The sequence below is a fragment of the Edaphobacter aggregans DSM 19364 genome, assembly GCF_000745965.1.
GTDB classification, from domain to species: domain Bacteria; phylum Acidobacteriota; class Terriglobia; order Terriglobales; family Acidobacteriaceae; genus Edaphobacter; species Edaphobacter aggregans.
On sequence record NZ_JQKI01000026.1, the window covers coordinates 1 to 57671 of the forward strand.

The 57671-nt window shown below is 60.9% G+C and carries 52 protein-coding genes, 1 tRNA gene and 3 pseudogenes (1 of these 56 running past the window's edge); 32 read left to right on the forward strand and 24 right to left on the reverse strand.

What is annotated here, in order from left to right:
- On the forward strand, positions 1-996 hold a 996-nt coding region (locus Q363_RS12940; protein WP_035350730.1), incomplete at its 5' end, for an IS630 family transposase.
- A gap of 22 nt (positions 997-1018) precedes the next feature.
- On the opposite strand, the gene Q363_RS45860 is transcribed toward Q363_RS12940, so the two are convergent.
- Entirely contained in the window at positions 1019-1102 is an 84-nt protein-coding gene (locus Q363_RS45860) for an alpha/beta fold hydrolase (RefSeq protein ID WP_342667412.1), read from the reverse strand.
- A 34-nt stretch (positions 1103-1136) separates the two neighbouring features.
- Here Q363_RS45860 and Q363_RS12945 point away from each other — a divergent pair.
- Positions 1137-1340, forward strand: a pseudogene (locus tag Q363_RS12945) (transposase); the annotation flags it as partial.
- Positions 1341-1527: 187 nt separating this feature from the next.
- Here the strand turns inward: Q363_RS12945 and Q363_RS12950 are convergent.
- The 3 genes from Q363_RS12950 to Q363_RS38070 all read right to left on the reverse strand — a co-directional run bounded on the left by Q363_RS12950 (position 1528) and on the right by Q363_RS38070 (position 3248).
- Positions 1528-2400, reverse strand: coding sequence for an oxidoreductase (locus Q363_RS12950; protein ID WP_035350733.1), 873 nt, complete (start codon positions 2398-2400; stop codon positions 1528-1530).
- An 89-nt stretch (positions 2401-2489) separates the two neighbouring features.
- Positions 2490-2906, reverse strand: coding sequence for a nuclear transport factor 2 family protein (locus Q363_RS12955; RefSeq protein ID WP_169746975.1), 417 nt, complete (start codon positions 2904-2906; stop codon positions 2490-2492).
- 135 nt (positions 2907-3041) lie between these two features.
- Entirely contained in the window at positions 3042-3248 is a 207-nt protein-coding gene (locus Q363_RS38070) for an oxidoreductase (RefSeq protein WP_084080322.1), read from the reverse strand.
- A gap of 174 nt (positions 3249-3422) precedes the next feature.
- Here Q363_RS38070 and Q363_RS46190 point away from each other — a divergent pair, with 174 nt between their 5' ends.
- Together Q363_RS46190 and Q363_RS46195 are read left to right on the forward strand one after the other, a co-directional pair.
- Positions 3423-3713 (forward strand): L,D-transpeptidase family protein, encoded by a 291-nt coding sequence (locus Q363_RS46190; protein WP_157466832.1) that lies wholly within the window; start codon positions 3423-3425, stop codon positions 3711-3713.
- Positions 3643-3807: pseudogene (locus Q363_RS46195) on the forward strand (L,D-transpeptidase family protein); the annotation flags it as partial. The gene Q363_RS46190 and the pseudogene Q363_RS46195, both read left to right, overlap by 71 nt.
- 240 nt (positions 3808-4047) lie before the next feature.
- Here the strand turns inward: Q363_RS46195 and Q363_RS46200 are convergent.
- A pseudogene (locus Q363_RS46200) lies at positions 4048-4164 on the reverse strand (IS91 family transposase); the annotation flags it as partial.
- 230 nt (positions 4165-4394) lie between these two features.
- On the opposite strand from Q363_RS46200, the gene Q363_RS12965 reads away from it, so the two are divergent.
- Complete coding sequence (locus tag Q363_RS12965) at positions 4395-4817, forward strand: tyrosine-type recombinase/integrase (RefSeq protein ID WP_211256179.1); 423 nt, start codon at positions 4395-4397, stop codon at positions 4815-4817.
- Positions 4814-4939, forward strand: a complete 126-nt coding sequence (locus Q363_RS45455) for a hypothetical protein (protein ID WP_281175991.1) — start codon at positions 4814-4816, stop codon at positions 4937-4939. Before Q363_RS12965 ends, Q363_RS45455 begins: the two co-directional genes overlap by 4 nt.
- A 236-nt stretch (positions 4940-5175) precedes the next feature.
- Here the strand turns inward: Q363_RS45455 and Q363_RS42760 are convergent, their stop codons facing one another.
- Entirely contained in the window at positions 5176-5346 is a 171-nt protein-coding gene (locus Q363_RS42760) for a hypothetical protein (protein WP_157466816.1), read from the reverse strand.
- Positions 5347-5651: 305 nt separating this feature from the next.
- Here Q363_RS42760 and Q363_RS12975 point away from each other — a divergent pair, with 305 nt between their 5' ends.
- From Q363_RS12975 to Q363_RS13000, 5 genes are all read left to right on the forward strand, one after another.
- A complete protein-coding gene (locus tag Q363_RS12975) occupies positions 5652-6317 on the forward strand; it encodes a siphovirus Gp157 family protein (protein WP_035350743.1) in 666 nt (221 codons plus the stop codon).
- Positions 6318-7651: 1334 nt separating this feature from the next.
- A complete protein-coding gene (locus Q363_RS36055; protein ID WP_169746977.1) occupies positions 7652-10573 on the forward strand; it encodes an ATP-binding protein in 2922 nt (973 codons plus the stop codon).
- A 571-nt stretch (positions 10574-11144) separates the two neighbouring features.
- Positions 11145-11672: a TSCPD domain-containing protein gene (locus tag Q363_RS12990; RefSeq protein ID WP_035350749.1), complete on the forward strand. Its 528-nt coding sequence runs from the start codon at positions 11145-11147 to the stop codon at positions 11670-11672.
- Positions 11673-11774: 102 nt separating this feature from the next.
- Complete coding sequence (locus Q363_RS12995; RefSeq protein ID WP_035350752.1) at positions 11775-12401, forward strand: IS110 family transposase; 627 nt, start codon at positions 11775-11777, stop codon at positions 12399-12401.
- A gap of 334 nt (positions 12402-12735) precedes the next feature.
- Positions 12736-14127, forward strand: coding sequence for a cytochrome-c peroxidase (locus Q363_RS13000; protein ID WP_169746978.1), 1392 nt, complete (start codon positions 12736-12738; stop codon positions 14125-14127).
- A 365-nt stretch (positions 14128-14492) separates the two neighbouring features.
- On the opposite strand, the gene Q363_RS13005 is transcribed toward Q363_RS13000, so the two are convergent.
- From Q363_RS13005 to Q363_RS13015, 3 genes are all read right to left on the reverse strand, one after another.
- Positions 14493-14567: transfer RNA gene (locus Q363_RS13005), tRNA-Asn, on the reverse strand.
- A 128-nt stretch (positions 14568-14695) separates the two neighbouring features.
- Positions 14696-16093 carry a glucuronate isomerase gene (gene uxaC / locus Q363_RS13010; RefSeq protein WP_035350755.1) on the reverse strand — a complete coding sequence of 466 codons (1398 nt, stop codon included), beginning with the start codon at positions 16091-16093 and terminating at the stop codon, positions 14696-14698.
- A gap of 252 nt (positions 16094-16345) precedes the next feature.
- Positions 16346-18193, reverse strand: coding sequence for a hypothetical protein (locus Q363_RS13015; protein ID WP_035350758.1), 1848 nt, complete (start codon positions 18191-18193; stop codon positions 16346-16348).
- A gap of 266 nt (positions 18194-18459) precedes the next feature.
- Between Q363_RS13015 and Q363_RS13020 the strand changes: the two genes are divergently transcribed.
- From Q363_RS13020 to cobG, 5 genes are all read left to right on the forward strand, one after another.
- Positions 18460-20592, forward strand: a complete 2133-nt coding sequence (locus tag Q363_RS13020; RefSeq protein WP_035350759.1) for a glycoside hydrolase family 20 zincin-like fold domain-containing protein — start codon at positions 18460-18462, stop codon at positions 20590-20592.
- Positions 20593-20716: 124 nt separating this feature from the next.
- Complete coding sequence (nagA, locus tag Q363_RS13025) at positions 20717-21883, forward strand: N-acetylglucosamine-6-phosphate deacetylase (protein ID WP_035350761.1); 1167 nt, start codon at positions 20717-20719, stop codon at positions 21881-21883.
- Between the two features lie 64 nt (positions 21884-21947).
- Positions 21948-26426 (forward strand): sodium:solute symporter family transporter, encoded by a 4479-nt coding sequence (locus tag Q363_RS13030; protein WP_035350763.1) that lies wholly within the window; start codon positions 21948-21950, stop codon positions 26424-26426.
- A 128-nt stretch (positions 26427-26554) separates the two neighbouring features.
- Entirely contained in the window at positions 26555-27229 is a 675-nt protein-coding gene (phoU, locus tag Q363_RS13035; RefSeq protein ID WP_035350765.1) for a phosphate signaling complex protein PhoU, read from the forward strand.
- A gap of 243 nt (positions 27230-27472) precedes the next feature.
- Entirely contained in the window at positions 27473-29200 is a 1728-nt protein-coding gene (gene cobG, locus Q363_RS13040) for a precorrin-3B synthase (protein WP_035350767.1), read from the forward strand.
- A 316-nt stretch (positions 29201-29516) separates the two neighbouring features.
- Here cobG and Q363_RS13045 read toward each other — a convergent pair whose 3' ends face one another.
- Positions 29517-29990 carry a response regulator gene (locus Q363_RS13045; protein WP_157466818.1) on the reverse strand — a complete coding sequence of 158 codons (474 nt, stop codon included), beginning with the start codon at positions 29988-29990 and terminating at the stop codon, positions 29517-29519.
- A 183-nt stretch (positions 29991-30173) separates the two neighbouring features.
- Between Q363_RS13045 and Q363_RS13050 the strand changes: the two genes are divergently transcribed.
- From Q363_RS13050 to cobA, 3 genes are all read left to right on the forward strand, one after another.
- Complete coding sequence (locus Q363_RS13050) at positions 30174-30482, forward strand: hypothetical protein (RefSeq protein ID WP_035350769.1); 309 nt, start codon at positions 30174-30176, stop codon at positions 30480-30482.
- 391 nt (positions 30483-30873) lie between these two features.
- Positions 30874-31515, forward strand: coding sequence for a precorrin-2 dehydrogenase/sirohydrochlorin ferrochelatase family protein (locus tag Q363_RS13055; protein ID WP_035350771.1), 642 nt, complete (start codon positions 30874-30876; stop codon positions 31513-31515).
- Positions 31512-32267: a uroporphyrinogen-III C-methyltransferase gene (cobA, locus tag Q363_RS13060; RefSeq protein WP_245632199.1), complete on the forward strand. Its 756-nt coding sequence runs from the start codon at positions 31512-31514 to the stop codon at positions 32265-32267. Before Q363_RS13055 ends, cobA begins: the two co-directional genes overlap by 4 nt.
- A gap of 319 nt (positions 32268-32586) precedes the next feature.
- Here the strand turns inward: cobA and Q363_RS13065 are convergent, their stop codons facing one another.
- From Q363_RS13065 to Q363_RS13080, 4 genes are all read right to left on the reverse strand, one after another.
- Entirely contained in the window at positions 32587-33168 is a 582-nt protein-coding gene (locus Q363_RS13065; RefSeq protein ID WP_035350772.1) for an alpha/beta fold hydrolase, read from the reverse strand.
- Positions 33165-33299, reverse strand: a complete 135-nt coding sequence (locus tag Q363_RS45460; protein ID WP_281175992.1) for a hypothetical protein — start codon at positions 33297-33299, stop codon at positions 33165-33167. Before Q363_RS45460 ends, Q363_RS13065 begins: the two co-directional genes overlap by 4 nt.
- Before the next feature lie 574 nt (positions 33300-33873).
- Positions 33874-34644 (reverse strand): phenylalanine 4-monooxygenase, encoded by a 771-nt coding sequence (locus Q363_RS13075; RefSeq protein WP_051978728.1) that lies wholly within the window; start codon positions 34642-34644, stop codon positions 33874-33876.
- A gap of 364 nt (positions 34645-35008) precedes the next feature.
- Positions 35009-36307 carry an MFS transporter gene (locus tag Q363_RS13080; protein WP_035350776.1) on the reverse strand — a complete coding sequence of 433 codons (1299 nt, stop codon included), beginning with the start codon at positions 36305-36307 and terminating at the stop codon, positions 35009-35011.
- A 238-nt stretch (positions 36308-36545) separates the two neighbouring features.
- Here Q363_RS13080 and Q363_RS13085 point away from each other — a divergent pair, with 238 nt between their 5' ends.
- Complete coding sequence (locus Q363_RS13085; RefSeq protein WP_035350778.1) at positions 36546-37130, forward strand: YceI family protein; 585 nt, start codon at positions 36546-36548, stop codon at positions 37128-37130.
- A 109-nt stretch (positions 37131-37239) separates the two neighbouring features.
- Here Q363_RS13085 and Q363_RS13090 read toward each other — a convergent pair whose 3' ends face one another.
- On the reverse strand, positions 37240-38022 hold the full coding sequence (locus Q363_RS13090; protein ID WP_035350780.1) for a response regulator transcription factor: 783 nt from the start codon (positions 38020-38022) through the stop codon (positions 37240-37242).
- A gap of 2 nt (positions 38023-38024) precedes the next feature.
- Positions 38025-38351, reverse strand: a complete 327-nt coding sequence (locus Q363_RS13095) for a PilZ domain-containing protein (protein WP_035350783.1) — start codon at positions 38349-38351, stop codon at positions 38025-38027.
- 303 nt (positions 38352-38654) lie between these two features.
- Here Q363_RS13095 and rpsP point away from each other — a divergent pair, with 303 nt between their 5' ends.
- From rpsP to rimM, 3 genes are all read left to right on the forward strand, one after another.
- Positions 38655-38906, forward strand: a complete 252-nt coding sequence (gene rpsP, locus Q363_RS13100; protein ID WP_035350786.1) for a 30S ribosomal protein S16 — start codon at positions 38655-38657, stop codon at positions 38904-38906.
- A gap of 282 nt (positions 38907-39188) precedes the next feature.
- Positions 39189-39488: a KH domain-containing protein gene (locus Q363_RS13105; RefSeq protein WP_211256180.1), complete on the forward strand. Its 300-nt coding sequence runs from the start codon at positions 39189-39191 to the stop codon at positions 39486-39488.
- A gap of 44 nt (positions 39489-39532) precedes the next feature.
- Entirely contained in the window at positions 39533-40117 is a 585-nt protein-coding gene (gene rimM, locus Q363_RS13110) for a ribosome maturation factor RimM (RefSeq protein WP_035350868.1), read from the forward strand.
- Here rimM and Q363_RS13115 read toward each other — a convergent pair.
- A complete protein-coding gene (locus Q363_RS13115) occupies positions 40114-40860 on the reverse strand; it encodes a hypothetical protein (protein ID WP_035350788.1) in 747 nt (248 codons plus the stop codon). The genes rimM and Q363_RS13115 overlap by 4 nt on opposite strands.
- A 234-nt stretch (positions 40861-41094) precedes the next feature.
- Here Q363_RS13115 and trmD point away from each other — a divergent pair, with 234 nt between their 5' ends.
- The 5 genes from trmD to pdxH all read left to right on the forward strand — a co-directional run bounded on the left by trmD (position 41095) and on the right by pdxH (position 44929).
- Positions 41095-41937 (forward strand): tRNA (guanosine(37)-N1)-methyltransferase TrmD, encoded by an 843-nt coding sequence (trmD, locus tag Q363_RS13120; RefSeq protein WP_035350790.1) that lies wholly within the window; start codon positions 41095-41097, stop codon positions 41935-41937.
- A 76-nt stretch (positions 41938-42013) separates the two neighbouring features.
- Positions 42014-42370 carry a 50S ribosomal protein L19 gene (gene rplS, locus Q363_RS13125; protein ID WP_035350793.1) on the forward strand — a complete coding sequence of 119 codons (357 nt, stop codon included), beginning with the start codon at positions 42014-42016 and terminating at the stop codon, positions 42368-42370.
- 81 nt (positions 42371-42451) lie between these two features.
- Positions 42452-43231: a ribonuclease HII gene (locus tag Q363_RS13130; RefSeq protein ID WP_035350796.1), complete on the forward strand. Its 780-nt coding sequence runs from the start codon at positions 42452-42454 to the stop codon at positions 43229-43231.
- Positions 43216-43941 carry a PIG-L deacetylase family protein gene (locus Q363_RS13135; protein ID WP_084080328.1) on the forward strand — a complete coding sequence of 242 codons (726 nt, stop codon included), beginning with the start codon at positions 43216-43218 and terminating at the stop codon, positions 43939-43941. The genes Q363_RS13130 and Q363_RS13135 overlap by 16 nt, the downstream gene beginning before the upstream one ends.
- Positions 43942-44332: 391 nt before the next feature.
- On the forward strand, positions 44333-44929 hold the full coding sequence (gene pdxH / locus Q363_RS13140; protein WP_035350802.1) for a pyridoxamine 5'-phosphate oxidase: 597 nt from the start codon (positions 44333-44335) through the stop codon (positions 44927-44929).
- A 106-nt stretch (positions 44930-45035) separates the two neighbouring features.
- Here pdxH and Q363_RS13145 read toward each other — a convergent pair whose 3' ends face one another.
- Positions 45036-47555 (reverse strand): TonB-dependent receptor, encoded by a 2520-nt coding sequence (locus Q363_RS13145; RefSeq protein WP_035350807.1) that lies wholly within the window; start codon positions 47553-47555, stop codon positions 45036-45038.
- 172 nt (positions 47556-47727) lie between these two features.
- Between Q363_RS13145 and Q363_RS13150 the strand changes: the two genes are divergently transcribed.
- Positions 47728-48924, forward strand: coding sequence for a Gfo/Idh/MocA family protein (locus Q363_RS13150; RefSeq protein ID WP_035350808.1), 1197 nt, complete (start codon positions 47728-47730; stop codon positions 48922-48924).
- 105 nt (positions 48925-49029) lie between these two features.
- Here the strand turns inward: Q363_RS13150 and mtgA are convergent, their stop codons facing one another.
- From mtgA to msrP, 6 genes are all read right to left on the reverse strand, one after another.
- The gene (gene mtgA, locus Q363_RS13155) at positions 49030-49737 is read right to left on the reverse strand and encodes a monofunctional biosynthetic peptidoglycan transglycosylase (protein WP_064742636.1); all 708 of its coding nucleotides are present in this window, start codon (positions 49735-49737) and stop codon (positions 49030-49032) included.
- Between the two features lie 77 nt (positions 49738-49814).
- Positions 49815-50393: a cupin gene (locus Q363_RS13160; protein ID WP_035350810.1), complete on the reverse strand. Its 579-nt coding sequence runs from the start codon at positions 50391-50393 to the stop codon at positions 49815-49817.
- A gap of 3 nt (positions 50394-50396) precedes the next feature.
- A complete protein-coding gene (locus Q363_RS13165; protein ID WP_051978729.1) occupies positions 50397-50801 on the reverse strand; it encodes an MmcQ/YjbR family DNA-binding protein in 405 nt (134 codons plus the stop codon).
- A 61-nt stretch (positions 50802-50862) separates the two neighbouring features.
- Complete coding sequence (locus tag Q363_RS13170; RefSeq protein WP_035350811.1) at positions 50863-51159, reverse strand: hypothetical protein; 297 nt, start codon at positions 51157-51159, stop codon at positions 50863-50865.
- A gap of 54 nt (positions 51160-51213) precedes the next feature.
- Positions 51214-51957, reverse strand: a complete 744-nt coding sequence (locus tag Q363_RS13175) for a protein-methionine-sulfoxide reductase heme-binding subunit MsrQ (protein WP_084080329.1) — start codon at positions 51955-51957, stop codon at positions 51214-51216.
- Between the two features lie 6 nt (positions 51958-51963).
- A complete protein-coding gene (gene msrP, locus Q363_RS13180) occupies positions 51964-52986 on the reverse strand; it encodes a protein-methionine-sulfoxide reductase catalytic subunit MsrP (RefSeq protein WP_342667410.1) in 1023 nt (340 codons plus the stop codon).
- Positions 52987-53146: 160 nt separating this feature from the next.
- Here msrP and Q363_RS13185 point away from each other — a divergent pair, with 160 nt between their 5' ends.
- The 3 genes from Q363_RS13185 to ligD all read left to right on the forward strand — a co-directional run.
- Positions 53147-53887, forward strand: a complete 741-nt coding sequence (locus tag Q363_RS13185; RefSeq protein WP_245632201.1) for a 2-keto-4-pentenoate hydratase — start codon at positions 53147-53149, stop codon at positions 53885-53887.
- Positions 53888-54124: 237 nt separating this feature from the next.
- Positions 54125-55051, forward strand: coding sequence for a non-homologous end joining protein Ku (gene ku, locus Q363_RS40455; protein ID WP_035350814.1), 927 nt, complete (start codon positions 54125-54127; stop codon positions 55049-55051).
- Between the two features lie 36 nt (positions 55052-55087).
- A protein-coding gene (ligD, locus tag Q363_RS13195; RefSeq protein ID WP_051978730.1) for a DNA ligase D crosses the window boundary here: on the forward strand, positions 55088-57671 show its 5' portion. It continues 152 nt past the right edge of the window; the window shows 2584 of its 2736 coding nt (coding positions 1-2584); it begins with the start codon at positions 55088-55090; its stop codon lies beyond the right edge, outside the window.

Here is a 57671-nt window from a genome sequence, read left to right on the forward strand (position 1 = left end):
CTGCCCGCTGGATATGTCTTCCGCGCCAGGCTGATTCTGATGCTGGCCGAGGGAGCGTCCTTCCGCACGATCAAGCAGAGGTTGGGGACCACGGCGCCGACGATCAGCCGGTGGAAGCAGCGCTTCCTTGCTTCGGGAATGGACGGCCTGGATACGAATCATCCCGGACAGTCGGCTTCCGTGCTGACTCCGAAGCTGCGAGCCCGGATTCTCTCGACTACCCGCAAGAAGCCGAAGGACGGTTCCACTCACTGGAGTTGTCGCAAGCTTGCCGCAGCACTGGGCGTCAGCAAGGACGCTGTGCATCGGGTGTGGAAAGAGGCTGGCCTGAAGCCGCACCGCCTGGAGCGCTACATGACCAGCGACGACCCGGATTTCGAAGCCAAAGCCGCTGCCATTATCGGGCTGTACCTGAGCCCTCCGCAGCATGCCGCCGCGTTTTGTGTCGATGAGAAGACCGCCATTCAGGCGCTGGATCGACTCGATCCGGTGCTGCCGCTTTCGCCGGGCCGCGCCGAGCGCCATGGATTGGAATACTACCGACACGGAACCCTGTCGTCGCTGTATGCGGCGCTGGATACCGCGACCGGCCGGGTTCACGGAAAGACCGCTGCACGCCACACCAGCCGCGACTTTGTCGTCTTCCTGAAGGAAGTCGTGGCCCTGTGCCCGCCCGATCAGCAGATCCACATCATCCTCGACAATCTCTCGGCTCACAAGACCGCGCTGGTACGGGAGTTCCTGGAGCAGCATCCCCGCGTCCGGTTCCACTTCACACCCACCTACTCCTCATGGCTCAACCAGGTCGAACTCTGGTTCGCCAAAATCGAGCGAGAGGTCATCGCCCGCGGCGTCTTTACCTCCGTGCCCGATCTGGCCCGCAAGCTGCGACGCTACATCAACGCTTACTCAGCCAATGCTCAGCCTATCAACTGGAAGTACTCCGACCCTTCTCACCGCATCCGTAGTAACGAACTCTCTGCGACAGGCCACTAGGCTATCGAAGTTGTATTGATAGTTACGCGAAGCCGAGAACTTCAGTGAATCCGAAACCCGGCAGATCCGGCGCAATCACGCGATAGCGGTCGGCCAACAGTGGCATCAGTTCGTGGTATTGAAAGGACGAGCTTCAGATCGTAGATGAAGTGGCATGGGCGAAGAACCGGATGAAGTCCAAGGTGCGAGCGAGGGTGGAACACGTGTTTCAAGTGATGAAGCTGAAGTTCGGATTCGTGAAAGTACGCTATCGCGGACTGAAGCAGAACGCGCACCGGCTGTTCGTTACCTGTGCGCTGGTGAATCTGTTTGTGACCCGCAGAAAACTGCTCGCTGTAGCGTAGGCTCGTCCGGCTCCGGCCCTGTACGCGCGGTTGCAACGGCGGTGCTGACCAGCTCCAGCATCCAAGACCCGAACCGGCAGCGCGGTTTCCTGAGCACGGTTGTTAGTCGACTGAAGATGAGTGCTTATTCAGAGTGTCTTTAAGTTGTATCTGGAGCTGGCATAGACCGCCCGGCGGGGTTGCAGAATTAGTCGACTTGCGCCTTGGGCTGGGGAAAGGCGACCGACGTGCTCGTGGCTTCCCACGCGGCCATGTCCTGTTGCAGGCTGGCGATCTTCTTGCGCATGACGCCGAGCGCATCCCCGCCGAGCGCCAAGTGCAGCGGTGGATTCTCCGCCGCTACTGCATTAAGGATCGCCTGCGCGGCGCGCGCGGGATCGTTGGGCTGCTTGCCGCTCAACCCGCCGATGTAGCCGCGGAACCTGCCCGCCGCTGTCTCGGCATACTCGGTTATGATCGTCGCGGTGTGCTTCAGTGAGGAGGAGGCGAAGTTGGTGCGGAAACTCCCGAGCGTCAGCACCGTCACCTTGATCCCGAACGGCGCGACTTCCTGCGCGAGCGCCTCATTCATCACGTCGACCGCTGCCTTGGCTGCAGAGTACAGGCCGAAACCCGCGAAGCCAGTGAAGCCGGCCGTCGCCGAGGACGACAGGATGTGGCCCGAGCCTTGCGTGCGCATGATCGGCAAGACGGCGCGAGTGACGTTGAACTGGCCGAAGAAATTGACCTCGAATAGGTCGTGCGCCTCCTTCAGGGAGGTCTCCTCGACCGCGCCCACCAGACCCCAGCCGGCGTTGTTGACGAGGACGTCGATCCGGCCTGCGAAAGCCTTCGCGGCCGCCTCCACGCCGGAGGTGACGCTTTCGGGCTTTGTGACGTCGAGCGTGACCGCCCTAGCGCGGCCGGGGGAAAGCCTTTCAAACTCTCCGATGTCCTCGCGCTTGAGCACGGTACCGACCACGACCTGTCCTTCCGCGAGCGCGGCTTCGGCGAGCGAGCGGCCAATGCCCGACGAAACGCCGGTGATCAGCCAGTTCTTGCTGATAATAGTCTGCGACATAACTTGCTCCTTTGGGTTCATCTGAATTGGAATAACTTCTCAAGCGCTACGCTTCGGCCTGGCTTTGTTCTTGGCGGTTCCAGGACTGACTAGGAAAGCTCGACGCGATAATAGGTTTTCGCAACGATGCGCCATTCTTTGCCCAGTTTGAACATCGTGAGATAGTCGCTAAAAACCGACTGATTGACGCGCATCTGGACTTTGATCATGGCCTGCGTAGGCGAGGAAAGGTCGATTGTGACCACGTGTTCTTCTCGCTCTGCACCTAGCGACTCCGGGGAGATCCTTGCCCTGACGACCTCTCTATATTCTTCAACGGTACGGAACAGTGGGGCCTCATTTTCGATGGTGCATAGCTGGGCCCGGTCATGAAAGATCGCTGTAACCAGCTCTGGATTGCAGGTGTACAGCATGTCGAGGTATACCTGAACGGCATCCGCTATTTCCTTAAACAGTTCGATGGAATTCGACACCGGTCCAAAGGTAAGTGCTGCTTTTGAAGTCATTTTCATTTTCTCCTACACAAAAATCGAGGCTGACCGGCGAGGCCGGCTTTTGTGCCAACCCTCGCTGTAGTTCAACATTCGACGGGCTACAGTTCTCCAGTGAGAAACTGTGCCCGCCCTAACCCAAAGCTCCAGTCAGCCCTGGGCCTGTGACGAAATATTCGTACCTTCAGAAATGATCAGGCCAGCAGCCGCGCGCTCGGAGTAGTACTTCGCTGCGAATGGAGAGGGTATTCCTTCGTCATTTGCGCACGAACGTGTCAGGGGTGCCATCACTATGTGGTTCGGCAGTTTGAGGCTACCAAGTAGAAAAGGGGTAAAAAGCAAACGTTGTTTATTCATCTCAAGCCTCCTATATCGCGTTGGACCGTTCGGTCTTTCCTGCTACACAAATAGAGATATCTCAAACGAACGATAAGTCGCGTCGTATTATCCGATCATGTTGATAAGCATCCGCGATCAGGTTGGGCAAGAAACTGGCCCGACGATTCTCGTTAGAGATCGCCGGCACACACCCTGACGCTCTTTCGTCAGGGACAAGTGTTGAAGACCTATCATGTGGCTCTGGGCAGAGGTGGACAAGGTCAGAAGGTACAGGCTGGAGACACCAAGGTTCCTGAGGGTGTGTATCGAATCGTGGGACGCAACGCTCACAGTGCCTTTCACCGCGCCCTGAGAGTGGGCTACCCAACCCCCGAACAGGTTCAACAGGCTCACGAGCGAGGACTCGACCCCTGGTGGCGACATCATGGTTCACGGAATACGCAATGGTTTAGGGTGGCTCGGTTCGCTTCATCAGCAAGTTGATTGGACCAAGGGCTGCATCGCCGTCACTGACGACGAAATAGAGGAAATCTGGAAAGCGGTTCCAGATGGCACACCAATAGAAATTGATCGTTAGAAGCTGAGTTTCTTTTGGTTTACAGCATAGGCTGTTAGTTCCCTCAAAACGTTAGTGTCACTTCAAACGGTTCTATCGTAACTGCCCCATAGAGCCGCGCCCCTCCCACTCCCGTCGCACGGCAGTCACGATAGAACCTCAGGCCCATCCAAACGCCACGGCGTCTGCCCCAAAACGTCCACACCTCGACGCCACAACCGATGCTGGAGGTTCTGCCCCCAGGTATGGAGCACGCCGAGGAACCCTATGATGGCCACAGCGCAGGCCCTGATCGAGATGACCGCCCAATGCTTGAGTACGGCAACGGACGATGGCATCGAGCACCTTGCGATGCGGCCATGCAAGGTGCGATCCGTACATCTTGTCGGTGATGGGCACATCGGCTCGCCAGCCATCGACCAGACCCGGAAACAGAAAGGTCTTCGGCTTCATCCCATCGCCAGTAGCCGCGCAGCACGGTTGGGAGCCTCTCCGGCAAGCGGGGAAACGGCAGGTGCTCCAGCATGTGATGTCGCTTGAGCGTCTTGACGTAGAAGAACCGCAGCGCGGCCACTCGCTGCGCCACCGTCTTCGCAGCCAGCTTTCTTATGACTCAGCTCAGAGACCGGATGCTCGAAGAACTCGAGCGTCGCAACTATTCGCCTGGAACCGCAAAAGGCTACTTGTTTGCGGTCAAGCAGTTTGCCGAACACTTTCATCGTGCTCCCGATCAGCTTGGTGCAGAGCATATCCGCGAGTACCAGCTCTCCCTGTTTCGTGAGCGCAAGCTGGCTGCGAAGACGGTGGCGCAGCGAGTGGCCGCGCTGCGGTTCTTCTACGTCAAGACGCTCAAGCGACATTACATGCTGGAGCACCTGCCGTTTCCCCGCTTGCCGGAGAGGCTCCCAACCGTGCTCAGCCGAGAGGAGGTCGGCGGGTTGCTGGCCGCCTCCGCCAACCGGCTGCACCGCACCATGCTGATGACGTTGTACTCGACCGGAGTTCGCCGGACCGAGCGCTATGCCAGTTGAAGACCTCGGATATCGACAGCAAGCGCATGGTGGTTCATGTGCGTCAGGGCAAGGGCAGGCGCGACCGGGATGTCCCGCTCAGCCCGGCGCTGCTGGAAGAGCGCTTTCGCGGCATGATCTGAGTCATAGGAGGTAGCTAATCTCTGCCCGCCACAAATGCAGCGTCCACCACGCCAGCGGTTTAGTTCAAACGGAGATTTCGGAAAGTTCACGCCGGGCCAAAGCCCGCGAGGCTTACGACCTCGAACCTTACTTCTGAGAGCGACTGCCTGGGTTGAGCAGGCCATAACATCCAATCGGCCGCGAGCACCGACAAATATATGACCGTCCGCAACCGTCGGTATGGCGAAACGAACGATCATATCGGCACGATCCCGTTCGCTCTTCTGTTCACTGTTGTACAGCTCACGCGTAATGTCCCTCGCATCGTAGCATGCAGCACTGCGGGCCGGTCCATGTGCGCCTCGTTCCACTCCTTCGTCGACACCACCCACAGAATCGCATCCTTCGTCCCATCGGCCGAAGGCATTCACTCTCTCGAGAACGACGACGACATGATGAGCGCTATGGCGCGTGAGTTGGTCGAGCGCGGGGGAAGAGGACGATCAATCGTTGCCTCTTTTGCCGCTGGAGCCGGTCACAGCATCGTCACCTGCGCCGAATCTTGTCGAGCCCAATCCGAAGAGGCAACAAAAGCCTTCCACGCTTTGGCATACTGGCCACACGGAGGAAGATCAGATGCTGCTCTTCGCCTAAACCATTGCGCGTGAGCCTTCGGCGACGTGTCCGCAGGCTCACATGTTTGGAGCTTTCAATGACAAAACAGGAGATTCTATGGCCAGCAAAGCTACACCTCTGATTCCGTTTCAAAGGTCAGCTGATGCGCTGTCGTCTCCCACCGTGGTTGCCACGGATCATTCTCTGCTTGAGCTAGACAGTGAGCTCGGTGCGCTGCTCGATCAGATTCAGGATGAGATCGAAGAGCAGGGCGAGGCGAGCGCCGAAGCAATGGAGCGCCTCCAATTATTCTGTCAGGCCATGGATGTAAAGATCGATCGGATAGGCAGGTTTCTCAGGGTCATGGAGACACGTGCCGAGTACTGCAAGAAGGAGTCGGCAAGATACGCCGCTCGTGCCAAAAGGGCGCAGAACAAGATCGAACGAACGGAATCCATGGTCCTTTACTACCTTGCCAGCCACGATCTCAAAAAGATTGAGAGCCACGAATTCACGTTGAAGCGGAATAAGAACTCCCAGGACAGTGTGGTGATCACTCAGCCTGACAGCATCCCTGATGACCTACGCCGCTTCGAGGCAAAGATAGATGGTCCCCTCTGGCTCGACGTGATCGATGCATTGCCCATGACGCTGGCCGAACCGCTCGCAGCTTCCGTCAAATCTAGCGAGCCATCGAATAGTGCCATCAAGCAACACATTGCCAACGGTGGCGTGGTCGAGGGAGCTTCGGTCAAACGCGGGTGCCATCTGCGAATCGAATAGTGGGAAGCTCAATCAGGCTCTTGCAGGCAGCATAGGCCGGCGCTGGCGCTGGCCTAATATTCTGCTTGATGAATCGCCTATGACTCTGCAATCGGGACACACACGTCCGGAACTCGGAGGAAAAGCATTGACAGAAAACCTCGCTGAGCGACTCGCGCTGATATCAACAATTGACATCCATCAGATATTGTACGGAGCCGGTACTTCGTGCTGATCGGAATTCGCGGCTCGATCGAAACATCTCAGACTTGGCTATTGAAGGGGAGCCGTTATTCAGCGGTCAGAACTGGAACTTCGCTGCAAGCAGGATCGAGCGCGGACCGCCGTTCTGATAGAGAGGATTGAGGCCGCCGTTCGCCCCGCCGAAGCGCAGACTGCTGGCGAGAGTTGCGTCGAGTAGCCGAAGCGAGCGTCAGTTACGTTTATGTATTGTCGGGGGACCGAGGTTCGGGTGGTTCAGGATGCTGAAAAACTCGGCTTGAGCCTTGAGCCGCTTTGTTGATAACGTGAAACTGGCGCTGCAATCCAATGTCGGCTTGGAGCGAGTCATGCCTCGCAGGACGTTCCGGCCGAAATTGTCGACGGCTAGGCATACCCAAACTGGAGCTATACTTTTACCACTCTTTTCGGGGATTCAGAACATTCTCAGTGATCATAGGATCGTGTTTGAACCCGCTGACCAGGGTGATTTGGTGAAAATAGGTGAAATTGAGTGTGCGTAATCGATGCAATCGCGCCAATTACCATTCGGATGAACAAGCTCGGACGTTCTGTTGGCCGACTGTACAGACATCTCGCAAACAATGAATCCTGAACTCCCGGTGCGGATATTCCTCATACTCCTTTGCAGCATACTGGCCTGCCCTTGTGCGAACGCTGTGGATCCGGACCGGCGGATTTCTCAGTACGCGCACACTGCCTGGCGCGTGCGTGACGGAGTCTTCGCAGGAGCACCCACTGCGATCACCCAAACTACAGATGGATATGTGTGGGTTGGGACGCTAGGTGGGCTGTTGCGCTTCGACGGCGTTCGCTTCGTCCGCTGGACTCCACGCGCCGGAGAACATCTTCCCGCGACGGCAGTGATCTCACTCCTGGGCGCCGCCGACGGGAGCCTGTGGATTGGAACAGCCTCTGGCCTGGCTCAGTGGAAGAACGGAAATTTGTTCAATTTCCCAGAAACAGCGGGCCGCGTGAACTCGATCTACGAGGATCGTGAGGGCACGATTTGGATGGCGCGTTCGCGAACGCGGGCTGGAGCTGTTTGTAAGGTCACAGTATCTGTGGCCAAATGCTACGGGCCCAAAGACGGAGTTCCACCCTATGCTGGGACATTGATCGGCGACAACTTCGGATATCTTTGGATTGGAACCAGCACCGCGCTTGTCCGATGGAAACCAGGTTCATCTACTTCGTACGAGTTGCCCGGACTCAAGTCCAACGTAGCGCTTGCTGGTATAAACGCTCTCGCTGCCACTCCTGATGGATCTGTCTGGGCGGGGATCTCGAATTCAGGCCGCGGGCTCGGCCTGCAACAGTGGGTAAACGGTACATGGAGAACCCTGATCACAACGACACTCGACAGCAGCACGTTGAATGCCTACGCCTTGTGGTTGGACCGGCATAACGCATTGTGGATTGGAACTGAAGGAAACGGCATCTACCGGGTCCACGATGGCAAGGTGGATCGTTTTCGAAGCGCAGATGGTTTATCAAGCGATACCACCGAGGGTTTTTTTGAGGACCGAGAAGGTAATTTGTGGTTGACCACTGCCGAGGGTGTCGACTGTTTCCGCGACATTCCAGTTGTCAACTTCTCTGTGCGCGAGGGGCTTACTCGTGACTCGGTCGATTCCATACTTGCGGCTCGAGATGGGACCATCTGGATCGGGAATTATGAAGGTTTGGATTATGTGCGTGGGGACGTCGTTTCATCCATCGGTCCAAAGAATGGATTGCCGGGCAGTCACGTGACGTCCCTGTTCGAAGATCATGCTGGACGGCTTTGGGTCGGGTTAGACAATGGATTGTTTGTTTACGAGCGCGGCAGGTTTAGACCCATCCAGCGTCGCGACGGAGGTGCCATAGGGGTCGTTACGGAGATGATCGAGGACGTAGATAGCTGCATTTGGGCCGTAGTCGTTCGCGCTGGCCCCGAAAATCCAGTAGGACTGGTCCAAATTCAAGATGGCAGATTCGCCACCGAAATTGCAGACGAGAGGCTAGATATTCCAATTTCGCTAGCGGGCGATCCCGAAGGTGGCCTCTGGTTGGGACTGCGTAAAGGTGGTCTAGCCCGGTATCGGAATGGCCAACTGCAGATCTTTCCCCTCAAGAACACAAATGCTCAAGTTTTACAGGTACTGGCAAAATCGGATGGTTCTGTGCTGGCAGCAACCACCGATGGCCTTGTCGAACGGCGCGGTGAGACTCAGTATGCCCTCGACCACCATAACGGCCTGCCCTGCGACCGGACCTACGCGATCATTACAGACAAATACTCCAATCTTTGGCTGTATACCGAGTGCGGTCTGATATTGATCAAATCGGACGACCTGCAACAGTGGCGTGGACACCCCGACCTAAAGGTAAGGTTCGATTTGTTCGATGCGTACGACGGCGCCCAGCCCTATCTCGCTGATTTTAAGCCACGTGCAACACGATCAAACGACGGGCGCTTGTGGTTCGCGAATGGAACTGTGGCTCAGATCATTGATCCCGACCGGTTGTTTAGAAACTCCATCCCGCCGCCAGTACATATCGAAGAAGTGATTGCTGATCGAAAGAATTATCCGTCTCAAAACGGCCTTCGTCTCCCGGCCCTGACGCGTGATCTCGAGATCGACTATACGGCTCTGAGCTTTGTCGTTCCTCAGAAAGTGCAGTTCCGGTACAAACTGGAAGGTCATGATCGAGAGTGGCAGGACCCTCAAACCAGGCGCCAGGCTTTTTACAGTAATCTGCGCCCGGGCAACTACCGGTTCCATGTGATGGCCTCCAATAATTCTGGTGTCTGGAATGAAGCAGGGGCTGAACTCGATTTCAACATAGCTCCCGCCTACTATCAGACGACTTGGTTCCGAGGGCTTTGCGTGTTCGCTTTCTTCACGCTGCTCTGGGCCGGTTATCAAATGCGTGTTCACCAGTTGCAGGAGCAAGAGAAGAAATTCCGCGACGCAGTAGAAACCATGCCGGCCCTGGCTTTCGTTGCCGACCCCAATGGCAATAGCACGTTCTTGAACAGGGGATGGCTTGAATACACCGGCTTGAGCTCGGAACAGGCCTCAGGTTCAGGTTGGGAGAAGGCGATTCACCCCGACGATCTCAAGCGCGTCACCGAACGATGGCTCGCATCGCGGACGACTGGCCAACCGCTGGATTATGAAGCGCGGCTCCGGCGCGGATCGGACGGAGTCTATCGCTGGTTCCAGACACGCGCCCGGCCACTGCGCGATAACCGAGGCCAGATCGTGAAGTGGTGTGCAGTGGCGAACGACATTGAAGATCGCAGACATGCTGAACGGCTCCAGGCGGATCTTACCCACGCGAGCCGGGTCAGCACGATGGGAGAACTGGTCGCCTCTATCTCGCACGAACTCGCACAGCCCATCACGGCCACAACCAATAATGCCAGGGCATCTTTGCGATGGCTTCAGCACGACCCGCCCGATCTGACGCAAGTTCGCAAAGGGACGGAAAGAATCATCGAGGCGGGCACCTTTGCGTCGGAAATCATCAACCGTCTGCGATCGTTGTACAAGAAGGCCCTTCCCAAACGAGAGTTGGTCGCGATAAATGAGGTAATAGGCGAAATGGCCGGGATGCTGAGAAGCGAAGCCAGAAGACACGGAGTATCAATCTACACCGATATCAAAGACGATCTTCCGATGACCGTGGCGGATCGAGTGCAACTTCAACAGGTGCTCATGAACTTGATGATGAATGGCATCGAGGCGATAAAGGACTCGGGCGGCATGGTTATGGTGAAGTCGCGATTGGGCGAGGACGGCCAGATCGAGACCTCTGTAAATGACACAGGACCCGGGCTACCCGTGGGCAAGGCCGACCAGATATTTGATGCGTTCTTCACTACGAAACCAAAAGGCAGCGGCATGGGCTTGGCAATCAGCAAGTCGATCGTCGAATCGCATGGCGGACGGATCTGGGCCAACGGCGACGGCGGCCGTGGCGCGACGTTCCACTTTACCTTACCGGCGGCTCCCGCGGAAACAAGCCCCCCCGTGGATGCAGCGTGATTCGGCATCCCGCACGGTGGGTTCGCGGGCCAAGCCGGCATCATTTGATGCATAATCCATAGCGCCGTATCGACAGTGCTCGGCAGGCAGAGTTTGGCTGCAGAAGATTTTGGAGCGAGCATTGTGGATACGGCGATTTGTACTAAACCCGGATAGGTTTTGGCAGGACAATTGCTTTAAGGGGATTCAATCCATCGCAGCTATTTTGTGCGGACTTGAGCGGAAGCGTTGTGACTGCCGTGCGCAACATGCAATTTGTCCTGCCAAAAAATCTACCATGCTTCCACGTACCCGCGGAGCGGGTTTAGTACAAATCGCCAAATCACTCAGCGATCGCTCTAGCTGCATCGGAGGAACTCCCATTTTCGGGTCGTTCCACCTTTTCTTTGGTGTGCCATTTGACCCAGTTTGGATTCAGGGGTACAAACCAAGGTTCCATACGCATATTGCAGACCAGAAAGGAGGTTCCCATGTCTCAGCCTGTAAATGCAGAACCTGCACGTGAATCCCCTAGCAAGAAGATCTGTCAGGATCACCGGCCGCGAACCGGCATCGTCTGCCGGACGAGCGCGTGGGTCTCACCCACCATTTCTCCATCGCTGGCCACGAGGGCTACCTAACTGTCGGTCTTTATCCGAACGGGCGGCCGGGTGAAATCTTCATCCGGATGGCAAAGGAGGGCTCGACGATCGCGGGATTGATGGAGTGTTTCGGCACTGTCGTCTCGGTGAGCCTGCAGCATGGAGTGCCGCTCAAGGTGCTCTGCGACAAGCTCTCGCATACTCGGTTCGAGCCCTCGGGCTGGACCGGCAATGAGGAACTTGGATATGCGAAGTCGATCATGGACTACCTCTTTCGCTGGATGGAATTGCGATTTCTGTCTGGCAAGCAGCTTCCGCTGTTAACACAACAGATGGCAGTCGTTGAACGACCAGCCAGCGCAGAGGCAAACCATGCTCCCGCCAGCCATTCGCAATACCTTCACGACTGCTATGAGGTTGGCGATGCGCCTCTCTGTGTCACCTGTGGGTCACTGATGGTCCGCAACGGCAGCTGCCACAAGTGCGCAAATTGCGGTGGTACGAGTGGCTGCTCTTGACAGCGGAACGGGGCAGCTCTCGGCTACAGCAAATGACCTTGGAATCGCGAGCACATGAAGAGCTCTTTGAACTGGTTGAGGAACTGCAAGGATGGGAGAAAAATGCAGGTTCAGATAGCAATCGGGGAGAACCATCGCTTCGAGCTGCGTGAGGCGTTGTTGGTTTACTACGGGAACAAGACAACCTTCATTACGAAGCACGAGGTTACCACCCAGCAGAACGCAGCACCTACTTTCGGACCGGCGCAACCGCTCACCACAGCATTCGTCGAATCGCTCGTTCGCTCTCTTGGGGGCGGATCCGCGGCTGAGGTGACGGCCAGCACGTTTCCCTCTGCGGCCGAGTTCACTTCCTGGGTGGGAACCTGCCCCGGAAACCAGGAAAGCGCCGAAGAGAACTCCAGCAGTCGTTCGGCGAAAGGCAACAAGTACATGCGCCGGGTGCTCAACCAGGCCGCTCATGCTGTCGCCCGGAGCAAAGGCACACACTTTCAGGAAGTGTTCCGGCGTCTACTGCCGCGCCTGGGTTATAAATCCGCCGTCTGGGCCATCGCACATCGCCGATGCCGCTTGGTCTGGAAGATTCTTCATGGGGGAATCCGCTACGTCGAGCAAGGCACCGGAGTCGAACCGAAGCTCCTCATCTATCGTGCCCAATCTCTAGCCAAACAGCTTCGCAAATTCGGCTACAACGTTCAGATCACTCCCGCCAACAGGGCGCCAGCATAAGACTCGCGAGCGCAACCCTGGAGGACATGATTTTCGACGGTGATTTTCGACGGAGTACTACCGTAAACCGGGAACAATGGTTTAGCGTGGCAATGGCGAAATCAGCGATCTGTTACTACGGAATCAGAGGACATGAATCACAGAAATTTCGAATTTTGAGCTACCGGTCGACTTTTTTTGAGAACATTGAGACATGGGCAATCGCACCAATTCGGTGCTGGTGGCCAGTCTTCTCATATCTGGCGTATTTTTGCTTTCAACGAGCCCTAAGCCTCGCTCTATGAGGGCTGCCATTCCAGACCAAGCAATTTCACCGAACAACCTTGGCGGCCGGATGCCTCCCTCTTTTGATCGGGAGGTGGCGAGAGTCGAGGCCGAAATTGACCGGATTGAGGCGGACACGCTGCGCCAGGTCGAACACAACTCGCTCGATCGCCAGGCTCAGGTTCACATGCTGGGAAAGTTGCTGCTCTTTGATAAACATCTTTCCGTCCATCAAAACGAGGCCTGCAGTTTCTGTCATATGCCGGAGACGGGATTCACCGGGCCGATTCAGTCTTTGAATCAGACTACCGTGTCGTATCCCGGATCGGAGAGAACCCGGTTCAGCAATCGAAAGCCGCAGAGCTATATGTATGCACCCTTCGCGCCTGTGCTCCACTACAACGCTTTGCAAGGTGACTTTATCGGCGGGAATTTCTGGGATATGCGGGCGAGTGGCTATCGGCTGCAGAATCCAAGCGCCGAACAAGCGCAGGGACCGCCGACGAACCCCGTAGAAATGGGCCTGCCGGATTCGGCCTGTGTGGCGTTCCGTCTTTCCCGGGCTCCCTATCGCAAGCTCTTTGAGACGGTGTGGGGGAAAGACTCATTCACCATTCAATGGCCTCCCGACGTGGAAAAGGTCTGTGCCACACCGGCACCGCCCCCCGCCAACGATGAGTACCCGGTCCATCTCAGCGTGGCAGACCGGGCTCGCACCGACCGTGTATATGACAGCTTCGGGCTGGCGATCTCCGCCTATGAGTTTTCGCCAGAAGTGAGTCCGTTCACGTCAAAATATGACACCGTACAAGCAGGAAAGGAGCAATTCACGCCGCAGGAGAAACTGGGATATGAGTTGTTCCGCGGCAAAGCGAAATGCAATGAATGTCACCGGGATGGAGGCCCCGGTGAGGAGCCTCTGTTCACGGACTTCACTGCGAGTAACCTCGGCGTCCCGAAGAATCCGGGATTGCAGTACAACTACGAGAGCGCGCCCGACCAACGCGGCTATCGTGCCAACCCTGACGGACCGGCATACGTCGATGTGGGCGTGGGATCTTTCCTTCGCAGGCTGAAAAGCCTGAGCGGTCAACTGAATCCCGATTCTGGATGGATTCTGCTGGCGCCGAAGTTCGACGGCAAGTTCCAGGTTCCCACATTGCGCAACGTGGACATGCGCCCAAGTCCTGATTTCGTGAAGGCGTACATGCACAATGGCTACTTCAAGAGCCTGAAGGAAGTGGTGCACTTCTACAACACGCGTGATGTGCTACCCCGATGCGCGGCAGGGGATCGGGGGGAAAAGGTCACGTGCTGGCCAGTGCCCGAAGATTCGACCAATCTCAATAAACGGCAACTCGGCGACCTTAAGCTGACGGACCAGGAGGAAGATGCCATCGTGTCTTTCTTGAAAACCCTCACCGACGGTCACACAGTTCCCAAGCAGCGAGCCGCAATGTAGTCTTACACGGCTCACGTCGATGCCGGACGCTCAGTTGTGATTCCCGACGCGTAACACAGCTGGAAGCTGTATGTGTTCCTAAGGGCACCTCGTCTGAAGTAAGCGGTCAATTGTGCGGTTGGTCGCAAACCACACCTTACTCCCCAGCGCCTGACTTCGGCCACGTCCTGATCGAACCGCGGCTGCGTCCCCGCACGCCTCCGGCGTGGATGAGATTTTGCATACCCTTTAGTAATTGCCGAAGGTGGCAGCATTGCTATGCGCGCTACCCTCGTTGTGAAGGAGCTACGACACAAAATCCACAACAATTTGGGTAATTAGGAGATTTTGCAGGCTTTTGAGTTTTGTAAGTGATTGATTTTAAATGGCTCCTGAGGTAGGACTCGAACCTACAACCCTTCGGTTAACAGCCGAATGCTCTGCCATTGAGCTACTCAGGAGTGTCTGTGAGCGCGTTTGGAGAACGCACTGCGCTGAATCAGTTATAACAAATGCCCTCCGAAGGGTCAAAGGCGGCAATCGTTCGGTAGCGGGCCAGTCTGATGCTCCACCAGCCCGCTTCAAATCCTTACAGCTTATAGGCCTTCTTGACGAGGTTGACCGTGAGGTCTTTGACCACCTCGAAGGCCTCATCCTCGTCGAGCCGATGCTCCGCGACCAGCCGGCCGAGGAACGCGCAGTCGATGCGGCGAGCAACGTCGTGGCGCGACGGAATCGAGAGGAAGGCGCGCGTGTCGTCGTTGAAGCCGACCGTGTTATAGAAGCCTGCGGTCTCGGTGGCGGTCTCGCGGAAGCGCATCATGCCCTCGGGCGAGTCGTGGAACCACCACGGCGGCCCAAGCTTGAGCACGGGATAGTGCCCGGCCAGCGGAGCAAGTTCGCGCGAGAAGGTGGACTCGTCGAGCGTGAACAGAATGAAGGTGAAGTTGGTCGAATTGCCGTACTTCGAGAGCAGCGGACGCAGGTTACGGACGTACTCGGTTGGCGACGGAATATCCGCGCCCTTGTCGCGGCCGAACTTCTCGTAGACCTGCTTGTTATGGTTGCGGATGCTGCCCGGATGAAGCTGCATCGTCAGCCCATCCTCGGCGGACATGCCCGCCATCTCGGTGAGCATCTGCGCCTGGAAGATCTGCTGTTCCTCAGGCACCGAGCGTCCGGAGAGGATGCGCTGGTAGAGCGACTCCCCGGTGTGCGCGTCGAGATCGGCCGTCATCGCGGTAAGGTGGCCGTGATCGGTCGCGGTCGCTCCCATCGAGATGAAGAACTCGCGCCGTCTGCGCAAAGCATTCAGATATCCATTGAAGCTGCCGATGTTCTCGCCGGTGATGGCGCCAAGCCTCTCGATGTTTTCGCGGAATCCGGCGTACTCGGCGTCGATCACGGCGTCGGGGCGAAACGTTGGCAGCACCCTTCCCTTCCAGCCGGACTCGCGGATGGCCTTGTGATGCTCGAGGGTGTCGAGAGGCGAGTCCGTCGTCGAGAGGACCTCGATGTTGAACCTCTCAAAGAGCGCGCGGGGGAGGAACTCGGGAGTCTGGAGCTTGCGGTCGATGATGTCGTAGTACTCGTCGGCGTTGCCGGTTGCCAAGCGCTCGGTCAATCCGAAGTTGACGCTGAGGGAGTAGTCGAACCAGAGGCGGGTTGGAGTTCCGCGGAACAGATAGTAGTGCTTCGCGAAGATCCGCCAGACCTCGCGCGGGTCGGCCTGCTGCTTGCCGTCAAGCTGCGGAATGCCGAGCGACTCCAGCGAGACGCCCTGCGAGTAGAGCATGCGGAAGATGTAATGATCGGGCTGAATGAACAAGGCCGCGGGGTTAGGAAAGGCCTCGTTCTTCGCGAACCACGCTGGGTCAGTATGGCCGTGGGGAGAGAGGATCGGAAGATCGCGGACGGTCTCGTAAAGTTTTTGGGAGACAGCGCGGACCGCCGGATCAGAAGGAAACAACCGCATGGCATCAAGCATTCAGAGCACCTCGGTAAGAACAACCGCTAACAGAGACAAACTGCGAAAGATGGACGGCCTCAAAGGGCCTCCACCGAATTAAGCGCGACTCCGAACAAATCGCAACCACAGAAGCCTATCAAAAGTGGATCACAAGTGGTTGACCAATTTGCGTTGATAAGAGAAACCGGGGCGGGGGCCATCTCCACTGCAAAAGAAGAGAGGCGTCCCCGCTCGAGGACGCCTCCCTGGTACGCCGCAGTGCAGCGTGGGTTAGGGGATGTAGTAACGCATTCCGGTGAAGACCATGTTGTTGGTCGCCTTCGGAGCGCCGCCGACACCAGTCCAGGCGTCGCGGGTCAGGTAGCTGTACTGCACTTGGTACTGCAGACGGCCGTACCGCGGGTTGTTGTAGATCCGGTAGGTAAAGCCTCCCGTGTACTCGATGACGACGCGGGTCGCACCGAGGCAGTTTGCCGGGTTGCCAGGGCTGTATGGAGGATTACCCGCGACACCGATGCTGCCGAGACCGGAGCCTGGTGCTGAGGGCAGAGTCTCGGTGTTGCAACCCGTGTTGACCCCGGTGACGGGAGCATAACCAACCAGCTTGCCCGCCTGGGGTCCCGAGGTCGCAAGGTAGGTGGTGCGTTGTGCATATTCGGCGCCGGCGTATCCGAAGACATCGAGCTTCGGTGTCGGATGGCCCTCAAGCGAGATCAGCCCCTGCTGCGACTTGATGGGAGCCAGCGTGCCATCGGGGTGGACCGTGACGTCCGGTAGAGTCGATGTACCGTAACGGCCAACACCAGTGCCTGTCATCATATGAACGCCTACATCGAGGTACTTGGTGGCGGGCATGCGGAGGTTGGCAAAAAAACCACCGCCGGTCTTGGTATCGTTGACCGCACCGGCTGCCGTTCCGGTCAGCGCACCAGTGGAGCTAACTGCGGTAACGCCGGGATAGTAGCGGTCGCGGAACCAGCGACCGATTCCGCCCGCTTCAAAGTGGCCGTACTTGCTGTCGTAGGTGCCCTTTACGATAACGTCGGGCGCGACGTTGCTGGAGTAATTGGCGGTCAGGTTGTAAAGGCCACCGCCGGCGCCGGCGTTGCCGATAAAGAAGTTGGCAGGGGAGTTGGTCGCCGAGAAGATGTACTCAGGCTGCTCGAGCGAGGCGGCAGCGGTAAAGCCACCAATCTTCTGCTGGAAGCGGATTGCAGGCTGGCGAGTCCAGCTGAAACCGACGTGGTACTGCGCGTCGACGGTCATCGGCAGGTTCTCGGTGCGGTTGTCGGTGGACCTCTTCGTCTCGGTCACGAGCGACCACATCTGTCCACCGGTCAGGATAAAGCCGCTCTTGGTAGCTGCCTGGCCCCATATCTGGCGCTGGCGCAGCGTGTAGCTGTTGCTCTGATTCTCGTTGGAAGTTGCGCCCGCGGAGAGGAAGTCGGCTTCGACGTATCCCGAGAGCTTGAACGGTCCGGTGTTGCCCTCGAAGAGAGCGCCGATACGGCTCTGACGTCCAGAGAAGTTCAGTTCGGACACATGTGCCTGACCTGCGCCCTCATACGGAGTCGCGTTGAACGGTGTGTTGACGTCGGAGTTCATCGCCCGTGAACGCCACACGGTTTCAAAGGCGAAAAAGCCGACCGGCACGATGGTCACGCCCTTGTAGTGGATCGTCGTCGGCGACTCCATCGACGCGGTAAGGTCCCGCTTGGTATCGCTGATCGTCTGGGCGAGGCCCGTGTTGGAGACCTTGAGATCGGAGACCGAACTCGAGAGCGTCTGCATCTCCTCGTGGTTGGACTGGATGGCGGTTAAAGCACTCTGCGCCTGGGAGGAGGCAGCGGCAGCCGAAGCATTGGCGGCCTGAGCATCCTGGGTTGCTGTGGTCAGCTTCGCGTCACGGTCGGCCAGTTGACGCTTCAACTCGTCGATCTGGGCCTGCTGTGCCTGCATCTGCTCGCGCAGCTCACGGAGTGTGCGTTCGAGGGGAGTCTCGGTTTTCTTCTTGACGACTTTCTTCGCCGACCTGGGGGGACTAGCCGTCTGTGCCTGCATCGACACTGTACTTAAGACCAGCATCGCCGCAACAGCGGCTCGTAGTTGTTTCGTCATGGTTCCTCGCTAGTGGTTTCCGGTATCAGGGAGTAACAGAGATGGAGGGTCCGGATTCTTTTGCCTGCGTCCGTAACCGCGCCGTTCTTCCCGTTTGCCGCTGAAAGTATGCTTCCAGAACCATGTGAACGGACGAATAATTCCCCCGATTTTCATGGGAAAAACAACGTGATTTCAAGGAGCGAAGAAGACCTGACGTGCCGATGTTCGCACGCTAGGGCAGAAGTCCCTCCCAGTTGAGCGGTAACTGATTTACCGTTATCCGCATGCACTTTTTCCGAGCTGTTGTTCTGTTTGTCACCGCCACGGCGGTGTCTGCCGCGGCCCAGTCACCACTAAAATTGATACCGGTCCCGCGAGAGGTTGCCGCCGCAACAGCACAACAGCTGCCACAGGGTGTCCAAATCACCTGCACCGCTCCGTGTTCGGCAGAGGACACCTTCGCCATAGACGACCTTAAAACGTATCTTGCCTCGCAGGGGATCGCGGTCAACGCCACCTCGCCCTCCACGATCCTCGTAACGCGCTACGGCTCGCCCGTCTCTCATTCCATTCTGGCAGAGGCGATGCAGAAAAAGGCCTCAGACGCACCGGCTCAGTTTCCGGCGGAGATGAAGGCCGAGGGCTACGCGATCATCCCGGATGGCAAGGGGCTGGCCATTACCGCGGCCAGCGATGCTGGAATCTTCTACGCCCTGCAGACGGTAAAACAGATGTTCTTTGGCTTTGGGAACAAGGCGGTGCTGCAGACCGCCACGATCCGCGACTGGCCGGCGATGCGCTACCGCGGACTCGACGACGATCTCTCCCGCGGTCCCTTCCCTACGCTCGAGTTCCAGAAGAAGCAGATTCGCACCATCGCGGCTTACAAGGTCAACATCTACTCGCCCTACTTCGAGCACACCATGCAGTACAGTGGGCATCCCCTTATGGCTCCTCCCGGCGGCTCCCTCTCCCAGGCCGAGGCCCGCGAGCTGGTCGCCTACGCCGCGAAGTACCACATCACCATCATTCCCGAGCAGGAGGCCTTCGGGCACCTTCACTACCTGCTCAACTGGGAGAAGTACTCGTCGATCGCCGAGACGCCGCACGGACAGGTGCTCGCCCCGCACCAGCCCGACGCCCAGAAGCTCACGCACGATATGTTCCAGGAGCTGGCGCAGATCTACCCCGGCCCCTTCCTTCACCTCGGCGCCGACGAGACCCAGGAGCTCGGCAAGGGACAGACCAAAGCTGAGGTGGACTCTCGCGGCCTCGGGCCCGTCTACCTCGACTTCCTCCAGAAGATCGTCGCCGATCTCCAGCCGCTCAATCGCAAGCTCCTCTTCTGGGGAGACATCGCCTATCACGAGCCCGACCTGCTCAAGCAGCTCCCCGACTCGTTCAAGAAGGCCACCATCGCCGTAGCGTGGGAGTACAACCCGCAGCCCAAAGGCTTCGACCACTTCATCAAGCCCTTCACCGACGCGGGCTTCGAGACCTGGGTCGCCCCCGGCGTCAACAACTGGTCCCGCGTCTATCCCAACTGGAATAACGCCCTGGCCAACATTCAGCAGTTTACCGCCGACGGCCAGAAACTCGGCGCGACCGGCCAGCTGAACACCGTCTGGAACGACGACGGCGAGGCTCTCTTCAACGCGAACTGGTACGGAGTCCTCTTCGGCGCCGAGGCCGCGTGGCACCAGGGCGCAGCCTCGATCCCGGCCTTCCAGTCCAGCTACGGCGAAAACTTCCATGGCGACGCAACCGGCAAGATCAACGAAGCCCAGCGCGAGATGGCGGCCGCGCACCAGCTGCTCAAAGATTCCCCCTACAAGGTCGACGGTCAGGACCTGCTCTTCTGGCAGGACCCCTGGAACGCCGACGGCCAGCGCATCGCCGGTCAGATTCGCCCTATCCTCTCCGAACTGCGCATGCACGCCGAACGCGCCCTGATCCTCGTCGCCGAGGCTCGCAACGCCAATCCCAACCTGCGTGAGACCGATGCGCTCGACGTGCTCGAACTCGGCGCCCGTCGCATGGACCTCATCGGCCTCAAGTTCCAGATATCCGACGAGATCGCCACCAGCTACGCGCACGCCTTCGCCCTGCAAACTTCAACGACAAAGGAAGACCACGAGGAGCTCGCCCATGAGCTCGGCTCCATCAACGCCGTCAACGGCAAGCTGCAGGACCTCCGCAACAACTACTCCCTGCTGCGCGACCTCTACGAAAAGGCATGGCTCAAGAGCTACCGCCCCTACTTCCTGCGCAACAACCTCGAACGCTACGACTTCACTATCCAGATGTGGCTCGGCCGCATCGATCGTATGCGAACAGCGCAGCGTCAGTGGGCGAACTCGCAGACCCTCCCTCCAGCCGCCGACCTCGGGATTCCGGCGCCTCCTGTAGCACCCTAGCGTTACTTCGACTCCCCCGGTGCGCTCCCCTATCCGAGACAGGGCGCGCACCAAAATCCCCGGATTGCCAGTCAAATCAGCAGTCTCTTATCCTTTCGCTTCAATCGGGACTAGACTAACCGCGATGCTTCAGACTCTTTCAGCACGCCGCCTCCTCACCTCTTCTGCCACCATCGACTTCCCTGTCCTCACCATCGATGGCGACGGCCTGATCGTCAGCATCGAACCCGGCGCTGCCCCAGCGTCCTCCGACACCACCCTCACCTCCACCTTCTTCGACATCCACACCCACGGCGGCGCAAGCCACGATGTCATGGAGGCGACCCCCGAGGCGCTCGGCATCGTCAGCCGCTTCATCGCCGCCCACGGCGTCGGCCACTATCTGCCCACCACCGTCACCGCCCCCGTCGACAAGACGCTCGCCTCGCTCGAAGGCATCGCGCGAGCCATCGACCTGGCGTCCACCACAGACTGGGATGCCCGCCTTGCCCGTCCGGTCGGGATTCACCTCGAGGGTCCCTTCATCTCCCACGCCAAGCGCGGCGTGCACCCCGAGGCCGACATTCTCCCACCCAACATCTCGCTCTTCGACCGCTTCCAACAGGCCGCAGGCGGCCATATCCGCCTCATCACCATCGCCCCCGAGGTGCCCGGCTCGCTCGATCTGATCCGCCACTGCACCCGCAACGGCGTGCGGGTCAGCATCGGCCACACCAACGCCGCCTCAGACGAGGCCCACGCCGCCATCGAGGCCGGGGCCCAGAGCGCAACCCATACCTACAACGCCATGCGGCCGCTCAACCATCGCGAGCCCGGAGTCCTGGGAACCGTGCTCGACTCCGAGATGCTCTTCGCCGAGCTGATCTGTGACGGCGTCCACGTCGCTCCCGAACTCGTGCGCCTCTGGCTGAAGGCGAAGGGGCCCCAACGCGCCATCCTCGTCACCGATAGCATGGCCGCCGCAGGAATGCCCGACGGCGACTACACGCTCGGCACCTTCGCCGTACGGGTCGCCGAAGGCCGCGCCTTTGCCGCCGACGATCTCACTAAGGGCCAACACACCCTCGCAGGCAGCGTGCTGACTCTTGACCGAGCCGTTGCCAACGTCCAGCGATTCGCCGGAGCCTCGCTCGAAGTCGCCACCGGCCTCGCATCGCACAACCCCGCATTCCTGCTCGGCCTCGAGCGAGCCATCGGCTACATCGCTCCCGGCCAGCCTGCGAACTTCAACGTCTTCACCGCTTCCGGCGAGCTTCAGGGCACCATCCTCGGCGGTGCCGCTGTCGCATAGGAAACGAACAGGAGACAGCCGAACTCCGGCCCCGGCCTCGCATTTTCCCTATAAACTCGCAGTCATGCCCGTTGTTGCTTCCCTGCACCACCTTCACGCATTCGACCTGGTCCTCATCGTTGCCTACCTCGCAGGAATCACCCTCTTCGGCCTGCGCTTTCGCGGCGGCAAGGACGGCGCGGCGAAGTCCCTCAAGAGCTACTTCCTCGCCGACCGCAGCGTTCCCTGGTGGGCCATCGCGCTCTCCATCGTCTCCGCCGAGACCAGCACCCTCACCATCATCAGCGTCCCCGGCGTGGCCTTCACCGGCGACTTCGGCTTCCTCCAGATCGTCCTCGGCTACATGATCGGCCGCATCGTCGTAGCGATGCTCTTTCTGCCGCGCTACTTCCAGGGCGAGATGCTCACCGCCTACCAGCTCATCGACCAGCGCTTCGGCGGAACGCTCCACAAGACCACCGCCGGCCTCTTCCTCATCACCCGCGCCGCCGCCGAAGGAGTCCGCGTCTTCGCCGTCTCCATCGTCGTGGCTATCGCCATCGGCACCGGCGACGTGCTCTCCATCGCCATCATCACCGCGCTCACGCTGCTCTACACCTTCGAAGGCGGCATGACCGCCGTCATCTGGACCGACGTCGTCCAGATGCTGCTCTACATCGCCGGTACGATCGTCGCCATCATCACGCTCGGAACCCACGTCCCCGGCGGCTGGCAGCACATCCACACCGTAGCCTCCGCCGCAGGCAAGTTCCGCATCTTCGACTTCGCCCTCAACCTCTCCCAGACCTACACCTTCTGGGCCGGAGTGCTCGGCGGAACCTTCCTCACCATGGCCTCGCACGGCACCGACCAGCTCATGGTGCAGCGCCTGCTGGCCGGTCGCAACCTCTCCGAGTCGCGCCTCGCCCTGCTCTCCTCCGGAGCCGTCATCCTCCTGCAATTCACGCTCTTCCTCCTGATCGGCGCCGGCCTCTGGATCTTCTACGGCGGCGCGCTCACCAGCGGCCTCACTCCCGACCGCCTCTTCCCTGCCTTCATCGTCAACGAGATGCCCATCGGCATCGCCGGCCTGCTCATCGCCGCCATCCTCGCTGCCGCGATGTCGAACCTCTCCGCCGCGCTCAACTCACTTTCCTCCACCACCGTCGTCGACTTCTACATGCACTGGCGCCCCAACGCCGACGAACGCGAACGCATGATGATCTCGCGCTCCTCCACCGTCCTCTGGGCGCTCGTCCTCTTCGCCATCGCCGTCTACAGCATCCAGGCCGGCGGCAAGGGCCACGTCGTCGAGATCGGCCTCTCCATCGCCTCCGTAGCCTACGGCGCTCTCCTCGGAGTCTTCCTCCTCGGAACACTCACGCGCACTGCCACCGAACGGGGAGCCATCGCGGGCCTGGTCGTCGGCTTCGCCCTCAACATAGCGCTCTGGCTACAACCCGCGCCCATCCATCTCACGAACGTCCCCCTCTTCGGCGACACCACGCTGCCGCGCGTCGCCTGGACCTGGTACGTCCTCATCGGAGCCGCCGTAACCTTCCTCGTCGGCTACCTCGCCAGCAAAGTCTTTCCCAAGCCGCGCACGCCCGCTGGCGAAAAGGCCGTCATCGCCTCAGCACTCCTCGCCTGCCTCACCCTCGCCCCGTTGGCATCAGCACAAAGCCTCGTGGATGGTACTTCGAGGTATCCCGAGGCTTCAGCACAGAGCCTCGCGGAAGGAGCTTCTAGGTACCCCAAGGCTTCAGCCTTGGGCATCTCAGTCGCCGTAAATGAAAAGGGGCTTGAGCCCCTGGGGCATAGCTGGGTGCCCCATCTTCGCGACGGTCTCATCGTCGCTAAGGTGGGTTCGCAGGATTCAAAAGCCGCCCCAGACTTCTCACAAGTCTCCACGCTCATCAACGAAGCCATCGCACAGCACAAACTTCCCGGAGCCGTCGTCGTCATCGGCCACAACGGCAAGGTCGTCTTTCACGAGGCCTACGGCAACCGCAAGGTCGCCGGCGAACTCAGCCCCGACGGCTCCACCGCCGCCGAGCCCATGACCGAGGACACCATCTTCGACATGGCCTCGCTCACTAAGTGCCTCGTCACCGCCACCGCGATGATGCAGCTCTACGAGCAGGGCAAGTTCCAGTTCGACGACCCTGTCGTGAAGTATCTCCCTGAGTTCGCCGCCAACGGCAAGGACAAGGTCACCATCCGCGAACTCCTGACGCACTACTCCGGCCTCCCGCCCGACGTCTCACTCAAAGACCCCTGGGGCCTCGCCGCGCCCGACAAGGCCGAAGGCATCAAGCGCGCGATGGAGTCAAAGCTCGACAATCCTCCGGGAACAAAGTTCGTCTACTCCGACATCAACTTCATCACCCTCGGTGCGCTAGTCGAAAAAATCAGCGGTGAAACTCTCGGTGTCTATGCCAAGAACCATATCTTTGCACCGCTGGGGATGACGGAAACGATTTTTCACCCGATCTATGGATACTGCGGGCCGAACCTCAGCTTCTCGCCTCCCCCGTACGGCCATACCGAAATGGAGGTAAAGCCACTTCCACCTCCTCGCTGCAGCATGAGTGCGAACTCTCAACAGATTGTTTGGATTCTGGCGAAAAACCCGCGTGTCGCCCCCACCGCCCACGACGACGAGTCCAAAGACAACCCCTCCGCTAACCCCGACTACGACCATCTCCTCCGCGGCACCGTCCACGACCCCACGACGCGCCGCATGGGCGGAGTCGCCGGCCACGCCGGAGTCTTCTCCACCGCGCACGACATCTCGCTCTACGCGCAGGCGCTGCTCGACAAGCTCACCCGCAACACCGGCCCATTCCCGCTCAAGCAGTTCACCCTGCAGCTGATGACGAAGCCCGAGCAGCCCGCCACCGCCCAGGACGGCGCAACCATCTTCACCCCCGACCTCCAGCCCACCAAGGGCGTCGCCACACGCGGCTTCGGCTGGGACATCAACTCCGCCTTCTCGCGCCCGCGCGGCAGCATCTTCCCCATCGGTAGCTTCGGCCACACCGGCTTCACCGGCACCAGCCTCTGGATCGACCCACAATCCGACACCTACGTCGTCCTCCTCTCGAACGCCGTCCACCCTCGCGGCAACACGCCTATCTCCGCGCTGCGAGGACAGGTCGCAACGGCCGCCGCCCAGTCCCTCGGACTTCATCAGGCCCTGGCCAAAGAACCAGACACACCTGGCGGATGCATCGTGTCCAACGGCGCGTCCGGACCCTGTTTCCCTGAATCGGTGGGCACATACCGCAGTCCCGCGTCCACAGGCCTCATTTCACAGGCGGGCGCGACCCTCACCGGCATCGACGTCCTCGAATCCACCCGCTACGCCGCCCTCGCCGAAGCCGCAAAACGTCACAACAATCACCTCCGCCTCGGCATTCTCACCAACCAGTCCGGCCTCGACTCCCACGGCCACCGCACCATCGACCTCCTCGCCACCGAAGCCACAAAGGCCGTCCCCGGCCTGGAGCTAAAAGCCATCTTCTCCCCCGAGCACGGCCTCTTCGGCACCAAGGACGAGGCCGGCATCTCCGGCGAAGTCGACCCCGCCACCCACATCTCCGTCACCTCGCTCTACGGCACCACTCCCGAGTCGCGTCACCCCACGCACGGCCAGCTCAAAGACCTCGACGCCGTCATCGTCGACCTCCAGGACGCCGGCGTCCGCTTCTACACCTACGAGGCCCAGACCGGATACTTCGTCGAGGCCGCCGCCGCCGAAAAGCGCCTCGGCCATCAGCTCGAGATCATCGTCCTCGACCGCCCCAACATCATCGGCGGCCTCGCCGTCCAGGGCCCCGTCTCGGACGAGGGCCACGACTCCTACACCAACTACATGCCCCTGCCCATCCGCCACGGCATGACGCTCGGCGAGCTCGCCCGCTACATCAACGGCGAGCGCCGCCTGCCCTCCTCCACCTCACCCAACATACGCGAGCCCCTCGGCGCGCCCGTCACCGTCATCACCATGCAGAACTGGCAGCGCAGCATGTACTTCGACCAGACCGGCCTGCCCTGGACCAACCCTAGCCCCAATCTGCGCTCCGTCACCGCCGCCACGCTCTACCCCGGCGTCGCTCTGCTCGAGTCCACCAATGTCTCCGTCGGTCGCGGCACCGCCGCGCCTTTCGAGAACATCGCCGCGCCCTACTTCGACACCCCCGCGCTCGCCTCCGCGCTCAACGCCCGCAAGATCCCCGGCGTCACCTTCTCCTCCTCCACCCTTACCATCGCCGAGGACGCCAACCACTACCCCTACCACGGCCAGACCATCCCCGCCGTCCACATCTCCCTCACCGACCGCAACGCCCTCGACTCCCCCGAGCTCGGCATCGAGCTGCTCTTCGCCATCCAGCGGCTCTATCCCAAGCAGTTCAATCTCGACCGCGCCGCCCGCCTCCTCGTCAGCATCAACACCCTTCTGTCGCTCAAGAACGGCGACGACCCGCGCACCATCGTAAAGTCATGGCAGCCCGACCTCGACGCCTTCAAACAGCGACGCACCCCTTACCTGCTCTACTGACCGCCCCGCGCCAAGAGTACCCACCTCGCTAACTTGTGCGCACAAATTCACGACACCGTGCGTATTCCTGCATCAAAATAGAGGGACCTCCTTCGATAGAAGGATCTGTTTCCCGAGAGGGGATCCTCATGCCGCGCATCAACTTCCAACAGCAGCTCATCGCCCTCAAAGACAAGCTCCTCGCCATGGCTGCGCTCTCGCAGCAGGCGCTCTCGCTCGCCCTTGAGGCCTATCTCACCGGAAATCTCGGCCTCTGCGAGCACGTCAAGGAGATCGAGGCCGCCATCAATGCCGCCGAGACCAACGTCGATGAGTTCGCCTACGACCTCCTCGCCAAAGAGCAGCCCATGGCCATCGACCTCCGCTTCATCCTCGCCGTCATCAAGATCAACAGCGACCTCGAGCGCATCGGCGACCAGGCCTCCAACATCGCCCATCGCGCCCAAGCCCTGGCCAGCATCCCCCAGATCGAGCTCCCCATCGACATCCCAGACATGGGCGAGAAGGTCGGCGTCATGATCCGCTCCGCCATCCAGTCCCTGCTCGAGGCCGACGCCCGCCTCGCCGAACAGGTCCTCGCCATGGACGACGAGATCGACGACCTGAACCGCATCGTGCAGGACGATATGGTCGATCTCATGCAGCAGCAGCCCGTGATCAGCGAGCAGGCCCTCAACGCCATCCTCGTCTCGCGCAACCTCGAGCGCTGTGCCGATCACGCGACCAACATCGCCGAGGACGTCATCTTCTGGGTCCGCGGCTCCGACGTGCGCCACAAGTTGTCCCTCGCCCAAGCCGACTAGCTCTCACAACCCTTGACTCGCACTCAGATGCCGTCTAACCTTGAAGCAATGGCAGTCGACCGCACCTTCGTCACCTCCGTTTGTCGCATGTGTTGTTGCGACCGGGTGCGCTGTCGCCTTTGCCCCGCTTCGTAGACTCGAACACCTTCGAGCTACCGAGCACCACAAGCAAAGCCGCCATCGCCCACTCACTCCGAGTGGGATTTTTATTTCTATCCCCATCCACACCCAAAGGATTCCATGATGTCCACCACCCCGACGCCCCCCGCTCTCAAAGAGACCAAGGCCCAGCGCTCCGAGCGACTCAAGCTCGCCAAGAACCCCTGGGAGGCCTGGGACGAGGTCCGCGAGTTCGCCCGCAACGGCCGCGACACCGTCCTGCCCGAGTGGACCGGGCTCTACTTCAAGTGGTGGGGCGTCTATACCCAGGGCGACGGCAAGGGCGTCACCGGCGGAGCCAACGGCGAAGGCAAGGCCACAGAGTACTTCATGATGCGCATCGGCCTTCCCAACGGCCTGCTCACCTCCCAGCAGACCCGCGTCATCGGCCAGCTCGCCAAAAAGTACGCCAACAATCTCGCCGACATCACCACGCGCCAGAACATCCAGCTCCACTGGCTCACCCTCTCCGGCCTCGTCGATGTCGTCGACGCCCTCACCGCCGTCGGCCTCTCGCCCAAGGGAGCCTGCGGCGACGTCGTCCGCAACGTCACCGGCTGCCCACTCGCAGGCCTCGACCACGAGGAGATCATCGACGCCTCGCCTCTCGCCGTCGAGATCGCGCACCACCTCACCGCCAACCCCGAGTTCTACAACCTGCCCCGCAAGTTCAAGATCTCCGTCACCGGCTGCCCCGTCTGGTGCACCTATCCTGAGATCAACGACGTCGCCCTCACCGCCATCAAGCGCACCGTCGACGGAGTCGAAGAGATCGGCTACACCCTGCGCGTCGGCGGCGGCCTCTCGACCGAGCCCCACATCTCCGAGCGCATCCCCGCCTTCATCCCGCAGGACAAAGCCCTCGAGGTCGTCACCGCCGTCGTCCGCATCTTCCGCGAGCAGACCGACCTTCGCGAGAACCGCGCCCGCGCCCGCATCAAGTACCTCTTCATGCGCCACGGCTGGACCGCCGAGTCCATGCTCGCCGCCATCGAAGAAAAGCTCGGCTACAAGCTCGACCCCAATCCCGTCTCCGCCGACAACCCGCCCGCCGACATCTACCGCGACCACATCGGCATCCGCCCGCAGCGCCAGCCCGGCCTGAGCAGTGTCGGAGCCTCGGTGCTCAACGGCCGTCTCTCGGGCGACCAGCTCATCCGGCTCGCCGACCTCGCCGACAAGTACGGCAACGGCAGCCTCCGCGCCACCATCGGCCAGAACATCCTCATCGTCAACGTGCCCGACCGCGAGACCGCCGGCCTCGTCGTCGAGCTCAACACCCTCGGCCTCAACGTCGACGTCTCCCCCTTCTGGCGCGGAGCCATCGCCTGCACCGGAACCGAGTTCTGCAAGCTCGCCATCGCCGAGACCAAGGGCTTCAATACCTGGCTCGTGTCCGAGCTCGAAGAGCGCCTCCCCGGCTTCGACCAGCAGATCCGCCTCCACGTCACCGGCTGCACCAACTCCTGCGGCCAGCACTGGATCGCCGACATCGGCCTCGAAGGCAAAAAGATCAAGAAGGACGGCCAGCAGGTCGACGCCTTCTTCTTCTGCGTCGGAGGCTCCATCGGCAAGTACGCCCGGCCCGCGCGCCCACTCGGCTACCGCGCCGCCGCCACCGACGTGCCTGCCGCCATCGAGCGTCTGCTGAACGGCTACCTCGCCTCACGCACCGAAGGCGAAGACCTCCGCCACTACTTCGACCGCACCGACGACGCAACGCTCCGCGCACAACTCGCAGGCGAAGTCATCGAACCAGTCGAGCGCGACGCCCCACCCGTAGGTGCAGGCCGCTTCGCCCCGGGCGAATGATCCTCTCCTGAAACGAAGTCATTGTGTGGATAGCGACCGTTGCTTCTCTTCTGTGGAGCGACAGTTGCTTCTGAGGTAGAGCAAAGCTCAATCCGCATCTCGCATTTGCTTCTGAGGTAGAGCAAGCTCAACCCGCATCTTGCATTTGCTTCTGAGGTAGGCCAGGGCTTTAGCCCTGGTCCACGCGCCCCCTCCACCCGTCATTCTGAGCCGAAGGCGAAGAATCCCTGTATTTCCCCATGCGGCCGACCAGCCAGGGGGCTGTCAGAGGATGCTGAAAAAACTCGCCGCCTTGAAGGGGCGCGCCGCTCTCTGCCTAGTTGATCACTGCAACTCGATCCTCGACAGGCTGAACGTACTCCGCGACCCGCTTGATCATGTCCGCCGGATGGATCGGCTTGCTCACGATCGTGTAATCCCGTCCCATCTCACGCGCCTTCACCAGAAGGTCGACCGTCGCGGCCTGTCCGGAAAACAACAGGACCTTGCACGACGGAACCACTCTTTCAACAGTAAGCGCCAGGTCGATACCCGTCATCCCAGGCATGATCACATCGGTAATTAAAAGTCTTGGCCGATGCTCGCGAGCCAACTCGAGGGCGCTCTTTCCGGCATACGCAGACTTTGTCCGATAGCCACTCTTCGAAAGAATCATCGCCAGCGTATCTGCGATGACCGGTTCATCATCGACAACAAGAACATCAAGCCGGCGCTGCCCCTCTCGCACCTCCGAGTCATCCAGGGGCACATCTTTGAGCGGAACGATTTGGCTATGGACTATGCGGTTCATTCAAAATAACCTCAGCGACCACCCTATCAAGTACCGCCTGATACGGGTTAACTCTTTTAAATCTGTCGTTTACAGGAAAGTTTAAGTTCGTCAACCCGACGAGCTTGCGCTGCATCTGAATTGGAGTTACATTGCTGTCACGTTTGCGTCACGTTAGTGAAAGGATTACGCAAGGAGAACCTTATGGGCGATCACGAAGAAACAGGCCCTAAGCCGATGCGGTTTGAATCCATCCTCCAAGCCCACGTCCCCAAAGGACGAGAGGGAAAACACAAGAAGATCATTACCCAGCTCCTGAGCGACATCGGACACCTGCCGGAAGGTTCGGCCCTCAAAATTCCACTCGTAGAGCTTCCCGACTCCAAAGAAAACATCCGTTCCGCGTTAAGCCGCGCAGGCCGCCAGAAAAACCTCGATCTGGCAACCTCCAGCAATGAGCACCACCTCTTCGTGTGGAAAAACCCGCCGAGGGACACCTCAACCGACGACTAGAATATCTGTCAAGAGGCAGGTTGGCGTAAATTAATGTATCCAAAAGAGATAGAGTTGCCGATCTATTTCCCTCCATTCGGTAAAATAGAAACAGAACCAAAGAGAGGCTCCAGGAGGTGGAGCCTCTCTTCATTTGATCTAAATCAAGCCAAATGAAGACTTTACTCTCCGTGGACCCGTCGCTTCAATAACTTAGCGTAAGAGTACCAACCTATCTTTCCTGTTTTGAATACTTTGCGCAATTTCCGAGGAGGGTGGCAGTCAACACGCGATGCCCAGCGAATGACCACCGGACGCCCGTCGTCGTCACCGGGCGCATGCCTGAGTCGTTACACGCCCGAAGAATCGTCACCCGAGTCGGGGAATCTATGATCGAGATGGAGCGTTAGCAATGTCCCTGTTTCCGATCTTCCTCAAGCTCACCGGCCGCCCTTGCGTCGTCATCGGCGCCGGCCATCTCGCCGAGTCGAAGATCACCTCTCTGCGCTCCGCCGACGCCGCCGTCACCGTCATCGCTCCCGAGGTCAGCGCCGCCATCGCCGAGCAGGCCGCCGCCGGCGAGCTCACGCTCCATCAACGCGCCTACCAGCCGGGCGACCTCGCCGGAGCCTTCCTCGTCGTCGCCGCCACCAACTCGCCGGCCGTCAACCGTGCCGTCTTCGCCGAAGCCACCGCCACCGGCGTCCTGTGCAACGCCGTCGACGACCCGCCTTTCTGCGACTTCTACTTCCCCTCCGTCGTCCGCCGCGGAGACCTGCAGATCGCCATCTCCACCGCCGGCAACTCGCCCGCCCTCGCCCAGCAGCTCCGCAAAGAACTAAACGAGCAGCTTCCGCTCGACCTCGGCGACTGGCTCGCCGACCTCGGCAACCTCCGCCGCGAGGTCGTCGCCGCCGAGCCCCTCAACGAGCAACGCCGCCGCCTCCTTCACGAACTGGCCCAGCGCCAGGTCTGCAGCTACGACCGGTGTCCTTCGCGCCTCCTCGCACGCGAACACGCTCTGACCAACCCATTACCAACGGAGAAGGCGTGATCTCGATCCCCGACGCTGAAGCCGGCCACGTCTACCTCGTCGGAGCAGGCCCCGGCGATCCCGCGCTCCTCACCCTGCGCGCCGCCCACCTGCTCAAGACCGCCGACGTCATCCTCCCCGACGACCTCGTCTCCGACGAGATCCTCGCCCTCTCGAGCCCCACCGCCCTGATCATCCCCGTCGGCAAGCGCTGCGGCCAGCCGCGCATCACCCAGGCCGGCATCCACGAACTCCTCCTCGAACACTCGAGCAACGGCTCCTCCGTCGTTCGACTCAAATCCGGCGACCCGCTCGTATTCGGCCGCGCCGCCGAAGAGATCGCCTTCCTCCGCGAGCACGCCATCCCCTTCGAGATCGTTCCCGGCATCACCGCCGCCTTCGCCGTCGCCGCCACGCTCGAGACGCCGCTCACCGACCGCACCCGCGCCTCCAAGCTCATCCTCGCCACCGCGCACCACGCCGCCGGCAAGCTCTCCCTCACGCCCAGCTGGTCCGGAGCCTTCCCCAACGAGGCCACGCTCGTCATCTACATGCCCGGCCGCCACTTCGAAGCCCTCGCCCAGGACCTCATCGCCTCCGGCATCCCGCCCACGACTCCCTGCACCGCCGTCTCCAAGGCCTCAACCCCTAACGAGCGCATCCACACCACCACCCTCGCCACGCTCGCGAGCGCCGACGTAGGCCCCGCCCCCGTCATCCTTCTCATCGGCCCCGCTATCGCGCAGCAGACCTCGCAGCAACCGGCTGGCTGAGAAACTGCTCACCCGCTCCCGTACCGCCGGCGCATCGCAGCTCATGATCAAGTGCGCGCACTCGGCGCGCGAGACATACACCTGCGCCCCAGCCGCCTTCGCCCACACGAGCGCCGGAGCCGGAGCCACCATCCTGTCCTCCGCCGCCACAATCACCAGAAAGCTCACCGGCGAGCTGCGCGCCACCTCATCCAGCGGCAGTCCATGCAGCACGTCGTGCGAAAGAATCGCCCGCGCCTGCCAAACGCGATCGTTCGCATCCTGCCGCTGCGGCGCCTCGATCTTCTGGAGCCACTCCGCGTACTCATCTCGCAAAGCCTCAGCGTTCCGGAACGCCGGAGTCGTCAGCGTCTGCACCGATCGCGTTCGCCAGTTTCAGCTGCGGCTCCTTCGTATAGCGTCCGCCATCGTACTCCGGATCCGATTCGATCGCCTCGATCACGATCTGCTTCGACAGCCGGTCGAAGTTCGTCGCCTGCGGCGAGCCCACAATCGGCACTGTCCGCGACACGAACCCCGGATACAGCACCGACCACGCAAACACCTGGTGCCCTCCCATCGACAGCCCCATCACCGCGTGCACATGCTTCACCTTCAGCACCTCGGTTAGCACGCGATACTGCGCCCGCACCATGTCCTCCGTCGTGGACTGCGGAAACACGGTGCCATGCTGGCGCCCGCTGTTCGAAGGCGACGACGCAACTCCGTCCCCAAACGCATCGAACGCCACACCAAAGAACCTCGACGTATCCACCAGCCGGTTCTTCCCCGGCTTCGCACCGAACAGCGACAGCATGTCCTCCGTGCGCCCATTCAGCCACGTCGGCATCACCACCACGTTCGTTCGCTCGGCATTCAGTGTCCCGAACGTCCTGTACCCAACGCGCCAATCCAGAATCACTTCGCCGCTCGCAAGCTACACGTCCCCAGCTCGGCGATCTTCTGCTCGCGATCCTGCGCCCACCCCGCACCACACAGCGCCCACGCCAACGACGCAACCTGCCAGACTCGCCTCATGCCCAGAGCATACATGCCGCTTCACGCCCAGCCGCATCAGCTACTGGACAATATGAAGCTCTTCCGGCAGCAGTCGAGCCACCACCACCCGCTTCAGCCTCTAACCCGCTTTAACTCCCGCCGCACTCGCGAAGCAAACACCGGTCTGCCCAACATCGGGTAGGAGTCCAGAAGTGAATCCAGCATGGAAGGAATCGGAGGCTCATACACACTCTCAACACCGCAAAGAGTGCAAGGCATCTTCGCTCTCTCGGTGAGAGCCAACTCGACCGCCAAGGTCTGTCTTCCCCGCTGAGTCACATCCACCTTCCTGCTTGTCTCAATGAATTCACGGGCAAGAATCGTTACCTCATACGTTCCTTGACTCAATTCAAACGTCGCCGCTCCATCCCTATCCGCTTCTCGAACTCAAAGCTCCACTAACGGTCGATCTCGCTTGCACAACAGCCCCAGGTATCGCCGCTCCGTTCGGAATCCGTTACCTGGACCCGCAGTTGTGCAGAGGCCAACGTAGCGCTTGCAAGTGCAGCAACCATCACGAACAGCGCTCCACGACACCATGCGTTCATGTTCTCGCCTCGATACAAATCTACCCCAACCGCGCCGCAGCCACCTTCGTCGCCTCGTAGACCTGCTCGAACGACTCCACCGCATACAGCACCGGCTGCATCGCGCCCGTGTCGAACTCCTGGTTCATCACCTGGTCCAGATCGAAGTCGCGAATCTCCGCGCCGCCCTCGAGCACACGCGTGCACTCGCCATGCGAGCTGATTAGGCCGCTGCCGTACACCTTCAGCCTGCCGTCCTGCCGGATCACCCCAAACTCCACCGTGAACCAGAAGACGCGCCCCATCTTTTCCAGAGCCACCGGATCGTGCATCAGTCCCGCGCAGATCTGCCCATAGTGCTGCAGGAAGTTCCCAAACACAGGATGCGCGTGCATCGGCACATGTCCGAAGACGTCGTGAAAGATATCCGGCTCCGGCGTGTACTCCAGCGACTCACGCCCCCTGAGCCACGTCGTCGTCGGAAACATCCGGGCGGCCAGCATCTCGAAGAACGCATCTGGAGGAAGAAACCCGCTCACCGGCGTCGACTGCCAGCCCGTCCGCGGCTTCAGTCGCTCACTCACCGCCTTCAGGTCCGGAAGCTTGTCTTCTCTGAGCCCGATGATGTCGAAGCCCTCCACATACTCCCGGCAGGCGTGTTCGCGAAGCTGCGGCATTCGCCGGCACACCAGCTCCTTCCACACCGCATGCTGCTCCGGCGTGTAAGCGCACCAGTCCTGCTCGATCAGAAACGGCACAGCCACCCGCAGCTTCCCCTGCGCCAGATTTACGCCCGACTCAGCGATTCCCATACATCCACATCCCGTCCGGCCGTCAACCTGGCCAGCAGAAGCATACACCCTCCGATGCAAATTGGTTGTCTCGGCCCCCTCCCCCGGGGGGGTAGCGATACAAAAGTTATGTTTTCAAAGAGTTAGTCGAATTTCTCGATGCATAAATATTGAAAACACGTAGCTTAGACATCAAAAGCTTGATTGCAAACGAGTTAGCCCGGACTCTGCCGGGGCTCTTCTGTTTCAATGCTGTAATCAATATCGCAGGCTGAAGGTAATTAATCGGCACTTTTATATCTTTGATTCTTAGTGGTTTATGTAGAGGAGGGGCTTGACAGCATTTCTGTGGAAATCCTGTGGGGAACGAGGGAGGCAGGATGCGTCATCCAAGGCTCTTTTCTTCGGTTGGAACTCCGACGTCCAGCTTCGACCAGTCCTCCCCGCGAGCCTCGCGGCCAAGGCCAGTGACGAGCGCAATCGCGATCGCACCCACTACGACGGTCCACGACATCACCACGGTCAGGACTCCTCCCGAGTAGCGCTGCGCCAGCGCCGCCTGGAAGACCCCGTTCCGCGAGGAGCACAGGTTTCCTAGCTGGTAAGCGAACCCAGGAAACACCGCGCGAACCGGTCCCGGAGAAAGCTCGTTCAGGTGCGCCGGAATCACGCCGAAGGCTCCCTGCACCGCGAACTGCATCAGGAAGCCTCCCAGCGCCAGCAGCGGAACCGTGTGCGACCACGCCCACAGCGGAATGACCGGAATCGCTGCCAGCGCCGCGATGATGATCATCCGCCTGCGCCCGATCCGCTCCGACAGCGCGCCGCAGATGATTCCGCCAAGCAGAGCGCCGATGTTGGCGATCACGATCAGCAGCCCAACGCGCCCAGGAGCCAGCCCATGGTCCTTCTCAAGCAGCGTCGGATACAGGTCCTGCGTTCCGTGGCTGAAGGAGTTGAAGCACGTCATCAGCAGCACCAAGAAGAGGAACGTCGGAAGATAGGTCACAAAGTGCCGGAAGTCGATCCGCGGCTTTGTCGATCTTTCCGCCCGCCGTCGCCTCTCGGCCTCGAGCCAGATCGGCGACTCCTCCACCTTGTACTGCATATAGAAGGCGAGCAGCGCCGGCAGCGCGCCGATCATGAACATCACGCGCCAGCCCGTCAGCATTCCCGTTCCGTGCAGGTGCGGGAAGAGCAGCCAGTAGAGCGCTCCGGCCAGCAGGTTGCCGACCACATAGCCCTCCTGCAGGATCCCGGAGAAGAAGCCGCGGCCGCTCGCCGGCAGCGATTCCAGCGCGAGCGCCGCGCCCACGCCCCATTCGCCGCCCATCGCAATGCCAAACATCGCCCGGCAGACCAGAAACGTGGTCAGCGAGGGAGCGAACGCCGAAGCCAGTTCGAAGACCGAAAAGCAGACGATGTTGAGGATCAGCGTCGGCCGCCGACCGTACCGCTCCGCCAGCACGCCGAAGATCAGCGCTCCCAGCGGCCGCATCACCAAGGTCCAGAAGATCGCCTCCGCAATCGCCGGAATGCCGACGTGAAAGTCCGCCGCGATGGCCTTCAGACAGACCGTCAGCAGGAAGAAATCGAAGGCATCGAGCGTCCATCCGAGAAAGCAGGCCGCAAACGTACTTCTCTGGACAGGATTCAGGCGCTTCAGTTCGCCAAAGAAAGCCATATCGCGGAATCCTAGCATCCTGTCAACAGAATCGGTTGCGGTCGCATGGCTGGAAGTGGCAAAATCAGGATACAGCGATTACCTTTCGGTAAACTTCCTGAATTCAATTGAATAGCGCTATTATGCTCTATATAGACAACAGTAGTGTACTTTTACGACAATTGTTGCATCTCTGGCCGACTTCAACACATCTGAAAGTAGGTCACCAATGCTGAACCACCGAGAAAGGAACTTTATTATGCGTAATCGATTTCTGATGGCCCTTGCACTTACTTCTGCCTCACTCGCGGGCTCCAGTGCGCTCGCACAGACCTCAACCTGGACCATCGATCCGGCTCACTCGAGCGTCAACTTTGAGATCCGTCACATGGGCGTCTCCAACGTGCACGGAGCCATCGGCGGAGTCAAAGGCACGGTCCTTTACGACGAGAAGAACATCACCAAGTCCACGGTAACATCGACCGCGGAGACCGCGACCGTCGCGACGGGCGTTGAGGCTCGCGACAAGCACCTGAAGTCGCCGGACTTCTTCGATGTCGAAAAGTACCCGCAGCTCACGTTCAAGTCGACCTCCATCTCGAACACGGGTGGCAAACTAACGCTCACCGGCGATCTGACGCTGAACGGTGTCACCAAACGCGTGACGCTGGACGTCGATGGTCCCGCACCTGGACAGACGGACAAGGACGGCAAGACGCGCAGCGGCTTCTCCGCCAACGGCACGCTGAAGCGCAGCGACTTCAACTTCGGATCGAAGTTCGGAAGCGCGATGGTCGGAGACGATATCAAGTTCTCGATCGACCTTGAGATCGACAAGCAGTAAGTAAGTACAAGAAGTAGGGTTTAGGGAGTAGGAATCCTAACCCTAATAAACACAAGGGTCGGAGAGATCTCTCCGACCCTTCGTTCTTTCTATTCCCTATTCCCTGCCTTCACATCTTGGCGCGGAGCGGCTGCGTCGGTTCCGTCTGATGCAGAAGGACGCTCTCCGGTTCCGTCGTGTATTTCTTCAGCAGCTCATGGTGGAGGCAGTACAGGGCCAGCTCCAGGCGGTCGGAGACGCCAAGCTTGTCATAAACCTTGCGCAGATAGTTCTTGATGACCTGCTCGGTCGTTCCGATCTGGTAGGCGATCTCCTTGTTGCGCATGCCTCGCGTGATGCAGCTGATGATGGCAAGCTCCTTCTTCGAGAGCTTGGGCTGCACTTTGGGATCGGTCAGCGTCGTGGCCTGCGCTCGATAGGCTTCGATCACCCAGTTGATGGACTGGTTGTCGATCCAGGTCTCGCCCTCGGCGATCTTGCGGACACACTTCACCAGGAGATCAGGGGAGATGGATCGCGGAACCACACCGCGTACGCCGCGGCGATAGAGCTCGACCGTGTTGGACTCATCGGTCTCCGTCACCTGAACGATCAGTTTGGCGTCCGGCGCCTGCCGCACCAACTCAGGGACTGCGTCCACGGTTCCGGCGATCAGCTGTCCCTCAAGGACGACGACGTCGGTCGGGTAACGGTCGAGCGCGGCGTGGAGGTTACTCAGCGTTTCGACCTGCGCGACGACGCGAATGTCATCTTCCAGCGCGAAGACCTTGCGCATACCGACGCGGTAGATCGCCTGCGAGTCAGCCAGGATTACCCGGATTCCCACGGAAGACTCGTTCTCTACCGGGTTCTCGTCAGCGTTACGGGAGTGGTCAAAGTGAACAACCGTCATAATCAAGCCTTTAGAAAGTATTCGTCGATTACTGCTGCAGCCTTCTTTTCCCCACCATCCAGGTAATGGCGAACGACCCGGCCAATGCAGTGGATCGTCACGTCCGTTGCCGACCCCATGACAGCCGAAGGCATGGCGATCGTGAACTCGATTCTGCTGTCTACCTCGGGAAGATAATCACTTACAAAGAGAAGACCGTTGGCCGAGATATTCTCGGTGATCGCCTGCAGTTCGCCCTGCTCCGTATGAACCTGTAGAGGCAGCTTCATGGGGAATCGCACCGCGGTTCGAACCGGACTCTGTTCCTTTGGTTTTTGCCGCTGACCCATGAGTCCTCCTTTCCGCCCATCCGTCCCGGGAGCTGATCTGCTGGCCAACACACAGGAGTCTACAGCACAAAGTAACCATTTCCCGATACTTTTTCGATGTGACCCCGCGTCGGCAGACCGCCGGACTGCAACCCATCCTCCATCGTGGGTTCCGTTCCCTGCGGAAGAGGAATCCATTGCGTAAACCGGCGATTTCCGCCATACTTAGGTGTTGGGTTCTTTCGTCGTCCCTCGCCTGGGCAAGGCGGCCTGATGACGTTCCACCACCCAAAATAAACGTACTGAGAGGCTTTTCCAGTGTTGATGATCCGTTTAGCGCGCGTTGGAGCGCGCAAGCAGCCCCACTACCGCATCGTCGTGATCGAGAAGGACCGCGCCCGCAACGGCCGTTCGGTCGAGGTGGTCGGAACCTACAATCCCCGCACTAATCCCGCCAGCGTTGAGTTGAAGCGCGACCGCATCGATTACTGGACGAGCAAGGGCGCTCAGCTCTCCGACCGTGTCGAAAAGCTGCTTGCCAGCACCCCCGCTGTGGCGGTCGCCCCGGCAGCCTGAGTTACCTTTTGCACAATCTTTGGGAACACCACCTGGTTCCCAAAGATTTGCTGCTGCCCCGGGTTCGTCATCTCGCTTCCTGCGACCTGCTCACGTAGACTTCTGGTATTGCGATTCCGATGTGGTTCGGGTACCCGCAAAGTGAAGGACGCTTTGGGTACTGTCGGCCATATCGATTAACCGCGGCTACGCTCGTTTGGCACATCCCTGAAAGATCTCGCAATAGACGAGGCAAAAAAGGTTGAGCAAAAGCCCGCATTGTGATTCCAGGAGGTGTGTGTGATGACCCAGCCCATGCAGACGGCGGGCGAAGAGGACTACGTCAAGAACATGGTGGCACTGGTGACCGAGATCGCTCGGGCCCTGGTCGATAGCCCGGATAGCGTCTCGGTCGAGGCGATCCAGGACGGTGACGGAACCGTGCTTCGGCTACGCGTAGCGGCAAGTGATATCGGCAAGGTGATCGGCAAGCAGGGACGGACAGCACGTTCACTGCGCACCATCCTTGCGGCAGCCAGCATGAAGCTGAGGCATCGCTTCTCGCTCGATATCGTGGAGGAAGAAGGATCTCAGGGGGCTTGACGCCGGACGGTTCGACGTTGCCCGCGGAGACTATCCTGCCTTCCATGGATTCCAGTACATCATCGTGGATCGTTCTGGCTCATCTCGTCCGTCCTCAGGGCCGGAAGGGTGAGCTGCTCGCAGATCTGCTGACGGACTTTCCCGACCGCTTCGCCGGCCGCGAGGATCTCTTCCTCGCTCCTGCGGGCTTCGCTGGTCCGGCAGCGGAGGCTCGTCGCATTGACGTGACCTCCTCCTGGCTTCCTGTGGGCAAGAACAAGGGTCGCGTCGTGCTGCAGTTTGCAGGCATCGACTCGATCTCGGATGCGGAAGCGCTTGCCGGGCTCGACGTCGTGGTCCCTAGCGAACGCCGGATTCCTCTGGACGCAGAGGCGATCTACGTCAGCGACCTGGTGGATTGCGCCCTGTTCGACGGCCAGACTGAGGTCGGCCGAGTGACCGGCGTGGAAGTTCCCAGCGCAACCGATGGAGCTCGCCTGGCAGAGGCCGCACCGCTGCTCGTAGTCGAGTCCGGGGATGGCAGTGAGATCCTTGTCCCCTTTGCGAAGGCGTTTCTGGAGTCGATCGACCTGCCTGCAAAGCGCATCGTCATGAATCTGCCGGCAGGATTGCTCGATGTCAATCGCTAGAAGCGATACGTCACGCCCGCCGAGGCGATGGGATAGACCGGAAGTTTCTCCAGGCGATGATTCAGCTTCTGTATCTCGGCCTTCAGGCTGTCCTGCGCACCAGCGTTCTCCTCGAAGGTAAAGCATCCCTCAGAAGTGCAGGCGGTCCCGTTCAGGGTGACATCGATCTTCGCGGCGCCGGTATAGGCGACACCAAACTCTACCGGGAACGATAGCCTGCGCCCTTCGCCTTTTCCCGGAAGGAGACGATCGAAGCCGATCGTCAACATGGGAGCAATCCTGCGCGGGAAGACGACGGAAGCGGTGCCATTCAGCGGATCGTCGACGCTGTTGATGAATCCCTGGCTGCCGAGCTCGAAGTATTTTCCCGGAGGGACACTGGAGATGGCGGAGAGGTTGTTCTTGACGTACAGCACGCCGGGACTGATGCGAAGGCCGTTGTGGAGGGGAAGCCAATCAAGGCTGAGGCCTCCGGAGCGAAGGTAAAACTGCGAGTCGTAGGTGACGCCGTCGATGCTGAAGGGATAGTTGAACTCGAGCGAGTTGACCGATCCTCGGTGAGCGAGGTGGCGTCCGAGGCCGGCTGAGAGATCGGCCCCGGCGCCAAGGGTGCTCGCCTTCAGGGCAAAGCTCCACTTTGAGAGTGAGGATGGCTTGTTTGGATTTGGAGGCAGCGTGATGTAGCCCAGGGCAGAGGACTTCGGATTCAGCGAGGACGATAGCGATGGCGCGGAAGCAAACATCGGAGTTTGCGCGCAGGCAAGACACTGCGGCCCGGCGAGCATGCTGTCAGCATCGCCGCGAAGGCGAGTTTTCCGCGCATCATCGATCTAACCTTATCGATTCAGTTCGAGCTGGCCGGGGGAGGGTTCTCTCTAACGTAAAGCACTGCGGGCCTTACGGCAGCGCTGCGTCGTATCACTATTGTTCGCTCCAATCCCTCAAAAGCATTACTCTGAGGTGAACCTCTTTCGCGCATGCGTTTTGACATCATCACCATCTTTCCCGGCTTCTTCACGAGCATCTTCGAGTACGGGATTCTCAGCCGCGCCCGCACGCAGGGCCTGGTCGAGATCGCCACGCATGATCTGCGCGGCTTCACGCAGGACCGCCATCGCACGGTCGACGACCGGCCGTTCGGCGGAGGCGAAGGCATGGTGCTGAAGGCACAGCCGATCTTCGACGCGGCCGCATCTCTGAAAGTCGCCGCGAAGACCGGGCGCGATCCCCGGCGCGAGACGGTGATTCTGCTCTCGGCTCAGGGACGACCGTTCACGCAGTCGCTGGCGCAGGAGCTTGCCACAGTCGAACGCGTGGTGCTGATCTGCGGGCGATATGAGGGCGTCGACGAGCGCGTGAGCCAGCTGCTGTGCGATCGCGAGGTGTCGATCGGAGACTACGTGCTCTCGGGCGGAGAGCTGGGCGCTGCTGTGATCGTCGATGCCGTGGTGCGGCTGTTGCCGGGCGCGCTGGGACATCCTGACTCGGCGAGATTTGAGAGCTTCGGAGCGCACGATCTCTCGCTGGCGGAAGACGCAGATGCTTCCGGCGGACCGCCACGGACGACGCATGGAGCGGGCGGAATTCTGGATTATCCGCACTACACGCGGCCGGCGGAGTTTGAGGGCGTTGCGGTTCCGGAGGTGCTGCAGGGCGGCAACCATGACGCGATCCGTTTGTGGCGCAGGAAGATGGCGCTGCGCAAGACACTCGAGAACAGGCCTGATCTGCTGGCGAAGACGGAGCTGAGCGAGCAGGATCGGCGGCTGCTGCGTGAGATTGAGCGCGACCGCAGGCGAGAAGCAGAGGATTTGCCCTGAATCCGGCCGTTTCCCTGCCCTAATTGCTTGAATTCGTGTACACTAAAGACTCGAGTTCATACGTTAGGAAGTAGTCATGTCTATTCATCCCATCATGCAGAAACTGGCCGCGAAGCTTGAGCGGACCGATCTTCCCGAGTTTGCTCCCGGCGACACCGTCCGCGTTCAGGTCAAGATCCGCGAGGGCGAGAAGGAGCGTCTTCAGGCGTTCGAAGGTACGGTCATCGCCTGCCGCAAAGGGCCTCAGGGAACCTTCACCGTTCGCAAGATGAGCTTCGGCCAGGGCGTCGAGCGCATCTTCCCGTACAACTCCAAGGTCGTCGACAAGGTCGAGAAGATTCGCTCGTACGAGGTTCGGCGTTCGAAGCTGTTCTACCTGCGCGGTCTGCGCGGCAAGGCCGCTCGTCTGCGCGAGGTCGAGCGCGCCAGCTAGTTCTTCACCAGTATTTCCACAGAGGCCACGGCTTTCCGCCGTGGCTTTCTTCTGCGCGGGTTATACACTTTTGCCAGAGCAATGGCAGCCTCCGCAACGATTCGCATCCGCAAGGCAGTCACGAAGGCGACTGCGAAGCAGCAGATGCTGCGCCAGCTTGTGTGCAGCGACGCTCCGGAGCAGGCGCTGCGCTACTGCGGCTATCGCGTGATCGCGGGCGTCGACGAGGTGGGTCGAGGCGCGCTGTTCGGGCCGGTTGTGGCTGCGGCGGTGATTCTTCCGGAGCGCATGAGAGGGCTGGCAAATGCAGGCCTCAGAGACTCGAAGCAGCTTCTACGCAAGGACCGTGAGCGGCTGGATCGCAGGATTCGCAAGGTCGCGCTGGCGGTGAGCGTCGCCGAGGTGGATGCGGAGACGATCGATCGCGTGAACATCTACCAGGCGACCCGGATGGCGATGGTGGCCGCGGTTCAGGGGCTCGCGATCGAGCCGGATCACCTGCTGATCGACGCGATGCGGATCGATCATCCGTGCCGGCAGACGAAGCTGATCTACGGCGACTCGCTGAGCCTTTCGATTGCGGCGGCCTCGGTGGTTGCGAAGGTGCATCGTGATGCCCTGATGCGTCAACTCGACACTGCGCATCCGGGTTACGGGCTGGCGTCGCACAAGGGCTATGGAACGCCGGAGCATCGGCGCGCGCTGAAGGAGCAGGGTCCTTCGGTGCTGCATCGGCGGACGTTCGCTCCAGTACGGGCGGTCGATCCGGATGCTGCGATCGAGGAGCTGGTCTCGGACGAGCTGTTCGATTCGGACCTCGATCCGCTTGGGGAGGAGGCTGCCGATTGGGCCAGCGATTGATGTGCGTGGTCGCGCATCCGGACGATGAGTGCTACGGCTTCGGCGGCGCGCTGGCGCTGGCGGCGGACCGCGGGATTGAGACGTATGTCGTCTGCATGACCGATGGGCAGGCGGCGACGAATCGCGGAGTGGCTGTATCCGGCGCTGAGCTCGGCGCGATGCGGCGCGCGGAGTTTGCGGCTTCGTGCAAGGTGCTCGGCGTGACCGCGCACGAGCTGCTGGACTACCAGGACGGGCAGCTCGAGCACGTTCACACCGTGGCTGCGACCGAGGAGCTGGTGGAGCGGATGCGGCGCTTCAAGCCGGATGTTGTGATGACGTTTGGCAGCGACGGCGGATTGAACACGCACGCCGACCACATGATGGTGTCGTTCTGGGCGACGACGGCGTTTCACTGGGCCGGACAGCCGAAGCGATTCCCTGAGCTTGGGCCGCCGCACGAGGCGGAGCGGCTGTTTTACCTGACGACGGACTTCTTCCTGCCGGACCGGCGGCCGCCGCAGCCGGTTCCGTGGACCGTGAAGCTGGATATCCGCTCGGTGGGCGAGCGGAAGTTTGAGGCGTTCCGCCAGCATCACTCGCAGGCTCCGCTGATGGAGCGGACGAAGGCGGTCTTCGGCCGGTTCGGCGCGGAGGAGTTTTACGCGCTGATGGCGGCGAAGGATGCTCAGCCGGCTCGGCAGATGATGGACCTGTTCGAGGGGATGTAGGCACCCCCTCCCCTACAAATTGCGCAAAGTCTTCAATGTAGATACTTTAGCCGGGTACTTTGCGCGGAAAGTAGGGTGTATCAGGGGTGATCGGGCAAAGTTTTGATTCGAAAAGGGAAAACCCCGGCACATTCACCGGGGTTTTTTCCTTTTCGCTTACTACTACTAGTGTAGCAAGCCGAGGGTAATTAATCGGCAAATGGATGTTATTGATTTGGTTTTGTTTATGGGGTGAAGGGGCTTGACAGAAATTCTGTGGAAGGTTCGGGGCTGTTCTTCTGAACGGCCAACTGTTTCTGATGATGGTCTGCACAAATACAGGGGTCTCTCCACTCCGCTTCGCTGCGGTCGAAATGACGTTTTCCCGAGGAGAGCTGAGTAGACTCTGGGTATGGACGTCAGGGTGTTAGAGGCGGCGGTAGATCCGGTGGCGGTGTTTCGGGAGTGGCTCGAGGAGGCGGAGGCTAGCGAGCCGAACGATGCGAATGCGGCGGCGCTGGCGACGGCTGCTCCGGACGGTTCGCCGAGCGTGCGGATGGTTCTGGTGAAGCAAGTGGATGCGCGGGGGTTCTGTTTCTACACGAATGCGCGGAGCCGCAAGGGGCGGGAGTTGGCTGGGAATCCTCGGGCGGCGCTTTGCTTTCACTGGAAGTCGCTGCGCCGGCAGGTGCGGGTGGAGGGGCCGGTGGTGGAGCTTCCGGGGGAGGATGCGGATGCGTACTTCCACAGCCGGGAGCGAGAGAGTCAGCTGGGGTCTGCGGTGTCGCAGCAGAGCCGGCCGCTGGAGAACCGGGAGGCGCTGGAGAGGATGGTGGCGGAGTTTGCGGCCTTGCATCCGGGGGAGGTTCCGCGGCCGGAGTGGTGGAGGGGGTATGCGGTGCGGCCGGAGCGAGTGGAGCTTTGGGTGAGCGGAGAGCATCGGCTGCATGACCGGTTCCTGTTTGTGCGCGAGGGCAATGGGTGGGTGAAGACGCGGCTGTTTCCTTAGCCTGCGGTCTTCTTGGTCCAGATCAGAGTAGAGAAGCGGGTCTCTCCAGTGGGTCGACTTTTGCCGACTCCGGTCGGGATGACACCTGGTACACGGACATTCGATGTCAGAAGGTGAAGTCGCCGTCGATGCGGAAGAGGCGGCCGATGGAGTTGTAGGTGGCGCCGTAGTTGGGTGAGGCGTAGTACTGCTGGACGTCGCGTGGGTTGAAGTGGTTGAGCACGTTGTAGACGCTGAGGCCGGCGCGGAACTGGATGTGGTGGCCACGGAAGGTGAAGTCGACGGGGTACTGAACCTTGGTGTCGAGGGCGAGGAAGACGGGGAGGCGGCCGGCGCGGTTCTCGGCGCCGAGGAAGTTCCAGTCCTGATCGACGGCGGAGTAAGGGAAGCCGGTGTGGACGTCGAGGATGGGGATGAAGTCGAACTTGTGGGGCAGGGCGATGACGTTCCAGAAGAGGCCGCGATGGGGCGCGTCGGAGGAGAGCGGGCCGCGCTGGTTGGGGCGGATGAGCGCATAGGGGAAGTTGCCGAAGAACTGGTTGTAGTCGTTGAGCTCGCCGTAGGCGCGGGAGTGGACGTAGCTGGCGAAGACGGTGGAGCGCTCGCCGAAGCGCCAGCGGAGCATGGCGAGGAACTCGCGGTAGCTTTGGCGGCCGCTGTTGAGCAGGAGGAGTTGGGAGGCGCTGGCTGACTGCGAGGGGGTGACGTAGAACTCGCGGGAGACGTGGCGCTCCTCGTAGCCGAGGCGGAGAAGGAGATTGGTGCGCAGCTCGCGATCGAACTGGAGGGTCCAGCCTAGGCTGTAGGGGACGTGCAGCGACGCGGGGGCGACGTGGGTGAAGGTGGCCGGTGGGCTGACTGGCGTGGCGCCATTGGGAGCGTAGCTGGTGATGGTTTGGGCGGGGTAGCGGTCAAAAACGGCGACGTTGATGGGGATCTTGTCGAAGAAGACGCCGAAGCCTCCGCGGATGGCGGTGCGGCGGTCGTTGGTGGGAGCGAAGACGAAGCCGATGCGCGGGGCGACGTTGACGGGCTCGGAGGAGAGGCTGTCGTGGTCGAGGCGGAGGCCGAGGTCGAGCGTGAGACGAGGGTTGATCTGCCAGCTGTCCTGAAGGAAGCCGGCGAACTCGTTCTTCGCAGTCTGCGACGGGATCGCGGCGTCCGGGTAGGTGATGCGGCGGCTGAGAGTTCCGTCCTGGCGGAGGGCCTGGACGGGATAATTGGAGATCTGGCCGTCGTAGGAGGAGCGGGCGTAGGAGTAGCCGACGGTGAGGAGGTGCCTGCCGGCGCGCTCGATGGGCCGCCAGTGCAGCGCCTGAGAACCCTGGTAGAGCTGCGTGTTACGCCGTTGCTGCTCGAAGTAGCTGCCGGAGTTCTGTTCGGGAGCGAGGGTCATCTCGCCGGCGGGAGTGGCGGGGTGGATGTGCGAGTCGAGTTGCTTGGCGGCGAAGAGGCTCTGGAGGAAGCCGCCGTTGGAGAGGATCCAGCGATGGGTGAGAGAGAGGAAGTAGTCGCGCTCGCGATCGTTGGCGGTGACGGGCTGGGGGTTGAAGGTGTTGATGTTGGCGAAGTCGGTGTTCTGGGGGTCGAAGGCGAGGACGGCGGTGAGGCGATGGCTGATGGAGGGGTTCCAGTCGAGCTGGGTGTAGCTGTTGATCTTCTCGACGACGCGGACGTTGTCGGGGTTGGGGAGTGAGGGGACGGTGACGGTGTCGAAGCCGTAGCCGGCGGCCTCGAAGATGTAAAGCTTCGCCTTGACGAGGGGGCCGGCGAACGTGAGGTGCGGAGAGGCGCTCTCGACGCCGTGGGTGTGGCGGTGATCGATCCAGCGGAAGCGCGGGATGGGATCTTCGAAGAGCCACTTCCACTCGTCGGTGCCTCCGCGGGTGCTGAGGTCGACGACGCCCGAGGAGAAGCGGCCGTACTCGGACGAGAAGGGATTGGCGAGGACCTGCACGGACTGGACGGCCACGGCGGGCAGGCTGAGGGCGGGCTGTCCGGTGAAGGGGTCGGCGACAGTGGCGGAGTTGACGAGGGTGTTGGCCTGGTTGGTGCGTCCGCCCTTGATGCGGATGAGGCCGTCGATGCCGCGCACGACTCCGGGGAGCAGAGGCAGAGCGTCCTGGAAGTCCTGGTTGAGCTGGACGAGGGAGCGGAGGTTGCTGGCGTTGAGGGCGGGTGTGTTGCCGGAGCTGGAGGTGAGGTCGATGCCGGAGTCCTCGGAGGTGACGGTGACGGTTTGGGACTCGCCTTTTAGAGTGAGTTGAATGTCGAGCTGCGGAGGGTGGTTGTCTTCGATGGTGAAGGTCTTGGTTGTGGGCTCAAAGCCGGCGAGGGTGACGGTGATCTGATAGCGGCCGTAGACGATGCCGTTGAAGGTGAACCGGCCGAGGTCGTTGGAGACGGTGGCGGATTCGGTGTTGTTATCGAGGTTGTGGAGGACGACGCGAGCGTTGGGCCAGACGGTTTGCACGCGGTCAGAGCCGATGGTGATGACGACGCCGGTGACGTTTGCTGTCTTGGCTTCGCAGGCAGTGTCGCAGGCGAGGGCTAGGAGCATCGCCGCGATGAAGCGAACGGCATGCGCTGTGGCAGTCAGGCGTTGGTGGCGGCCTCCCAGGTTCATCCCGGAACCCTCCGCCGGGCCCTTGCGGTGGCCCTTGCTGCGGGTATTGTGTCACCGGCAGAGCCCTGTTCTCAAGGGCAGCGGAGCGCGGTTATCGTGCTCGTGCGATGCACAAGGCGACTCGCAGTTGATATAGTTCGTGGTGCGTAACATTCACTCTTGAGAGCGTGACATGGGATTCGACGGATTGGGACGGCGGGATTTTCTTCGTGGCGTTGGCGTAACGGGACTGATGGCAGGCGTGCCGGCGTTTGCGAGCGTCGATCCTTCGCGCGTTGTGCATGAGGTCGCCGAGCCGGGGCAGGTTGCGGAGACGAAGCCAAAGTACTCGATCAAGTTTGCCGTATGCGGCATGAGCCACGACCACATCTACGGGATGGTGGGGGCGATTCAGCGCGGCGGCGGCGTGCTGGTGTCGGCGTATGGCGCGGAGCCGGACAAGGTTGCGGGGTTCAAGAAGCGGTTTCCGGATGTGAAGATGGTCTCCTCTGAGGAGGAGATTCTGAATGACTCGTCGATTCAGCTGGTGCTGAGTTCGACGATTCCGGACCAGCGCGCACCGCTGGGGGTTCGCGTGATGAAGCGCGGCAAGGACTACCTGAGCGACAAGCCGGGGGCGACGTCGCTTGAGCAGATCTCGGAGATTCGCAAGACGATTGCGGAGACGAAGAGGATCTACGGGATTCTCTACAGCGAGCGGCTAGAGGTGAAGGCCGCGGTGAAGGCGGGCGAGCTGGTGAAGGCAGGGGCGATCGGACGCGTGATCCAGACGATCAACATTGCCCCGCACCAAATTGTGCAGAAGGGCGCTGACCCGTATGCTGGGGGCGCGGGCGGGCGGCCGGACTGGTTCTGGGACCCAGCGCGGTACGGCGGCATTCTGACGGACATCGGGTCGCACCAAGTGGACCAGTTTTTGTACTACACGGGATCGACGCAGGCGGAGGTGGTGGCCTCGCAGGTGGCGAATGTGGGGCATCCGCAGAAGCCGAAGTTCCAGGACTTTGGCGACATGATGCTGCGTGGCGACAAGGGTTTCGGGTATGTGCGGCTGGACTGGTTTACGCCGGATGGGCTGGGGACGTGGGGGGACGGGAGGTTGTTCATCCTGGGGACCGAGGGCTACATCGAAGCGAGGAAGTATATCGATGTGGCGCGGTCGAAGCAGGGGAACAATCTGTTCGTCGTGGACAAGAACGAGGCGCGGGTTATCGACTGCAACAATGTGGCTCTGCCGTTTGGGGCGCAGTTTGTGGCGGACGTTGTGAACCGGACGCATACGGCGCAGGATCAGACGCAGTGCCTGCTGGCGGCGGAGCTGGTGGTGCGGGCGCAGATGAAGGCGCAGCATGTGACGCTGAAGAGCTAACTCCTGGAATGACGAAAGATGAGGCACAGTCCTTCGGGGCTGCGCCTTCTGTTTTCGCTGCTCCACACTACGGTTCACTATGGCTCCACTGTCGCTATTGTTTCGTCACCAGCCCATCTGCTGTATGCGCCTTAAGATGATTCCGCTGTAGCTGTTCATGCGCTCCGGTCGCCGTCGCAGCGGAGCCGGGAGGATTGCGGCAAGCCGTGCCGCCTGCTGCCGTCCGATGTTCCGCGCGGGGTGTCCGTAATAGTAGCGGCAGGCGGACTCCGCGCCATAGACTCCCGGACCCCACTCCACCACATTCAGGTAGAGCTCGAGGATACGCTGCTTGCCGAGCACAAACTCCGCCACTGGCACCAGCGAGGCCTCTGCAACTTTGCGGAGCACGGACCGACCGGTGCCGAAGAATAGGTTCTTCACAAGCTGCTGCGTCAGTGTTGAGGCTCCTCGTGTGCGCACACCTTCCTTGTCCTCTTCGGCAGCGATCTTGATCTCGTGCCAATCGAAACCGTGATGGAGATAGAAGCGTCCATCCTCGGCTGCGATCACAGCATGCTGCAGCTCGGGCGATATCTGGCCGAGCGGGACGAACCGGTAACGCGACTCATATGGCATGCCATGTATCCACGCTTGCACGCGACGTTGTACGTGCACAGCAGTGGTCGGCGGATCGAGCCACCTCAGGCCCACCAGTGTAAGCGCTGCTCCCAGCCACAGAGCGGCCAGAACGATGCCGATCCGTCGCACAACTGATAACAGCTGCTTTTTCTGAAACCATGTCTTGCGTTGCGCCGCGTACTTTGTCGTCATGTCCCCAAACTACAGCCTTCGCGACTCGGCAGCGCTACCTCGCTCATGCCTTTTCGTGGACGTTTGCTACGCGCGCGTTATGCGGTCCAGAGTTGAGGGAGGGGGCCGGACTTGCCGGTGACGGGGTCGGAGGCGGGGAAGGCTACGCGGCGCATGCGCTCGAGGACCTCCGGGGTGGGGGCGGTGCGGCAGATGTCCCAGTGCTCGTTGGGTGGATAGGCTCCGATAACGAGGAAGTCGCCGGAGGCGGAGATGCGGCAGTGGCCGGTTCCTGCGGGCAGGACGGCGACGTCGCCGGCGCGGACGGTGACGGTGGTTCCCTGCTCTCCGCCGAGCATGATCTGCGCGTGGCCGGCTGCGAAGCCGAGGACCTCGTGCGCGGTGGAGTGGTAGTGGTGGAAGTCGAAGACGCCGTTGCGCCACTGCGGGGGCCAGCCGTTCTGGGTGAAGAGGGTCTCCATCTTGTCGGCCAGATCGGGAGAGACCGGAAGCGCGCCGCGGTAGAGCAGAACGGGCAGGACGTTGTTGGGCATCCAGCCGTTGGGTTTGAGGTGAAGCTGCTCGGGCGCGGCGGTGGTTGAAGCGGAGGCTTTGGAGGCGATTCCCGCGGCGACGATGCCTGCGGTGAACTTGCGACGGTCGATCGGTTTTGTCATACGTTATTCGACGAGGGCATGGTGCATAACGGTGTCAACTTTCGCCGTGAGCGTTGGCGGCGCGATCTGGTGCCAGGCGCCGAGGAGGTAGAAGGCGAGCTCGTCGTCGGAGACCTGGTCGAGCTCGATGCCGATCCAGCCGCGGACGCCGACGTGGGGTGGCCGGAAGAACTTCGCTGAGGAGGCTCGGACGAGAGCGAGCTGGATTCCGGGAGCGGCGGGCACCCAGACGGCGACGTGGCCGTCGTGGTGGTGGTTGTTGGCGAAGATGGCGAAGGCCTTGTCGCCGACGAAGAAGGTGGGTTCACCGTGGGAGATCCGTTCGGTGGTGGCGGGAAGGGCGGAGCAGATGCGGCGGACGCGGTTGAGCTCGCCGTGCTGGTCGTGCTTGTGAGCAAGGGCTGGCATGGAATGCCTCCCGAGACGCGCAAACAGTGTGTGCCGTGCGCGTGAAGCGGCGTGTGGTGCGTTATTCGCTGGTGTCGGTTTGAAGGATGTCGAGCTTTTGTGCCTCGTTCACATCGATCTCAAAGGAGTGGCATTGTCCGTCGTGAATGACGGAGAGAACGGAGTTGTAACGGTTGGGCGCAATCCTGACGGACTCCAGTGCATTGACGACGTCTTCGACCCGGTTGAATCGTCGGACGACTCCGCGGAAGCCGACGACGACGGGATCGACGATGGAGACAGACGCGATGAACTGCCTTGAGGCAGTATCGTGGCGCAGATTGCAGAGGAAGGTTGGCATCATGCCTGGATCGCTCATGGCAAGCCTCCTAGTTACGTGTTGGACGCTTCGCAACGAAAAGAAGATAGAAGATCAGTCCTGCCCAACGGCGGCGGGTGGGATCGGACTCTTGATTTTAGTCCCTTCGCCCGCGAGTGTGCGCCGGGTGAGGTTTTTTGTTGCCGTATAGGCAAGTCGGGCCAGAAGGAGGATGGTGAGGATGGCGGTGACCTTCCAGGGAGTGCGGACGCCGGGCTTCACCAGCCACCAGTAGTGGATGACGGCGCAGACGCCGGCGAGGTAGATGAGGCGGTGAAGGCGCTGCCAAGGCTTGCCTCCCATGGCTCGCATGATGAAGGCCGGCGAGGTGACAGCGAGGGCGAGGAGGATGACCCAGGCGGCAAAGCCGACCTGGATGAAGCGGCGCTTCATGACGTCGTCCCAGATCGTGGGCCAGATCTGCTTCCACTCCGTGACGATGATGCCGGGGTGGCCGGAGCGGATGCCGTTGAGGACGGTAGGGAGATCGTAGCCGGAGAAGAGAAAGACGTAGGTCGCCAGGTGCAGCGACGCGTAGAAGAAGGCGTAGAGGCCGATGAGGCGGCGGAAGCGGATGAGCCAGGAGATCTTCGGCGACAGGCGGCGCAGGGGCGTGACGGCGAGCGAGGCGAGGAGCATCCAGATGGCCCAGTCGCCGGTGAAATGGGTGATGTAGGCGACGGGATCGGGATTGAGGGCGAGCGCGCCGCTCTGGTAGAAGCGCAGGAGATAGATGAAGGGCACAAGGCCGAGGATGTGCGCTAACGTCTTGAGGATAATGATGGCGCGTTTCGACATGGGCGGTCAGTAGTAGCGCTTGAGGTCCATGCCATTGTAGAGACTGGCGACCTGGTCGGCGTAGCCGTTGAACATCAGCGTGGGGATGGTCTTCGGGAAGGCAGAGGAGTCGATGCGGCGCTCACGGGCCTGGCTCCAGCGAGGATGATCGACCTTGGGATTCACGTTCGAGTAGAAGCCGTACTCCTGGGAGTTCTGGTCGTTCCAGGTGGTGTGGGGCTGCTTGTCGGTGAAGTGGAAGCGGACGATGGACTTGCCATTCTTGAAGCCGTACTTCCACGGCGAGACGATGCGGATGGGGGCGCCGTTCTGATTCGGGAGAACCTGGCCGTAGCAACCGAAGGTGAGCAGCGCGAGCGGGTTCATGGCTTCGTCGAGGCGAAGGCCTTCCGAGTAGGGCCAGTTGTAGCCGCCGGGGAGGTCGGGCATCTGCTTGCGGTCCACGAGCGTGAGGAACTGGACGTACTTGGCGCTGGGGAGAGGCTCGCAGAGGTTGATGAACTCGGAGAGGGAGTAGCCGTCCCAGGGGATGACCATGGACCAGCCCTCGACGCAGCGGTGGCGGTAGACGCGGGATTCGAGAGGGCGGTACTTGAGGAGGGTGTCGATGTCGAAGGTCTGAGGCTTCTTGACCATGCCGGTGACCTGCACGGTCCAGGGTCGGGTCTTGAGGGTGTGGGCGTGCTTGGCGGGGTCGTCCTTGTCGGTGCCGAACTCGTAGAAGTTGTTGTAGTTGGTGGCCTTGGCGAAGGGGGTCTGGTTGTCGGGAAGTGTGTACGTGCTGGAAGCGGAGGACAGCGACTGGGCGTGGACGGTATTGGGGACGAAGAGACCGGGGACGCGGGAGAGCGCGTAGGCTCCGACGCCGAGGGCGGCGGCCCCGGTGAGAAAGGAGCGGCGGTGCTGGCTGAAGCGCTCAAAGGCGGACTGCGGAGTGATGTCGGAGGAGTTGATTCTGGATTCGAGGCCCTCGGAGCGGCGGAGCAGCATGGCGGTTCCCTTCCCTTGCGCGTGGCTGGTTGCAGTCAACGCGACACCTATTGGATAGGGTACGCCATGCAGAGGTAACCGGATGCGCGGAGATTTGATGCGCGGAGATTTATCGTTGCTTATCGCCCTGGAGTTGCGCGTGGAAGCTCGGAGGAGCAAACTGTCTGGAATGATAACCGCCGCTCGTGAACGAGACCTGATGAATGCAGCCGACCTGTTGCTCGATGCCCGCAGGACGAACAAGCCGATCGCCGATCTTCCGAAGGAGCTGCGACCTACGACGCTGGAGGAGGCGTACTTCATCCAGGACAGAATGTCGTGGATTTACGAGGCGATTGGCGGATGGAAGGTGGGAGCGCCGACGCCGGATGCGACACCGACCTTTGCTCCGATGCCGGCGATGTGGATCACGTGCAGCGGATGCGAGATGCGAGGGCCGATGCACCGCTATCGCGGCGTGGAGGCGGAGATCGCGTTCCATATGGGGGCGGACCTTCCCCCGCGGGAGACCCCGTACACAGGGGAAGAGGTGAATGCGGCGATCGGGAGCATGCACCCGGCGATCGAGGTGCTGGAGTCTGCGCTGGTGGATCCGGCGCAGGCGACGAAGCTGACGAGCGTCGCGGACATGGCGATGCACGGCGGCTTCGTGTATGGCGCCGCTGTGCCTAACTGGCAGAGCATCGACTTCGCCAAGGAATCGGTGACGCTAGCGATCGACGGCGCCATCCGGGTGGAGCGGACGGGGTCCAACACGGCGGGCGATCTGATGCGTCTGCTGCTCTGGCTGGCCAACGAAGGAGCGAGCCGCACCGGGGGACTGAAGAAGGGCGACTGGATCACGACGGGAAGCTGGACGGGCAACATGCAGGCAAATGCGGGAGCATCTGTGGATGCGCGCTTCTCGACGGCCGGTCGGGCGTATCTTCGATTTGCCTGATGGCTGGCGCAGGGCTTTGCCAAATGCCGTCACACACACGGTTAGCGACATCGCAAACACTGTATAGCGGGTGGGATCGCGGGCAGTACCGTATTTGTGGTGTGTGCTCAAAGAGCCACAAAATGTTGTATTGAAAATTAGGGCATCTTCAGGGGTGGGGTGGGGAATCAGATGAGATAGGCGGTTTCCGTCTCGTGAACGGATGGGATAACTCCGTCACTGCGCGGGGGTTTAGGCATGGCACGTCCTTACTGGTCTGGACAGGTACAGATATCGTTGGTGTCGTTTGGTGTGAAGCTGTTTGTGGCGACGGAGTCGAAGAGCGAGATTCGCTTTCACCAAATAAGCCGCGCGACGGGCGAACGGGTGCGGCACCAGAAGGTGCTTTCGAGCGCCGTGGAAGACAACCCGGGCGAGGCGGCGAACCCGGTCGAGAAAGACGAGATCGTCAAGGGCTACGAGTACCGCAAGGGCGAGTACGTGACGATTGAACCGAAGGAGTTGGAGGAGCTGCGCGTACCCTCGAAGCATGTGATCGAGGTATCGCAGTTTGTGGACCTCGACGAGCTGGCTCCGGAGTACATGGAGAAGCCGTACTTCCTGGTGCCGGAGGACGATGTGCAGGCCGAGGCCTATGCCGTGGTTCGTGCGGCGCTGAAGAAGACGACGAAGGCGGCTCTGGGCAAGATCGCCTTCGGCGGACGCGAGCACGTCTTCGCGGTGACGGCGCAGGACGACGACAAGCTGGGCGGCATGATGGGCTACACGATGCGCTACCAGGAGGAGCTGCGCGATCCCGCGGAGTACTTCAAGGACATCAAGAAGGTTGCGGTGAACGCCGAGTCGCTGGAGCTCGCGATGGAGTTGATCAAGCGCAAGGCGTCGAAGTTCGAGCCGGAGAAGTTCAAGGACCAGTACGAGGCGGCGGTGCGGGAGCTGGTGGAGGCGAAGGTCAAACACCTGCCGGTGCCGAAGGACGAGGAGGTTGTTGCTCCGCGGCGCGGCCAGGTGATCAACCTGATGGACGCGTTGAAGAAGAGCGTCGGCGACGGTGCGGCCGCTGCGGCTGCTTCGGGCAAGAAGAAGCCGGCGGCTTCAGAGAAGGCGGCAGGAGCAAAGAAAGGCATCTCACTGGTGAAGCCGTCGAAGCGAAAGTCCGCGTAGCTGGCCTTCGCTTCGATGTGAGGCGAAGGAGTGGACATGGCTGAGAAGAAGGCAGCTTCGAAGAGCGCGAAGAAGGCTCCGCGAAAAGCTGCAATGAAGGAGGGCTCGGCAACCACCGCTGCGGATGTGGTCGACGAGCAGCTGGCGCGCTATCGGTCCATGCGCGACTTCAAGGTGACGGCGGAGCCGAGTGGGACTTCCGGAAAGAGCAAAGCGAAAGGCGTGGGACTTCCCTTCTGCGTGCAGAAGCATGCGGCGTCGCATCTGCACTACGACTTCAGGTTGGGGTGGAACGGCGTACTGAAGAGCTGGGCCATAGCGAAGGGGCCGAGCTATGTCACCGCCGACAAGCGCCTGGCTGTGCAGGTGGAAGATCACCCGATGGAGTACGGCGGTTTCGAGGGGATCATTCCGCAGGGACAGTACGGCGGCGGGACCGTGATGGTGTGGGACCAGGGGACGTGGGAGCCCCAGCCGGGACATACCGATGTCGACGCAGGGCTGCGCGATGGCAGCCTGAAGTTCATCCTGCATGGAACGAAGCTGAAGGGCAAATGGGCTCTGATCCGAATGGGAGGCAAGTGGGCGAAGGAGAAGAAGCCGAACTGGCTGCTGATCAAAGAGCACGACGAGTTTGAGCGGCGCGCAGATGAGCCTCCGGTGACCGAGGCCGAGCTGGACAGCGTGGTGACGGGGCGATCCATCGACGAGATTGCAAAGCAGGAAGACCATGTGTGGAACTCGAAGGAGACACGGTCCGGCGGTAAGGCCTGGTTTCGCAAAGAGAGCGCAGCCGAGCAGCAGGACGAGCAGCGGACAAAGGACTTCGAGCAGCGATTGAGGAGGCTTCCGAAGGAGCAACAGCCGAGGTTCCTTGAGCCGCAGCTGGCGACGATGGCCGAGGTGCCGCCGTCGAGTGAGGGATGGCTACACGAGTTGAAGCTCGACGGCTACCGCATGCAGGCGCGAAAGGAAGGCAAGCGGGTACAGATGCTGACGCGCACGGGGCTGGACTGGACGGCGAGGATGCGATTGGTCGCGAACGAGATTGCGAAGCTTCCTGTGGAGAACGTAACGCTGGACGGCGAGGTGGTGGTGGTTGCGCCGAATGGGACGACGAGCTTCGCAGATCTGCAGGCTTCGATGCAGGAGGGTGCGAAACATGAGCTGACGTACTTTGCATTCGACCTGCTGCATCTTGAAGGAAAGAGAACGCGTGAACTTCCGCTGAAGGAGCGCAAGCAGCTGCTGAGCGAGGTACTGGGCGGCGTCAACGAGGACAGGCTGCGGCTGAACGAACACATTGAGACCGGAGGCGAGGAACTGCTGCGCGAGGCCTGCAGGCTGAAGGCGGAGGGGATCGTATCCAAGCGCGCCGCCTGCAAGTACATGGCAGGACGGAGTCACGACTGGCTGAAGATGAAGTGTCTGCATGAGCAGGAGTTTGTGGTTGGCGGCTACACGCTGCCGACGAATGGGATTCGCGGCGTGGGCGCGCTCCTGCTGGGGTATTACAGGGACGGCAAGCTGATTTATGCGGGACGCACGGGGACAGGCTTTACGCAGAAGACGCACCGCATGCTGCGCGACCGGCTCGAAGGCCTGGCGCGGGAGACGAGTCCGCTTGAGTCAGTGCCCGCAGATGCGAAGAAGGGTGCGCGTTGGGTGAAACCGGAGATGGTGGTGCAGGTGCGCTTCTCCACCTGGACCGCCGATGACCTGATACGGCAGTCGGCGTTCCTGGGAGTGCGCGAGGACAAGGCGGCAAAGGAGGTTGTGCGCGAGGAGTCCGAGGTATCGCTTGGGCCGCGACGGTCTCGCCCGAAGAGCGCGGCCCATCGCAGCGATGCGGGTGAGTCGATTGCGGCGAAGCGGTCGAGTATGAAGAGTGCGGACGCTACTACGAGTGAGCACGCGCCGGTTCGACTGACGCATCCTGACAAGGTGCTGGACGCGGAGTCAGGCCTGACAAAGCAGATGCTGGCGGACTACTACTGGCAGGTTGCTGAGCACCTGTTGCCGCACATCGCGGGCCGGCCGGTGAGCCTGGTGCGCTGCCCGGATGGCGCGGGCAAGCCGTGCTTTTTTCAGAAGCATGTGAACGCGACGCTGCCGAATGAGATTCGCAGCGTGGATGTTCGCAACCGAAAGACCGGCGAGGTTGAGCCGTACGTTACGGTGGATACAGCCGAGGCGCTTACGGGGCTGGCGCAGTTGGGCGTTATGGAGCTGCATCCGTGGGGATCACGGAACGATGATCTGGAGCATGCGGACCGGCTGGTCTTCGATCTCGATCCGGACGAGTCGTTGGAATGGCCGGAGGTGACGAAGGCCGCTGAGGAGGTTCGAGCGCGATTGAAGACGCTTGGGCTGGAAAGCTTTGTGAAGACGACGGGGGGCAAGGGGCTGCATGTTGTTGCGCCGATCGAACCGGAGCTTGCATGGCCCGAGGTGAAGGAGTTTGCGCGCGGCATCGTGGCGGAGATGGAGAAGGCCGCGCCGAACCGCTACTTGACGAAGATGACGAAGTCGGCGCGCGTGGGCAAGATCTTTCTGGACTACCTGCGGAATGAGCGCGAAGCGACGTCGGTGGCGGCGTATTCTCCGCGTGCGCGCAAGG

Excerpts from the sequence above, each read along its gene's own strand:
- Q363_RS45860 (WP_342667412.1), bottom strand. The coding sequence starts at position 1,102 with ATGCCACTGTTGGCCGACCGCTATCGCGTGATTGCGCCGGATCTGCCG.
- Q363_RS12950 (WP_035350733.1), bottom strand. The coding sequence starts at position 2,400 with ATGTCGCAGACTATTATCAGCAAGAACTGGCTGATCACCGGCGTTTCG.
- Q363_RS12955 (WP_169746975.1), bottom strand. The coding sequence starts at position 2,906 with ATGACTTCAAAAGCAGCACTTACCTTTGGACCGGTGTCGAATTCCATC.
- Q363_RS38070 (WP_084080322.1), bottom strand. The coding sequence starts at position 3,248 with ATGAATAAACAACGTTTGCTTTTTACCCCTTTTCTACTTGGTAGCCTC.
- Q363_RS12965 (WP_211256179.1), top strand. The coding sequence starts at position 4,395 with ATGACTCAGCTCAGAGACCGGATGCTCGAAGAACTCGAGCGTCGCAAC.
- Q363_RS42760 (WP_157466816.1), bottom strand. The coding sequence starts at position 5,346 with ATGCCTTCGGCCGATGGGACGAAGGATGCGATTCTGTGGGTGGTGTCG.
- Q363_RS12975 (WP_035350743.1), top strand. The coding sequence starts at position 5,652 with ATGGCCAGCAAAGCTACACCTCTGATTCCGTTTCAAAGGTCAGCTGAT.
- Q363_RS12995 (WP_035350752.1), top strand. The coding sequence starts at position 11,775 with ATGCAGGTTCAGATAGCAATCGGGGAGAACCATCGCTTCGAGCTGCGT.
- Q363_RS13000 (WP_169746978.1), top strand. The coding sequence starts at position 12,736 with ATGCCTCCCTCTTTTGATCGGGAGGTGGCGAGAGTCGAGGCCGAAATT.
- uxaC (WP_035350755.1), bottom strand. The coding sequence starts at position 16,093 with ATGCTTGATGCCATGCGGTTGTTTCCTTCTGATCCGGCGGTCCGCGCT.
- Q363_RS13015 (WP_035350758.1), bottom strand. The coding sequence starts at position 18,193 with ATGACGAAACAACTACGAGCCGCTGTTGCGGCGATGCTGGTCTTAAGT.
- Q363_RS13020 (WP_035350759.1), top strand. The coding sequence starts at position 18,460 with ATGCACTTTTTCCGAGCTGTTGTTCTGTTTGTCACCGCCACGGCGGTG.
- nagA (WP_035350761.1), top strand. The coding sequence starts at position 20,717 with ATGCTTCAGACTCTTTCAGCACGCCGCCTCCTCACCTCTTCTGCCACC.
- Q363_RS13030 (WP_035350763.1), top strand. The coding sequence starts at position 21,948 with ATGCCCGTTGTTGCTTCCCTGCACCACCTTCACGCATTCGACCTGGTC.
- phoU (WP_035350765.1), top strand. The coding sequence starts at position 26,555 with ATGCCGCGCATCAACTTCCAACAGCAGCTCATCGCCCTCAAAGACAAG.
- cobG (WP_035350767.1), top strand. The coding sequence starts at position 27,473 with ATGTCCACCACCCCGACGCCCCCCGCTCTCAAAGAGACCAAGGCCCAG.
- Q363_RS13045 (WP_157466818.1), bottom strand. The coding sequence starts at position 29,990 with ATGAACCGCATAGTCCATAGCCAAATCGTTCCGCTCAAAGATGTGCCC.
- Q363_RS13050 (WP_035350769.1), top strand. The coding sequence starts at position 30,174 with ATGGGCGATCACGAAGAAACAGGCCCTAAGCCGATGCGGTTTGAATCC.
- Q363_RS13055 (WP_035350771.1), top strand. The coding sequence starts at position 30,874 with ATGTCCCTGTTTCCGATCTTCCTCAAGCTCACCGGCCGCCCTTGCGTC.
- Q363_RS45460 (WP_281175992.1), bottom strand. The coding sequence starts at position 33,299 with ATGTATGCTCTGGGCATGAGGCGAGTCTGGCAGGTTGCGTCGTTGGCG.
- Q363_RS13075 (WP_051978728.1), bottom strand. The coding sequence starts at position 34,644 with ATGGGAATCGCTGAGTCGGGCGTAAATCTGGCGCAGGGGAAGCTGCGG.
- Q363_RS13080 (WP_035350776.1), bottom strand. The coding sequence starts at position 36,307 with ATGGCTTTCTTTGGCGAACTGAAGCGCCTGAATCCTGTCCAGAGAAGT.
- Q363_RS13085 (WP_035350778.1), top strand. The coding sequence starts at position 36,546 with ATGCGTAATCGATTTCTGATGGCCCTTGCACTTACTTCTGCCTCACTC.
- Q363_RS13090 (WP_035350780.1), bottom strand. The coding sequence starts at position 38,022 with ATGACGGTTGTTCACTTTGACCACTCCCGTAACGCTGACGAGAACCCG.
- Q363_RS13095 (WP_035350783.1), bottom strand. The coding sequence starts at position 38,351 with ATGGGTCAGCGGCAAAAACCAAAGGAACAGAGTCCGGTTCGAACCGCG.
- rpsP (WP_035350786.1), top strand. The coding sequence starts at position 38,655 with ATGATCCGTTTAGCGCGCGTTGGAGCGCGCAAGCAGCCCCACTACCGC.
- Q363_RS13105 (WP_211256180.1), top strand. The coding sequence starts at position 39,189 with ATGACCCAGCCCATGCAGACGGCGGGCGAAGAGGACTACGTCAAGAAC.
- rimM (WP_035350868.1), top strand. The coding sequence starts at position 39,533 with ATGGATTCCAGTACATCATCGTGGATCGTTCTGGCTCATCTCGTCCGT.
- Q363_RS13115 (WP_035350788.1), bottom strand. The coding sequence starts at position 40,860 with ATGTTTGCTTCCGCGCCATCGCTATCGTCCTCGCTGAATCCGAAGTCC.
- trmD (WP_035350790.1), top strand. The coding sequence starts at position 41,095 with ATGCGTTTTGACATCATCACCATCTTTCCCGGCTTCTTCACGAGCATC.
- rplS (WP_035350793.1), top strand. The coding sequence starts at position 42,014 with ATGTCTATTCATCCCATCATGCAGAAACTGGCCGCGAAGCTTGAGCGG.
- Q363_RS13130 (WP_035350796.1), top strand. The coding sequence starts at position 42,452 with ATGGCAGCCTCCGCAACGATTCGCATCCGCAAGGCAGTCACGAAGGCG.
- pdxH (WP_035350802.1), top strand. The coding sequence starts at position 44,333 with ATGGACGTCAGGGTGTTAGAGGCGGCGGTAGATCCGGTGGCGGTGTTT.
- Q363_RS13145 (WP_035350807.1), bottom strand. The coding sequence starts at position 47,555 with ATGAACCTGGGAGGCCGCCACCAACGCCTGACTGCCACAGCGCATGCC.
- Q363_RS13150 (WP_035350808.1), top strand. The coding sequence starts at position 47,728 with ATGGGATTCGACGGATTGGGACGGCGGGATTTTCTTCGTGGCGTTGGC.
- mtgA (WP_064742636.1), bottom strand. The coding sequence starts at position 49,737 with ATGACGACAAAGTACGCGGCGCAACGCAAGACATGGTTTCAGAAAAAG.
- Q363_RS13160 (WP_035350810.1), bottom strand. The coding sequence starts at position 50,393 with ATGACAAAACCGATCGACCGTCGCAAGTTCACCGCAGGCATCGTCGCC.
- Q363_RS13165 (WP_051978729.1), bottom strand. The coding sequence starts at position 50,801 with ATGCCAGCCCTTGCTCACAAGCACGACCAGCACGGCGAGCTCAACCGC.
- Q363_RS13170 (WP_035350811.1), bottom strand. The coding sequence starts at position 51,159 with ATGAGCGATCCAGGCATGATGCCAACCTTCCTCTGCAATCTGCGCCAC.
- Q363_RS13175 (WP_084080329.1), bottom strand. The coding sequence starts at position 51,957 with ATGTCGAAACGCGCCATCATTATCCTCAAGACGTTAGCGCACATCCTC.
- Q363_RS13185 (WP_245632201.1), top strand. The coding sequence starts at position 53,147 with ATGAATGCAGCCGACCTGTTGCTCGATGCCCGCAGGACGAACAAGCCG.
- ku (WP_035350814.1), top strand. The coding sequence starts at position 54,125 with ATGGCACGTCCTTACTGGTCTGGACAGGTACAGATATCGTTGGTGTCG.